Source organism: Mesorhizobium kowhaii, assembly GCF_003253745.1.
GTDB classification, from domain to species: domain Bacteria; phylum Pseudomonadota; class Alphaproteobacteria; order Rhizobiales; family Rhizobiaceae; genus Mesorhizobium; species Mesorhizobium kowhaii.
The window spans coordinates 1-57671 of sequence record NZ_MZXV01000064.1; the positions used below are offsets into that span (position 1 = coordinate 1).

Below are 57671 nucleotides of genomic sequence, written 5' to 3' on the forward strand. Positions count from 1 at the left end.
TTGGACAGCTCTTCGCCCATCGCAAAGCGCTCAGCAGACGGAAAGCCGGAATAATCAAAGCACGGCGCGAAGAGTAGGAATAGCCCATAATATATCCAGTGCTCGGACTCTCTGTCGATCGCGTCGCGAACGAATTGGCGCATTACGGGCAAGCCGGCCTGCATGTCGCGCATTTCGTAAAGCAACAGCTGCGCATGACGCACGCGGAAATCCAAGTTGTCCGGCATCAAGGCGATGCCCTCTTTGATTGCCGAGAGCGCCGTCTTCCAATCCCCTTTCTCCACCGCCGCCTGAATCGGCTTCTTCAGCGCTCGTTCGCGCGCTTCGGTTTCGCCTTTCGCGATCCGCTCCGCATCGGCGGATTTTGCCTGATCGCTGGTGCGCCAGCTGCCATTAAGCACTTTCGGCAAGACCTCATCGAGTTCCGTCGGGCGACCGACAAAGGCGATGTGGCCGTCTCGGTCGACCACGAACGAGGTGGGAATCGTGAAAGAAAAGCTGGGCTCCATCCAAAGCTTGTCCATTTCGCCTGTGGAGTCGAACGCCATCCGATAGTTCAGATTCGAGAACTTTTCGGTCAACCAAGCGTCCAGATTGCTTCGGGCCTCATCGGCCGTGGGAGCGCGTTCATATGCCGCGACTGCGACGATCTCAACGCCACTCTCCCTGTATTTCTCCTGCAGCTGCATAAGATGGGGCATCGCGTCCACACATGGGCCGCACGTAGTTCTCCAAAATTCGACGATGTACAGTTTTCCGAGCTCGAAGCTGGTGAGCGGCTCGCCACGCAGCCAGGTCTCGACTTTAATCGAAGGAGCCGGGGACTCGATCCGTAATTCCGCCATTGTAGGTCTCCAGAGCTTGCTTTCTGCGCGAGCTTGTTCCCGCTCAGAGACGGCACGCGGATTCAGGAGAGAGCATCGCTCGTCTTGCCCATTGCGTGCAGTCGCCCTTAAGAGCGCAAAAGCTGTGCCAGCGCGCTCAGCGCGCAGTAACCCCATGAATATGCTTTGAAAAGCCTCCGCAGTGCCCGGATGGCGGTTGTAAAGAACCTGACATTTTGTCCGCCGCTGCAGGCTTTGGACACGCATCACGCGCTTCGCGCCGCCCAGAAAAGCGTGGTCCGTCCGCACGGTCCCGAAGCGACAAACCGTGGAAGCCGTGCGACACCGCCGCATCACGTCGTGCCATGCATCGATGCCACGCGCCTCGGCGTTGAGCTCGCCGCACGCCAGAACATCATCGACGAGACGTTCAAGCTCGACCCGGGAGCGGAAAAACGGCGCGAGGCTTTGGCCTTGGTCGGGACGGCCGAACGGCAATGTCGCCGAGAGGTCAAGGCGTAGAAGACGATCATCACACCCGGCGAGCCAAAGTGTCGCCGCACCCCAACATCGAAGGCAGCCTACAAAGGCTCCGCGCCAGCGCCCGTCGCTCCACCCGCCCTGTCGCGAGCACATAGTCCCTAGCTTCGAGCGCCCGGACAAACGAGCGCGCACTGTCGCTCTGCCGGAAGGCCTGCGTGATCATGATCATACGCTCTTCCTTCGAGAGCCCGGTCAGGGCTCCTGCCGGCTCTAATAAAAAGACTGCGGGCGGCGCTTATCATCGGAACGATCACGCTTGTACCCGTCCGGCAGATGAAGGCCATGATCGCGCGCGAACTCGCGGCTTGACCATCATGAGCTTTTCATGATCGAAAGCGAGATGGACCGCCTTCTCGCTCTGGCAGTCGATGCATGACCAGACGATGTGGCAGTGCTCGCGGACGTCCTTGCGCGCGTATACGGTTTGTGAGCCGTCAGGCCGGCCGCGCGTCCGCGCCGCTTGCGAGGGTCCGGGAGCGCCATCCGGCGCAAGCCACTCGATGCTGGACGGTCCGATGTCATTGTTCTGGACGCCAATCACTGTTCCATTCCAGGGAGTACGAGAAGGTGTCGAAGAAGAAGGGCGGCACAGCCCTCCTACAATCGGGCTCACGCCATCTGCCAAGTCATTTGCGGTTTTTCCGCTTCTTTCACTGGAAAGGCGCACCAAGAACGGGGCATACCTCAATACAAGCGTCCGCAGCCTTCAACATACGTTGACTTGGTTTAAATCCTGGCAGCATTTGCCCCAGGATCATAGCGTTAAGGAACGGCGAACCACCCAGACGCGGATGAGTCGTGTGCCCTATCGCCAAGCTGAAATTTGAAGGGCGACCACCATAGCGGAATGCAATATTCCGCGCATTTGAGACGCCAGATACACCGCGTTTCTTTTTACCGTCCGCGCTCATCTTATTTTACCTTGTCCGGCCCCAACCTTCGGAAGCTTTGGCTTCGTTGTCCGGCAACAAGGCGAGACACCCTCGTCCCGTGTTCCCACCTCCCATTGCGCATAGGCCGTGCCAACACCTCAGCGCCCGATAAGCGCCATTTTGCTTTGAAAACCCTCCACAGTGCCCGGATGTCGGTTGTAGTGAACCTGACACTTTGTCTGCCGCTGTCAGCTTTTTGGACACGGGATCACGGGCTTCGCGCCGCCAGAAAGCCACCGCACGGTCCCGAAGCGCCAGGACCATGAGAGCGCGTGCGCCATTCCGCGCGCAACTTCGAGCTCGTTGTGGCCCGATGCGGCCCGCGGCGGGCGGGGCGAAGCTGGCGGTCGCTATTTCGTGACAGCACCGACCAACGGGCAATCCGGGATCGCGCCCTTCATGCCCTTCGGGAAGTAGGCTACCGCGGCTTTGGCGATGTGACGGTGATTTCGGACGGCGCCTAAATCCTGAAGCGGCTACCCCGCGCAATGCCGAAGCCGACGGCCCACATCATCGACTGGTTCCACATCGCCATGAAGGTCCAGCCGATGCAGCAGATCGCCGATCATATGGCTCGATCCCGATCGGGTCTCTCTGAAGCGCTTCCTGCAATCGACCGTGACATCAGAGCGGTGAAGTGGCGCCTGTGGCATGGGCGGGTCGATCGCGCGATCACCGATTTGGAGCAACTCTTGGAGAGGGTGAAGGCTTCGCAAGGAGACAGCGAGTTCTCCATCGCCCGACTTCAAAGCCTCGGCTTGCAGCTCCTGACCTATATCCGTTCGAACCGCGGCGCGATAGCGCTACCAAGCCGGCCTTCGCGTCGCAACGACTCTGGCTGAATCGGCAGTGAATTCACTTCTCGGCAAGCGGATGGTCAAGAAACAGCAGATGCGGTGGTCGCTCCACGGTGCTCACATGCTCATGCAGGTCAGGACGGCAGATCTCAACGGCGAGCTTCGCAATCGATTGCGGGCACCGTTCCGACAGCCAGAGCCGAACGTGCCACCACTATTCAAGCCCAAACCGCCTCTCCTGCGCGCCGCCTAACCCCAGAAGTTACCGGTCTCAAAATACTGCCCGTGCCGGCTCGCTACCGCGTCGGACCTCCCAAGATATCCCAGCGAGGTCGGGATCTCGGCATTCCCTTTCTGAGCCTCTGGTCCATAGGCCGCAATCGATAGAGTTGGAATATCCATTCCGCTTGTGATGACTAGCTCCGATCTAAGTGCTCAGCCTCCAACCCGATCAGGAGCTGTCAAACGCGGCTTCGTTTATCCAAAGAGTGGATGGCAGGTATGCCTACAATCGATTTTACCAATATTACAGGTTCCTACTAAAGATCCTGAATGAAAGCGGGCCGGGTGGGTATCCGTCTTCGGGATTACTGCGTTGGGGTGAAACTGCCGGAAGAATGCGGAGACAAACATGTGCGGGATTGTTGGCATCGTTGGGCAACAGCCGGTGTCGGACCGGTTGGTCGACGCGTTGAAGCGTCTGGAATATCGCGGCTATGATTCGGCCGGCGTTGCGACGATCGTCGAGGGCGCCTTGCACCGCCGGCGCGCCGAGGGCAAGCTCGTCAATCTGGAAACGAGACTGAAGGACGAGCCGCTGGGCGGCAACATCGGAATCGGCCACACGCGTTGGGCAACCCATGGAGCATCAACCGAACGCAATGCGCACCCGCACTTTACCGACGGTGTCGCCGTCGTCCATAACGGCATCATCGAGAATTTCACCGAGCTGAAGGACGAATTGACGGCGGCGGGAGCCGAGTTCCAGACCGACACCGACACCGAGGTCGTCGCGCATCTCTTGGCACGACACCGCCGGGAAGGCATGAGGCGGCGAGAAGCAATGGCTGCCATGCTGAAACGCGTCAGGGGTGCCTACGCGCTTGCTATCATCTTTGAGGATGATCCGTCGACCATCATGGCAGCGCGCAACGGACCACCGCTGGCGATCGGTCATGGCGACGGCGAGATGTTCCTGGGCTCCGACGCGATCGCGCTTGCTCCCTTCACCAATGAAATTACCTATCTCATCGACGGTGACTGGGCCGTTATCGGCAAGACGGGCGCCCATATCTTCGATTTCGACGGTCAGCCTGTCGAGCGTCCGCGCCAGACCTCCACGGCCGCGGCCGCTCTGGCCGACAAGGGCAACCATCGCCACTTCATGGAGAAGGAAATTTACGAGCAGCCCGAGGTCATCTCCCATGCGCTCGGCCACCATATCAACATCATAGAGAATCGCGCCGACATGGTTTCCGGCATCGATTTCGCCAGGATCCCGAGCTTGGCGATCTCTGCCTGCGGCACCGCCTATCTCGCCGGACTGGTCGGAAAATACTGGTTCGAGCGCTATGCGCGCCTGACGGTCGAAATCGACGTTGCGTCCGAATTCCGTTACCGCGAGATCCCGTTGTCGCCGCAGTCGGCGGCTCTTTTCATTTCGCAGTCTGGTGAAACCGCCGATACGCTCGCATCGCTGAGGTACTGCAAGGACCTTGGGCTGAAAGTTGGCGCCATCGTCAATACCTGCGAATCGACCATCGCTCGGGAGGCCGACGCGGTCTTCCCGATCCTTGCCGGACCGGAGATCGGCGTCGCTTCTACCAAGGCTTTCACCTGCCAGCTTGCCGTTCTTGCGGCACTCGCCATCGGCGCCGCCAGGGCCCGCCGAACCGTAACCGAAGACGAGGCGCAGGCGCTTGTCAGCAGCCTCGCCGAAGTCCCACGCGTCATGGGCCAGGTACTCGACAGCATCCAGCCGGAAATCGAGCTCCTGTCGCGCGAATTGTCAAAGTGTCGTCACGTCCTGTATCTCGGCCGTGGCACCAGTTTCCCGCTGGCGATGGAAGGTGCGCTGAAGCTCAAGGAGATTTCCTACATCCACGCCGAGGGCTATGCGGCAGGTGAATTGAAGCACGGTCCAATCGCACTGATAGACGAGAACATGCCAGTGATCGTCATCGCGCCGCATGATCGCTTTTTCGACAAGACCGCCTCCAACATGCAGGAAGTGGCTGCCCGTGGAGGGCGGATTATCCTGATCACGGATGAAAGAGGAGCAACCGCATCGAAACTCGACACCATGCACACGATCGTGCTCCCGGTCGTCGACGAGATTATCGCGCCAATGATCTTCTCGCTGCCGATACAGCTTCTTGCCTACCATACGGCGCTCTTCATGGGCACAGATGTCGACCAGCCGCGCAATCTCGCAAAATCGGTCACTGTCGAATGATTGTAACGCTTTTGCAGGTGGCGATGCTGCTCCTTTTCGAAAGCGCCAACACCTTAACGTGCCTTTTAATGATGGGGCCGAATCCTGTTTAGACTGCCGGCGTCGAATCGGAACGATGGCCGGCATTTCGGAGTTCGCAGCAGGTCATCGCCCGAAAGCGGATTGAACCATAGGAGGACCGAGCCAATTCTTACTCAAACCTACCCTAGTGATTTCGCGCCATCCGATACTCTGGGGGGACGTATTTCGTTCGCTCGCGAGGTCACCAAACTTACAATGGCGCAGGCCGCACGCCGGCTTGGTGTCCAGACGGCATGCTGGAAAGCATGGGAATGCGACCGCGCCGCGCCGCAATCCAATCGCCTTGCGATGATGGCGGGCATCTTGGCCGTGAGTCCCTCATGGCTATTGTCGGGAATAGGCGCCGGTCCACTGGAGCTGGTTGCGAACGATCGTGCCGCCCTCCTGCAGGAGCTGCAAATCGCCTCTGCTGATGCTGTGGCTTCGCAAAAACGTGTGCAACAAATCGTTGCGTTACTGGGGTCGGCTCCGGTAGCCGGAGACCCGCTCTAAGCGTGGTATGCAAGCGGTTGGATCATAAAGACGTGGGGTTCTGGAGCCCAAAAGTGTGGGGACTCCTGGACGGGCAGCAAGCCGACCGACTCGCAAAAGGCGCGGGCGGCGGAGGGAGTTGGTCGAAGCTATCGGCGTCCGCGAGGCTGGGTAGACGGTGCCGCGACTGCAGGCGGCGGCAGGTGAGTTCGAGTTGCTGCTCAAGAAAGCCATCGGCGAGAATGAATCGCGTGGGATCGCAGGACGAATGCGGTAGAGTCGATCAGGCAATCTCAGGGCTGGCCGCTTGTTGGAACTTGATCAGTAGCAGGTGAGCCGCCATATCCCGCCCCGGCTGGCAATTTCGAGTGGCCCATTCCATGGATGAGGCCAGTCCGGCCGAATCGACGTCCATTTTTTTGATTTGCTGGATGCGCCAGCTCGGGGGGGGGGAAATCTCCCGATTTGTCAGGCGCTCCTTCTCTTCTTGGAGGTGTCTATGAAGGATTCGCGCATTCCCGAGCCAGTCTTGGCGGCTATGTCAGGCGGAACCCACATCATCCGCGCTTATCGAGAGCATCTTGGGTATTCAATCGAGGACCTCGCTGTGGCGTGCGGGCTTTCCGCCGAGGAAATCCAAAACATCGAGTCGGGTCTGAGGTACAACAAGGGCTATCGGGATCGGATAGCGAGATCGCTGTCCATGCCTGTGGGAATTCTTGAGGCAGAGTCAGACATATCCGACGCCGCGTGATCGGTAGGATAACCTGCAAATGAGTGGATGGTCCGCTACCTTGTGATGTGTCGTTTGCGACTAATAGCCGACGCTTGATTCCGTCGGACGCGAATGCCCTCTGGCGCAGTACCGCCAAGAGAATTCTCGTCCACTGTCCGGGTCAGGGATCGCACACGGGCTCGCCGAACAGGAAGTTGGAACGGGCGATGCCCGGAGGGCTGCGACACGAGCACGATAGCATCGGCTCGCGACGAAGGATTGCTAACGGTGAACTCATGCTGGTCGGCAAGGCGATACTGGCTGCAGCATCAAATTGGCCGACGAGAGCGGCCCATCACGTTGGGCAGGATCGGCCGACATGGCTGGCTTCGCGCGCCGCTCTCACAACAGCACATCGGGCACCCAGACGCTCCGGGTTGACTATGGGTGCCTGAACCGCGAAAAGGGGCCGCTCTTCGTGAGTGGCGTGCGCCGGCAGTCTAACCCCAAGCCCCCCGCCCAGGCTGCCGGTGCGCTTCTTGGAACGTCGAGGCGGGCGACAACGAACGCCTCCCCGAAACGCGTCGATGAGATCCCGAGCGGCCACCCAGCATTCGACCTTCGCTTGCGCCTCTGCCCCTGACGCCCGAGGCTTAGCGCTTCCTCCAGCGTGGTCGATCGTCACGCCCTCGAGTTCGGCGCCACGATCGCACGACAGCGGCCGCGGCAGGCTCCATTTGCATGAGGGGCTCATGCCTTCAAATAGCTGATGCATGTGCGCCTTGCGCAACCTCCGTGCATGTTGCTCGATGCCAAGCGCAGACCTCGCTCTACAGGATCGCGCATCGATGCAAGGCCTACGCTTTGATCGCCATCATCGCGGCCATTGCGTTGCCGCGATCGCCGAAGCCAATTACGACAATCATGCCGGCGGGCCGGCAGCGATGCCGCATGCAAAATCTACAAATGATTGTAGCCAAACGCTAGCTGCCCGGCATATGTCCGGCCTTTCGCAAGGCCCCTAGGAACAGACTGGCATGGCCGGTAGCATCGATCTTGGCCTGCATCGACAGGGGCATGCTGTGCCAGTTCTCCAAGGGCGCAATGAAATGTGAGAAAGTGCCGTTGACCATGCAATGGTGGGTAACGAGGCCCGGTCTGTCCAACGCCAGCACGCCGGTCTGCTCACCCTGATATCGGATGGCTGCGACCCGCTGGACCTCCGCGTCACCGTCGACCCGCACGTCGAAAAGCAGGCTGCCTCGGCTCCTGGTGGCTATCTCCGCGACTTTTTCAGCGAAGCTCAGGGAGAGCGAGCGGACGCTTTCGACCGCCATCTGGAAAATCATCAAATCCAGTTCATTCATAAGGTAACTGCGCGCAACACTGGGGTGATTGCAATCGACGCACACGGCTTTTTCACAGATGTCGGCCACGACCGATCATTTAGGGTTTGCCGGCGGCCATTGACCGAAGACGTGCTCCGTTCGAACCGATCCTTAAGCGCAATGTGCGGGATCTACGCAACCCGAAGAGGCGGCCAACCAAGTTGCCGCGACAATTGATGTCGTGATCATTCCAGACATCTGCATTTCGGCGTATCCCATCTGGTAAGTCCGTTCTTTGCGGCAACGCCCATTCTCGGGCCGTCTTGTACATGAAACCTCGCGGTGGCGTCCTCGAAACGCGGGGCCGCCGGGCCCTTGATCGAAGCGTCGCGAACTTTGTTTTCCGAAGATTCGGTCCTCCTTCAGAGCCTATTCGACTCGCCTTTGAACATCCACTGAAGCGTGCCGTTTCGCTCGTCGTGTTTATTGCAGGGGCATCGCCTCAGGGCGCTTTGTCGCGTCAGCACATCAAACTCGTCTCCCTATTCACTTCACAACATGGATTTCCTGAAGTACGAGGAGCGCAGAGAAATCTCCGGTCGCAGCCTACCCGGTTAAAACAAGGACCCAATGATGAAGACTCTCGTCGTCTGCTCCGGCGGATTGGACTCCGTTACTCTTGCTCACAAGGTGGCAGCCCAGCACGAGCTCGCCGGCCTTCTGTCTTTCGATTATGGCCAACGGCACCGGAAGGAATTGGGCTTTGCCGCCCTTTGCGCTGAGCGTCTGAACGTCCCTCATCGCATCATCGACATCCGCGAAATCGGTCGCGGCCTTTCCGGCTCCGCGCTGACAGACAGTGTCGATGTGCCGGACGGGCACTACGCCGAAGACACGATGAAGGCGACGGTGGTGCCGAACCGGAACGCCATCATGTTGGCCACCGCCTTCGGGCTTGCCGCCGCGCACAAGGTCGAAGCGGTGGCGACTGCCGTGCATGGTGGGGATCATTTCATTTATCCCGACTGCCGTCCGGCCTTCATCGACTCTTTCCAGATGATGCAAGACCGTGCGCTCGACGGCTACGCGAAGATTCGCGTCTACGCGCCCTATGTGAATCTCACGAAGGCGGACATTGTGAGGGATGGTGCAACATACGGAACGCCATTTGCGCAGACCTGGTCCTGCTACAAGGGCGCCGAGCGTCACTGCGGCAGGTGCGGCACCTGCGTCGAGCGGCGCGAGGCATTTCATCTTTCTGGGCACCCGGACCCCACCGACTACGAGGACTCCGACTTCTGGCTCGACGCGCTGCGAAGGAGGACCGCGTAATGTTCCGCATCACCAAGGAATTCCACTTCTCGGCCTCGCATCAGCTCACCTCGTTGCCGCCCGATCACCAATGCGCGCGCCTGCACGGGCACAACTACATCGTCGAAGTGGAGCTTTCGGCGAAGGAACTGAACGACGACGGCTTCGTGCGCGACTATCACGATCTGGCGCCATTCAAACGCTATATCGACGAGGGCTTCGACCACCGACATCTCAACGACGTGCTGGGACATGAGCAAGTCACCGCGGAATGCCTTGCCAGACATTTTTATCTATGGTGCAAGGCACGCCTGCCCGAAGCTTCGGCCGTGCGGGTGAGCGAAACGCCGAAAACCTGGGCGGAATACCGGCCATGACCGATACGCATGCCGCAATCCGCGTGAGCGAGATTTTCGGGCCGACGATCCAGGGCGAGGGCGTGCTCATCGGTTTGCCGACGGTCTTCATCAGAACCGGCGGGTGTGACTATCGCTGTTCCTGGTGCGACAGTCTCCATGCGGTGGACAATCAATTCCGCAGCGAATGGGAGATGATGCCAATCAATGCGGTATGGCAAACCGTCGTGACCCTTTCCGGCGGTCGGCCAGTGATGGTGTCGCTGTCAGGCGGCAATCCGGCCATTCAGCCATTTCGTGCGCTCATCGAGCGAGGCCATCGTGAAGGTTACCGTTTTGCGCTGGAGACCCAAGGCTCGGTGGCCAGGGACTGGTTTGCCGACCTTGACGTGCTGGTCCTCAGCCCAAAGCCGCCTTCGAGCGAAATGAGGACCGATTGGGCCGCTCTCGAGGCGTGCGTCGATGCAGCGCAGGAGAAGCCTCAAATCGTGCTCAAGCTCGTTGTTTTTGACGAGAGCGACTACGTCTACGCGAAAGGCGCCGCGGAGCGATTTCCGCGCCTTCCGGTCTACCTGCAACCGGGCAATCACACGCCGCCCGGTCCTGGCAACGAAGACGCGTCTGTCGATATGGACGGAATAATGAAACGCATGGAGTGGCTGGTTGAAAAGGTAACCGGCGACAGGTGGTTCGATGCCCGCGTGCTGCCGCAGCTGCACGTTCTGCTGTGGGGCAACAAGAGGGCCGTCTAGCCTGCGTCTTTCGTTGCACTGGAACTGCGTCTGCGGATCTTCGCTTGGGTGTCGACCCGTTGTTTCTTTGTGAAATCCGCACCCGGCGTCGAGCTCCCAACCAGGCGCCGTTGATCCGGGGGGGTGCGGAGGCAGCACAGCGATCGCACCAGCAGCGCAACTTAAGGCCTATGTCACAACGCGGCCGGTCGACTCCCGCCATTTTATAGAGCGCCAAACGATACGGGATCGCTGTGGCAATCGCTTGGCCGCCGCCAGGCTGCGTCTAACGCCCCGGAGCGACTCTCCCATCTCCCACACTGGGCCCTTCTCTCGATTAGAGGCACGCGCCAGTGGCGTTTGCAGAAATCCGCACAAGCACGGCGTGAAGCCTCGCGCGCCGCCGCTATTTGGCACGGCACTTGCGGCCGACCTGGCAGCAGCGTTCGACCGGAGCGTCGCGACGGGAGAAACCTTGGAAGGGAGGAAGAGCCCGGCCCCTATCCGGTTGGGAGAGAAATGATGTTAGCTCCACCAATCCGCAGCGCGAGTCCCGCGCCTCGCAAGGCCTTCTATGCCAAGCCCTACGTGCAGGTGCTTGCCGCCATCGTCCTCGGCGTCGCCCTCGGCCATTTCTATCCGGAACTCGGCGAGAGCGTGAAACCGCTGGGGGATGCCTTCATCAGGCTCGTCAAGATGATCATCGCGCCTGTCATCTTCCTGACAATTGCGACCGGCATCGCCGGCGTGAACGATCTTCACAAGGTCGGCCGAGTTGCCAGCAAGGCGATGGTCTATTTCCTCACCTTCTCGACGCTCGCACTTATCGTCGGCCTTGTCGTCGCCAATGTCGTTCAGCCGGGCGCCGGCCTCAACATCGATCCGGCTTCGCTCGATGCCTCGACTGTCAACACCTATGCCGCCAAGGCCCACGAGCAGTCCGTGACCGGCTTCCTGATGAACATCATTCCGTCGACTATCGTCGGTGCCTTCGCGCAAGGCGACATCCTGCAGGTCCTGTTCTTCTCGGTTCTGTTCGGCATTGCGCTGGCGCTGGTCGCAGAGACGGGCAAGCCAGTCGTTTGCTTTCTCCAGGCGGTTATCGCCCCCGTTTTCAAGCTCGCGGCCGGCCACCTCGCGCGAGCGCCGCTCAGCCATTTGGGGGAGCGCGTCAAGCCGGCCTAGAGGAATTGCCGGCTGACATCGGCACCGAGAGAGCCCCGCGACTTCTCGTACTCCGGGAAGTGTCGGACAAGCGATCAAAAGCGATGACCGGCTTTATGCACCGTTGCTGCCCTGCTGTTCACTGTTGATTGGAGACCGCCCCATGTTCAAGCCAACCGCCGGCCTTGTCATCATCATCGTCCTTTTGGCCCTCGCCCTGCTCTTCTCCACGCTGGGGGCGCTACATCATCCTGGCATCATAGACACACTGCAGCAGCTCGAAGACCGACGCCAACTCGCGGCGGAACTGAAGATCCTGATCGCGGCGCGGGGCGACGCACTCTTCAATGACCCCGCTGCGCCAACCGCTGGAAATCCGGAAGGCGACGTCGCTCTGGTCATCTTCTTTGACTACAACTGCCGGCATTGCCGGGAGGCAGCCCTCAATATCCAGCAAGCCATGAAGGACGATCGGAATCTGAAGCTTGTGTTCAAAGAGTTTCCGATCCTGGGACCCACCTCCAAATTCGCCGCGGTGGCGGCGCTCGCCTCCCAAAAACAGGGAAAATACGAGGCGTTCAACCGCGCCCTCATGGGTTTCCACGGCGTTGTCAACGAAAGGACCACCTTGACCATCGCAGAACATGTGGGCCTCGACGTTGAGCAGCTCGAGCGGGACATGGAAGACCCGGCCATCGCAGATGCTATTGCGCGCAATCGTGCGCTCGCCGGCGATCTGTACATCACCGGCACGCCGGCGTTGGTGGTCGGCGACGAAGTGATCGCTGGAGTGGTCGATGTTGACACGCTGCAACGCTCTATCGCCAATGCGCGATCAAAGCCGAAGGTTTGAGACAGTGCTTGAAATCTCCAATATCGGCATTTTGACGGCACTGGCGGCCGGTGCAATCTCGTTCCCCTCGCCATGCGTCCTGCTTCTCGCGCCCGGCTGTATATGTTGCATGGTCGGCAACCCCGGAGTCGACCGACCATATCGTGCTGTCGGCAGCCGGCTTTCCATATTGCTTTTCGGCATCTTGTTCGCTCCAGCGTTTCGACCCTATTCGTGACGCTGGGGACGGCGTGCTGATGGCCGGCCGCGACGACATGTTCGACGTCGTTGTCGTCGGAGCCGGGCCGGTCGGTCTTTCGTTCGCCGCATCGCTTGCCCATAGCGAACTCAAGGTGGCGGTTGTTGAACAGCAGTCGCTGGAAAGGCTGGCAAATCCGGCTTTCGATGGTCGCGAGATCGCGCTGACCAACGCCTCGATCAGAATCTTTCGCGAGCTCGGCGTCTGGGATGCCATCCCCGATTCGGACAAATCACCACTTCGAGGCGCGCGTGTGCTCAACGGATCGAGCCCTTTCGCCTTGCGCTTCGATCCTCCCGGCGGATCCGGGGACACGCTCGGAGTTCTGGTCCCAAATTTTCGAATCCGCGATTCCTTGTTCAAGATCATCCGCTCGCAGAATCATGCCCAGCTGCTTTGCGGCCATTCGGTCGTCGATGCAACAAACTGCCACAAAGGAGCAGTCATGACGCTCTCCGATGGCAGGCAATTGAGCACTCGGCTTCTCGTTGCAGCGGATTCGCGTTTTTCCGCCACGCGCGACCTGCTCGGCGTGGGCGCCGACATCAATCGGCTTGGCAAATCAATGCTGATTTGCAGGGTGAAGCACGAGCGCGTCCATCACCAGATCGCAGTCGAATGGTTCGATCATCACCAGACGATAGCGATGTTGCCACTCACGGAAGGCGTGTCGTCGCTGCTTGTCACCTTGCGCGCCAAGGAAGCCGACAGACTGCTTGCCCTCGACGACGATTTGTTCCTGTTGGAATTGACAAACCGATGTCGAGGACGCCTTGGAAAGATGAGCTTGGCAAGCACCCGCCATATCTATCCCCTGGTCACGACATGGGCGCACGCGTTCTGGGCCCCCAGCGTCGCACTCATCGGCGACGCAGCCATTGGCATGCACCCGGTGACCGCGCATGGCTTCAACATCGGCCTCAGCGGCCAGAAGCAACTCGCCCATAAAATCCTGACAGCTTGTCGCGACCGTCGCGACATTGCCGATCCTGAGATGCTTCACAAATACGACAGCTGGCTGCGCCTGTCGGCGGCGCCGCTCTATCATGCTACGAATATCCTCGTCGGCCTCTATTCAGGCGAGCACCCGGCGGCACGGCTTGCAAGACATGTGGGGCTTCGATTTGCCCAATATCTTCCTTTTGTCCGCCATGGCATTTCGGCTATGCTTAAGCGGTGAACTCACACAGGCACGGCGCGGGCAAGACCTCGATAATCAGTCGGCAAATGCTGATCCGAGGCAGGCGTACCTGAAGTCATAATGACCGCACTGGTTATCAGTTTAGACCCGACGCGTGGATCACCTATGCGCTCGGGATTGAAGTTGCAAAGGTGAGCCGTTGGAACGCGGGCTTGGCACCTTCGGCGCAAACGCTTGATCCTATGGCACAGTCTTTCAATCGCGTTCGGACTTCAGGAGCGCGGTGGCCAGCATCGCCGGACCGACGCCCCTGTCGCCATGGGCGACAAGCACTTCGCCGGCATTGCGAATGTCACGCGGCTCTTTGGTCTGGCTCAGTTTGGCTTTGCCCACCAGACGAGTGATCTCGATCTCCAGTCCGACGATTGCCTTCACCAGGCTGTCAATGAAGTCTCTCGGGGCATCCCCCATCTTCCACGGGACAGGCTGGGTTGCCTCATGGCGATGAGTCAACTTCGCCACGTTGCGACGAACAAAACGCTCATCGTCGTGAACCGTGATACGCCCGTAGGCATGCGCGACGAGGTAGTTCCAGGTCGGCACCTGCGTGTGGAACTCATGTTTGCTCGGATACCACTGCGGTGAGATGTAGGCGTCGGCCGCCCGGAACACGACGAGCACCTCATCGCCGGTCGAGACGTCCTGCCAAACCGGGTTGCTACGCGCGACGTGGCATCGAAGGCCACCGAGTTCTCCCGCTGACCTGTCGAGTTCGAAGGGGATGTGATTGGCGTCGAGCCCGCTCGCTGCGTGGGTGATCAGCACGCCGAGGGCGTTGTTCTCGATCAGATCGTAAAGAACCTCCCGGTCGGGCTCATCGAAATGAGGCGGCACGTACATGACTGTTCCTTTCGATGATTTTAAGGTTCGCGGTTCACGACCCGGTGCCCGATGGCAGACGTGCCAGCGCGGCAGCGACCTGCTGCTTGGCCGCGGCGGGGAGAGGCATGATTGGACGCGGAGGTTCGGCGCGGCAGATGTCGAGCAACTCGGCGAGCGCGTAGACTGTGCGCAGGCTGGAGACCTGTTTGAAGAGATCCCAGATTGGCGTCAATGCAGCGTCGAGGCGGCGTGCTTCGGTCGCATCGCCCGCCTGCGACGCCCTGACGATCTTTACGCAGACCTCGGGCAGGATGCCGCCCAGCACGCTGTACCAGGTGTCGGCTCCGGCGATCATGGCTTCGGCGGCGTTCCAATCGCCGCTGTAGCCGATCGAAAAGCCTTCCGGCACGATGCTCCTTTGCTCGGCCAGATGGCTCTCGATCGCGTCGCTCTTGCCGGTTGGATTCTTGATGGCGACGATCCCCGGCACCTTGACCAGGCGGCCGACAAGTGCGGGAGTGAAATGGAAATGCGTCGTCGCGGGATTGTCGTAGATAACAATCGGAAGGCCGCTTTCGCGCGCCACGACCGAGAAATGTTCGAACACCTCGTCGTCGGTGAGCGGAGTGTACGAGACAGCCGCGAGCAAACCCGCGGCAGCACCGATGGCCTTGGCGTCCCGCGCAAGCCTTACCGCCTCGTCGGTGCGCAGCGCGCCCACGCCGACCACGATCGGCGCCCGACCACCGGCTTCCCCCAGCGCTGTGGTCAATACGCGGCGGCGTTCCCCGCGCGACAGATACATATAGCATCCAGTGCTGCCGAGAAGGCCGATGGAATCGACCTTTGCGGCGCAAAGCCGTTTAATCAGCTTGCGCAGGGCCTTGGTATCGATGCGGCCGTCACGATTAATCGGCGTGATGGGGAATGCGGAAAGCCCGCTCAGGAATGCCATTGCCTTGCTCCAGATTTCTGCATGAGCGCGCCAGTGTTGGAAGCCAGGATGGCAACCACCTGTCAGAGCACGTCCAGCGCCTGCCTCAGATCGGCGATCAAGTCACCGGCGTCTTCCAGACCGACCGAGAGACGCATCAGATCCTCGCCCACGCCATCGGCAAGATGAGCATCCTTGCGGATGCTTTTACGGGCACGTGTCAGACTGGCCGGATGGTAGATGAGGCTATCAGCGTCACCGAGGCTGACAGCTCGGGTGATCAGGTGGAGCCGATCCATCATCGCGCGCGCGCCCTCGAACCCGGCGTGGAGACCGAAAGCCAACATGCCTGACCCTTTGGACATCTGCTTTCGGGCAATCGCCTGATCGGGATGAGAGTCGAGAAACGGGTAACTCACCCACGCCACGGCCGGATGAACCTCGAGCGCCTGTGCGACGGTCTGCGCGGAGGCACTGTGGCGTTCCATGCGGATCGTCAGCGTCTTGAGCCCGCGCAGAATCAAGAACGCCGACATGGGCGAGAGCGCTGCACCGGTAATGTAGCGCAGGCCCGTTTCGTGCAGCGTGTGGAGCGTTTTCGCGTCACCCAGGATCGCCCCGCCGAGAGCATCGCCGTGGCCATTGATATACTTGGTCAGCGAGTGGATCACGATATCGGCCCCGTGTTCCAGCGGCCGCTGCAGCGCGGGCGAGGCGAAGGTGCTGTCCACCGCGACCTTCACGCCGCGTGCATGGGCGCGCTCGGCAACGGCTGCGATGTCGACGATGCGGCTTAGAGGGTTGACCGGGGTCTCGAAGAAAACAAGTCGGGTCTGGTCGGTGATCGCCGCATCGAGACTGTCTGGCTCCGACAGATCGACTTGAACGACCTTGATGCCAAAACGCGGGACCGCCTGTTCGACCATGGCGAGTGTGTTCGCGTAAAGGGTCTTGTGGACGATGAGTTCGTCGCCCTGCGACAGCAGCGACAGGATCAGCGTGCCGAAAGCCGCCATCCCCGAGGCCACGACCAGACCCGCCTCTGCTCCCTCCAGATTGGCGAGCCGTTTCTCGAGGATTTCCGTCGTCGGATTGTATTCGCGAGCGTAAAGCCTGCCGCCGAGCGCGGCAGCTGCTTCGTTCGCCTCCACGCTCTCGAAGCCGTATGTGGAGGTCAGGAAGACCGGAGGCTGGACCGCGTTCGAAAATCCGACCGGATCGTAGCCAAAATGGATTGCGCGGGTGGCGAAACTGAGGTCAGCGTCGCACTGCGACCGCTCCGCAGCATACATTTTGGTTTGATCGGTCGCGCAGGTCATCGGTCTGTGGTGTCCTCTTGGATTTTCGGCAGGATGCGCTCAGACTGGTTTATATGAAATGTCCAGTTGGTGATGATTGAAATGGTCCAGTCTCGAGATCCCGGTTCTGCTGGCCATGTGCACGCCATGGGTGCACGCCAGATTTACATGGCGCTTCGAGACCAGATTCTTGGCGGTGTTTATGACACCGGTAGTCAGCTGCCGTCGTCGCGGGGGCTGGCAAATGAACTCGGCGTTTCGCGAACGACCGTCACCGTCGCCTACGAGCAGTTGGCCGCGGAAGGCTTCATAGACGTCCGGCAAGGCGCACGACCTCGCGTTGCATCTTCGCTGATCGGTCACGAGGCGAGCAGCACCGTCTCAAAACGCGCCGGCCCAATTCATCTTTCCGCCTACGGCGAGAGACTGCGCGCCAGTTCGCCTTGGCCCGATTACCTGCCCAACCGGTTGAAAGTGGATTTCCGTTATGGCGACCTCGCGCCGTCCGATTTCCCGGTGCTGATGTGGAAGCGCGCCATGAACGCGGCGATGTCGCAACGCCCTGGGCGCCTGGCTTATGACGATCCGCGCGGATCGCCTCGCCTGCGCCAAGCGCTGCAGGGATATTTGTGGCGCGCCCGAACCCTGAGCTGCGAGGTCGAGCAGATCATCATCGCAAGCGGCTCGCAGCAGGGTCTCGACCTTTGCGCGCGCTTGCTGCTCGATCCTTCCGACAGCTTCGTGGTGGAGGACCCGTGCTACAGGATGGCGCGCCAGGTCTTTGCCAGCACAGGCGCGAGGCCTGTTTCTGTCGCCGTCGATGCAGACGGATTGAAGACGGAGCTGCTTGAGGGGATCACGGCGCGGCTGGCCTATGTCACGCCGTCGCATCAGTTTCCGCTCGGCGGCGTGTTGCCGGTCTCGCGCCGGTATCAGCTCCTCGAATGGGCCCGGCGCAACGACGCCTATGTGATCGAGGACGACTACGATGGCGAGTACCGCTACGACATTCGTCCAGTGCCCCCGCTACACAAGCTGGAGGATCGCAGCTCTGTCATTTATCTCGGCACGATCTCCAAGACGCTGTCGCCGATGCTGCGCATTGGCTATCTCGTGGTCCCCCCGGAATTGCAGGACGTCTTCGCGACGGCCAAGCAGCTTCTGGACAGGCATTCTCCGGTGGCGGAGCAGGAGGCCCTGGCCTCGCTCATCGAAAGCGGCGGCTATGAAAGCCATGTGCGGCGCGTCCGCCGTCTGAACGGCGAGCGCCGAGAGACCCTACTCGCCGCCCTTCGACGCGCGTTCGCAGACCGTATCGTCATCGAAGGCGCTGATGCCGGGCTGCATGTCGTCGTCTGGTTCAAGGACCTCCGTCGGTCATTGGAGGACGTGCTGGTTGAAGAGGCGCGACGAGAAGGCGTGGGTGTTCATTCAATATCGCCGCTCTACGGTCGGGAAACGGATGAAGGCCGCGCCGACCGGATCGGATTGGTGATGGGCTATTCCGCCTTGACCACGCGCCAGATCGAGAACGGCGTTCGATTGCTCACGGACGCTGTCCAACGGGTGAGAAAGAGCTCTCCGGACCCTTCGCACTGCACGCAAGGTGCCGGCCGGCACGACGAACAGGCCTGACTTATGACGTTCGGCGATCTGCTGGACTGCCGACTGGATCAGGAAAAATCGCAAAAACTGGCTCTGTCAGTCAGGCCAGTGCGCAGGCAGAGGTTATCGTCGGATCAGGCTTCGTCAGCCGGCGAACAGCTCCTTGTAGCCGGTCGTAACCATCCAGTTCGCCCGGTCGATATGGCTGCGAAGCGCCTTGCGCGCCCGGACCGGTTCGCGTGCCGGGTCGATGCCGAGAATGAGATCGGCCATCTCCTCTTCGCTGGCATTGTCGGTGCAGGCATCCAGGATGCGCAGGTAGATCGTGAAATGCTCCCTGTCGTAGCTCGTCAGGTTCTCCGCCCAGGGGACTTCGTCGCGCAGGGGTGAGCTTTGCTTCTCGTCTGTTGCCGTTGATCGATTCATGTCTGCCGCGAACCTCGCCCGTCGAGCGCCAGTATATCCCAAAATGGGATAATCCGAAAGCGGGATTAGTCGCTGAGCCGGTCTTTACCCTGACCGGTTCGCCTGCATGCCCAAATCTCTTCGATCGCCCCGTCACCGGCGGTTTCTGACCCGGCTGATTTCGCTGCGCAAGGCCAAAGGCCTGACCCAGGCGCAATTGGCTGAGACGCTTGGTCGTCCGCAATCCTTCGTGGCCAAATACGAGGGTGGAGAGCGCCGTCTCGATGTCCTTGAGTTTCTCGACGTGACCGCGGCACTTGACGCTGATGCGTGCGAGATTCTGTCCAGCCTGCGGTCCTAGCTGAGCGTCCGCGCGCCTGACGGCACCCGCCGGGTGCTCGTGAACCGAGCCCGCTTTTCCTTCGCCAGGCTCAGGCGGTCTCGGCCATCCGGCTTCGCCCCCTGACGCGCGCAGCCTGTCGGCTGCCGACGGTCGCCGGCCGTCCGGCCGTCGCGGTCTGTCTGTTGGCCTTTCCCGGCGGCGCGCGGTGGGCGGCTCTCCCTTCTAGGCCAGCCGCGGCATCCCGCAACCCTGCGCTTGCGCTCCGGGTCCTCCTCTTCGTTCCGGTCCTTCGGATGCGGTCCGCCTTCGACGGCAGGCCTTTCCGGTCGCGACTCGCCGCCCACCCCGCTTCCGGGGAAAGGCGCGCGATTGGTGAGCGGAGGATGAAACGATGCGTGCAAACAGCAAACGTTCCGGCAGCGGAGAGGTTGGCGCGCGCAGGGGCGGGCGCTCGGGCGCCAGCCTCTATCAGGAGATCACCGACCGCATTATCGCCGAGCTGGAGCGCGGCACCGTGCCATGGGTCAAGCCATGGGGGAGCGCAAAGGCCGGCCTTGGGCTGCCGAGGAACGCGGCCACCCAGCGCGCCTATTCCGGCATCAATATCCTGATCCTGTGGGGCGCGGTCATCGAACGCAGCTACCCCAGCCAGAACTGGCTGACCTTCCGGCAGGCGCTTGGCCTTGGCGGCAACGTCAGGAAGGGCGAGCGCGGCACCACCATCGTGCATGCCGACCGCTTTGTTCCCAAAGACGAGAAGCAACGCGCCAAGGCCGATGGCGAAGAGCCACAGGCAGTGCCTTATCTGAAGCGCTTCACCGTCTTCAACGTCGCGCAGTGCGATAACCTGCCGGATCATCTTTATGCCGCCGCCGAGCCGCTGCCCGCGCGCGAGATCGTCCCGCAGGCCGAGGCGGTCATTCGCAGTAGCGGCGCGGATTTCAGGATCGGCGGCGATCGCGCTTTCTACATGCCGGGCAGCGACACCATCCAGGTGCCGCCGCAGCCGGCGTTCCTTCACCAGATCGACTACTACCGCACCTGCTTTCACGAACTCGGCCACTGGACCGGCCACCCGGCAAGGCTTGCCCGCGACCTCTCCGGCTCGTTCGGCTCCAAGGCCTATGCGCGCGAGGAACTGGTCGCCGAAATCACCGCCGCCTTCGTCTGCTCCAGTCTCGGCATCGAGCCGACCGTGCGCCATGCCGATTACATAGGCTCATGGCTGAAGGTGCTGCGCGAGGACAACCGCGCCGTTTTCCGCGCCGCCAGCCATGCCTCGAAAGGTGCCGATTTCCTGCTTGGCCGCAACGCCGATGCCGAAGGCGCGGCGGACCTCCGGGAGATCGCGGCATGAGCGCGCCCGATCCCAATTCCGCGCAAGGCACAGAGGCCGCGCGCAACCGACCCGACCCGTTCCGACAAGGAGATTTGCGATGATCCTGATCACCGATGAACTGCGCGCCCGGCTTCTCGCCAATGGCGCAACTGACACCGAAACCGACCATGTCCCGGTGGTAAAACTGTTCGATCCAACCGGGCCTGCGACCTGGCTTCTGACTGAACTTGACGCCGACGGCGACACGCTCCTTGGCCTTTGCGACCTCGGTTTCGGCTTTCCCGAACTCGGCAGCATCAGCCTTGCCGAGGTTGAAAGCGTCAACGGGCGGCTTGGCCTCGGCATCGAGCGCGACTTGTGTTTTCACGCGCGCTTTCCGCTCTCCGTCTATGCCGATGCCGCACGCAGCGCCGGCCACATCACCGAAGCCGAGCGGCTTCTGCGACAGGCAGCGGGCGCCCTTGCAAAGCCCCATCCCGAGATTCCGCCCGACAGGGCGGAACCAGCGCGCCGATAGGCGCAAAAACGGTCCCCGCAGCGCCGGCCTTCGGCCTCAGCGGCGGGACATCCCACCCGAAACGAAGGAGAAGACCCATGCAGCTTGCCCACATTGCCCTCGACAGGCTCAACATTTCCGCCGCCAACATGCGCCAGGGCAAACGCGCGCCCGATATCTCCGACATCCTGCCGTCCGTGCGCGCGCGCGGTGTCCTTGTGCCGCTGCTGGTGCGCCCCAACGGCTCGCCGGAAAGTTTTGAGATCGTCGCCGGACGGCGGCGCTATTTCGCGGCCAGATCGCTCGCCGACGAGCGCGGCGAGGCCGACCCCTTGCCCTGCGCCATCATGGAAGACGGCGACGACGCCAATGCGCTCGAGGCCTCGCTGATCGAAAACATCGCCCGGCTCGATCCCGACGAGGTGTCGCAATGGGAGACGTTTTCGCGGCTCATCAGTCAGGGCCGCACCGTTGCCGACATCGCCGCGACCTTCGGCATCACCGAACTGATGGTCAAACGCATTCTGGCGCTTGGCGACCTCTTGCCCAATATCCGCGAAGCCTACCGGCGCGACGAGATCGACGCCGAGACGGCGCGCCATCTCACCATGGCCTCGAAATCGCAGCAGAAGGACTGGCTGGCGCTGTTTGCCGATCCCGAACAATACGCACCGCGCAGCTACCAGTTGAAGCAGTGGCTGTTCGGCGGCCAGTCCATCTCCACCAAGGTGGCTTTGTTCGCCATCGAGGATTACCCCGGCCTGATCGTCTCCGACCTGTTCGGCGAAGACAGCTATTTCGCCGATGCCGACCTGTTCTGGCAAAAGCAGAATGAGGCGATTGCCGCCAGACGCGACGCCTGTTTGGAAGCCGGCTGGTGCGAGGTGGTCGTGCTGGAACCGGGGCAGCATTTCCACGCCTGGGATCACGAAAAGACGCCCAAGAAGAAAGGCGGCAAGGTCTTCATTGCGGTTACGCATCGCGGCGAGGTCGAGTGTCACGAGGGCTGGCTTTCGTGCAAGGAAGCCCGCCGCGCCCGCGAGACGAGCGAGGGCGATGACAATCCCGAAACGCCCGCCAAGCCGTCGCGACCGGAACTCACTGGCCCGATGCAGAACTATGTCGATCTGCATCGCCATGCCGCCGTGCGCGCCGCTATGCTCGACCATCCCGCCGTGGCGCTGCGCCTGATCGTGGCGCATGCCATCGCCGGTTCCGGCCTTTGGCAGGTGCGGCCCGAGCCGCAGCGCGCGGCCAACGAGACCATCGCCGCAAGCCTTGCCGGCTGCAAGGCCGAAGCCGCTTTCGCCGAGAAACGGCGCGCGGTCCTGGCCCTGCTCAGCTCGCCGGACGACGATGGCAGGGTCGCCGGCGGCAATGGCGACGCCTTTGCTCTCGCCAGCGTCTTCGCCCGGCTTTTGACGCTTTCGGAGGATGATGTCATGCGCGTCCTGGCCATCGTCATGGCCGAGACGCTCGAAGCCGGCAGCGCCGTCATCGAGGCGCTCGGCAACCATCTGAACGTCGACATGGGCGCTTGCTGGCAAGCCGACGACGCCTTCTTCGATCTGCTGCGCGACAAGGAAGTCGCCAATTCGATGCTCGCCGATGTCGGCGGCAAGCATGTCGCGGACGGCAATGTCGCCGAGAAGGTCAAGACGCAAAAGAAGATCATCCGCGACTTGCTTGCGGGCGAAAACGGGCGCCAGAAGATCGAGACATGGCTGCCGCGCTGGATGAAATTCCCGGCCGAAAGCTACACCGATCGAGGCGGCTTCCGCACCGCCGACCAGTGGGCACGCGTTAAGCCGCTGTTCGCCTCCAAATGAGTCAATCAAGCCCGAGCGGCGGTTCTCTCAAGTGCCGCCGCTCGGGCGTCCGGGTGCCAGCATGCTGACTGACGGAAGCGCGTCAGCGGCAGCATTTATGACGATTACGCCGGTCTGCCATCAAAATCCCACTGTCAGATCTGCCTTGATGCCGTTCTCGCTCACGTCGCGCGAAAACTGGCCGGCGTAGGACAGGCCGACCTTCGCGTTGGCAACGATGCCGACGTCGAAGCCCGCCTCGACGACAAGTGCGTCCCTGGCGACCGACAAGCCTTCGACCATGAACGCCTGGCCGCCGGCGAAGGCGAGGCTCTGTTGCGCCGAGACATCGCCGAAGGCATGGTTCCAGCCGAGCATGCCGCGCACCGTGAGCACGGTGTTTTCGCGAGCCAGGAATTCCTGCGAAAACCGCAGGCCGAGTCTCGTGACACCGAGATCGGTCGAACTGGAGGGCCCCGTGAGCGCAGTCGGGCCCCCGTCCTCCTGAATACCGTTGCTCCGCAGATGCACGTAGCGAGCGCCGGCAAAAGGCTCAATTGCGCCGTAGCCGGTATCGAGCCGATAGCCCGTCTCTCCGAAAAGCTGCACCGTCTGGCCATCATAGGACGACGCATGCCGGTTGACGACGCCGCCCGGCAGCATGGCGTGACGCGTGGTGTCGATCTCATGTTGGGCGAATGTGGCACCCACACGCAGGCCAACGGCGTCCCACTGCGCGCCGCCATACAAACCCACTTGGTAACTGTCCACCGAGGCATGGCCGGTGGTGGAATTGAGCGCAGTGCTGCCGTGACCCAGCAGCAGGCCAAGCCGCCACGTCTCGTTCACCATGCCGTCGATACCGGTGGCGATGCCGCCAAGGTGACGATTGAAATCCGAGGCGTTGCCGTCGCTGCCGACATGTGCCCACGATCCATAGGCCTCACCCCACAGCGTGATACCATGTCTGGTTGGCTGCATGGCGGCAATGGCGTCGCTGCGGGTCGGCGCGGTTTCCGCTCCATATTCGGCCGGTTCGACGGTCGATTGCGGTCTTCCCGCCACGCCGCCGAAGCCGGACCGCACCCGATCGATGGCCGCCTGGCCGATGAACTGCCCGTCCTGCGCCAACACCCCCTTCAGCGTGGCGTGAATTTCTCCCGAAAGCGATTGGTACGCAGCAGAAAGGCTGTCCGCTGGGGTTGCCAACGCGACCGTGTCATGGATCGCATTGCCGAGCCCGAGCGCCTCGAGCGCGGCGGCCGTCGTCTTCTGGTTTCTGGTAAGGGCGAAATCGGCAAAGCCGCGGCCATTGCGAGATACATTGAGGTGAACTTCATTCTGCAGGTACGAGAGCGTCGTGTCGAAAAAGGAAAACCCTTGCGTGCCGTCGAACTGGCCGCTGACCCCGCCGGTCGAGGTGATGATGGTATAGGTCCGGTCCATCAGCGCCTTTAGCCGCTGTTGCGGGGTAGCGCCGGCTTCCGGGGTGATCACCACCACACCCCCCAACAGGGTTGTCGCGCCTTTGACGACGAGCCGATCGCCCTTGTTTGCGCCAACCTCGATATGGAGCGCACTGTCCTTGTTGAAGATCACGTCGCCGGTCGATGTCAGCGTGCCGATCGAGTTGCCGGGCGACACGACGCCACCGCCGGCCACGTCAATGCCGCCGACTGCGCCGATGCCGCCCAACGTGCCGAGTTTGTTGACGACGACCTTCGAGGTGATCGAGCCGTCCACCGCAAACAGGCCGCCATTGATCAAGGTATCGCCCCTATAAGTGCTGTGACCGGTCAGCCGCAGCGTCCCGGCGCCGGATTTGGTAAGGCCTCCCAGATAGTTGTTGGGATCGGTAAGTTTGGCGGTGAGTTTCGACACGAGGGCCTCATGGGCATTGAACTCGGAGATTGCCCCGGCGACCCGCTCCTCGGCGATCGTTCCCCGTATCCTGTCCAGGCTGCCTTCGGGGGTTCCGGTGAAGTCGACGAACTGCGCCGTCTGCCAGATGCTCGTGTTGGGTGCCGTGGCCTGGAACGCGTTAAACAGGGAGACGGCGATCGGATTTGCACGCATGGCGTTTTCAGCCGCGTAGATGGCCTTTTTGGAGCCGCCTTCGGATGCTTGCTCGCGAACCCGAACCAGCTCGATCGCCTCGTTGAAGGCGTCGGGCGTCACCTCTGCCGCGACGTCGTTCCTGATTTTCTGGATGGCCTCCTCTCTCACCCCGTTCTGCCAACGCTCGGCGACCTTCTTTGCTTGCCAATCGGCGATCGTACGCTGGTCCTCGCCCTTGCGCTGATCCAGGGCGTCCTGCGAGATGTCGTTGCTCCAGATGTCCTCGCCCGAGCCGCGATAGAAGCCGGGCAGCTTTGCCTCGAAGCGCTCCAGGAACTGACCGGGGCCTTTCAGCGCCTTCTCCAGATCGATGCGCCCCCAGCCGAAAACCTCGTCGACGCCGGCGTCGCCGAGGTCAGCTGACGTCGTTTTGAGGATTTCGTTGATCTCGCCATTGGCGAGGTAGGGATAGCGTTCTTTGAGCACGCCAAAAGCGCCGGAGGCGAACGGACCGGCCATGGAGGTGCCGCTGAACTTGCCATAGGCCGGGTGCAGGCGGTCGTCGTTGACGATGTCGCCCGGCTTCAGGCCGGTGCTGTCGCCCGCTGGAAAGCTGCTGTTGATCTTAGTCCCCGGCGCGGCCACGCAATAATACTTCGCGTAGCCGCAATTGCTGGAAAAACTGCTCTTCGAATAGCCTTGCGGATTTTCCGCGTCGGCGACGACGCTCATCGTCGTCAGCCAGTATTTTTCGATGTCGGGCACGAAGCTGGCAAGCCCGGCCATCGCGTCCGGCTCCTGGCCGTGGTCGTTGCCGGCCGACATTTCGACGACGATGCCGCTGCGCGCCGCCTTGATGGCGCCGTCATAGGCGCCGCCATCGGGCGTGCCGCGGATCGCCTCGATCTCCTGGAACTGCGCATAGGCCTGCGTGTAGGACCACGACGGGCCCGGGAGGCCGATGACCCAGCTGTTCGTGACGATGTCGACGCCGGCGTCGATCATCGCCTGCCAGGCCGCGCCATAAACGGCGCCGTCATTGCCCCTCACGCGACCATCCTCGGGTCCGGGGTCGTAGTTATTCGCCGCGAAAAGCTTGGCGTCGAACGCCACGCCCATCGTGCCGACGCCGTCCCTGTTGGCGCCGGCGATGCCCGCCACGTGGGTCCCGTGCGCCGAAATCTCGCCAGTGCCGTCGATGAACTGCCTGCCGTCGGCGAAGAACGGATCACCGGCTTTGACTGGAAAGTAAGGGTCCGTATAGACGCGCGTGCCTGAGGTCGGGAGAAAGGTCAACCGGCCGGCAAACTCTGGATGCGCCGCCCACACCGGCTGGTCGATGAAGCCGATCTTCGCACCCTTGCCGGTGAAGCCCAAGGCATAGGCGGCATCTGCGTTGATGCCTCCGAGCCCGACGTTGCCATTGAATTCGACGTCATGGCGCCAGCTCGCGCGCGCCGCTTCCAGGTCGGAGGTCGTGCTGCCGTCAGCACGAACATACCGCTGCGCCTCACTTGCCGCCGACGCCGCGGCGAGCAGCGTCGCCGTTAGCGCCGTCGTTTTGAGATACTTGGCAAAGGTGGGGAGGCAGCGGGGATGCGCCGAGCTTTTGGTGCAAAGGTCATAAAACGTCATTCAGGAAGTCCTCCTACGCATCTTCAAGTCGAATTCTCCTTCTCCCCTTCGGCGTGCCGTCGACGCGGACGAAGTCCGCGCCGCGTTGAAGACGAGTGCACTGCGAATGGATGTGCATCCCCCGGCATCTGTATTTTCTTGCCTCTCACCATGGTGGGGTCGTTCAGCAAATTGTTGTAGAGCGCGAGATTATTCGCCGTGATGGGATGGCGGCGGCCCACCTCAGCGGTCTCGCGCGTGTGCGTGCAGTCAGTCCTCAATCCGTGTTGTCACATCTCAGCGCAAAGGCCGTGCCAGCGCGCTCAGCCGGCAGCAAACCTTGAAAAACCTCCACGGTGCCCAGGACGTCGATTGTACCGGACCCGACATGTTTTCTGCCGCTGTCAGGTTTCGGACACGGAACACGCGCTTCGATGCCTCGCTGGGGCGAGGGGATTTTCATGACCATCGGATGGCAACGGAGTGAGCCGTCGATGTGCTTCGAACCAGGCTGACCCCGCCTGGACGCATGCAAAAATATACCCAGGAGTGACCGTCAGGACCTCAGTTCGTTTCCATGGGACGCTGGATAATCTGCTTTCCGGCAGCAGAGCCCTAGGCTGCGGCAAGCCTGGGTGTCTTTACGATGGGAGCCCAACGACCTATATTGTTCTTCATAAGGAGAAGAATTATGGGCGCAGCTGCTCGCATCTATACCCCCGCAGAGGCGGCCGCCGTCAGCGGGATCGGCATCAAGGCCGTTCATAATGCGATAGACAAACGCATTGTCGACACGGTTCCAAGCGCTGTCCGACGCGCCGGCGGGATCGTCCGACGGGCATTGACCGGTGAGGATTTGCTGCGGCTCAAGCTCTGGTATGGCGTGGGGGCGACACTTCCCGCTGATCGCCGCCACCGCCTGTTCGAGGAAATCAAGGCTGCTCCAACTGCCAAGACGGTAAGGGCTGACGACCTGCTGATCATCGACGTCGCCGAGGCACGTAAACAACTCGAAGCGCGCATTGTCGATCTCGATGAGGCGGATGCCGCCATCGGCCGCGTTAAAGGGGTGATGGGCGCAGAGCCCGTCTTCAAAGGAACCCGCATCCCTGTTCGCATGATCATGACCATGCTCGCGCAAGGCGCGGACGAAGCGGAGGTTCTGGAGGGATATCCCAAGCTGACGCCGCGGATGATAGAACTCGCCAGGATATGGGTTGCCGCTCATCCGGTTCGCGGGCGGCCCAAGAAGCTTTCCGAGCAGGGCGTGAAAATAAAGTCGTCGAAGAGCGTGGTCTTGAAGGGCGACCCACGTCCGTCGAGGCGCGTGTGACCTCGTGAGGTTTCTGATCGATGAGTGCCTGCACACGTCCCTCGTTGCGGTAGCCCAGGAACGCGGACATGAAGCAAACCACGTCACCTGGCTTGGGCTAAGCGGCGAAACCGACTGGGACCTCATGCCCCTCATTGTCGAAAGGGATTTCACCTTCGTCACCAACAATGCCAAGGACTTCAGGAAGCTTTATGCCAAAGAACCGGTTCACGCCGGCCTTATCATCGTCGTCCCTCAGGTCGGGCCGGAAAAGCAGAGAGAGCTCTTCGATGCTCTCCTCGGCGACCTGGGTCCAGAAGAATTTCTGATCAATGAGGTAATCGAAATCGAGATCGAAAACGGCGTTGCGATCGTAACACGATACGATCTGCCGCAGCCCTGAGTCCGCGCGCTCTCCGCTTATGATCGATCCGGTTGCCAGTTGCTCATCTGCAATATGTTTCCGCCGAGCTTCGCGAACGCGCGTTGGCGGCAGGAGAAGACGAGAATCTGCTGATCGTGTGACTGGCGGTGCAAAGCGTCGAACATACGCTCGATGCGGTCGTCATCGGAATAAACCAGAGCGTCATCCAGGATAACCGGTGTGGGTCTGCCGTCGCGGGCAAGCAAACGGGCGAAGGCCAGACGGGTCAGAACCGAAAGCTGTTCTCGCATGCCGCCACTCAGCCTCTCGACATCCTCGTCCTGACCATTGCGGCGAACGGTCTGCGGCAACAGTGTGTTCTCGTCGAACACTATGGAGATGTCATCGAATAGCAATCCAAGCAGCGGTCGCAGTTCGGACATGACCGGCTTCAGATAAAGATCGCGTGCCGTCGAGCGCGCAGCGACCAGCGTCGTGCGCAGCCGGTCGAGGACGGCTTTTTCGAATTCGAAGCGTCTCGCTCGCTCTCCAGCGACTTCCAATTTTTCTGTGGCCTCGCGCAAAGCTTCTTCCACCGCGTCGTCGGACCGAGTGCGAATATGGCCATTGAGATCGGCCAGGGTTACACGCAACTGACTTGCTTCCTGCGTGGCGGCATCCTGAACCGAACGGGCGCGGCGCAGAACGGCTTGGGCGCTGGTGAGATCGTGAGCGCCGTCGCGCAGGGGAGCAGCGCGCATTCCGGCCGCTTCGCGCAACTTTTGTCGTGCGGTGGCCTCGGTGAGCAGCAAGCGTTCCTTTTCCTCGCGCGCTGCATCGGGTCCCAATATGACCTCGAGGCTGGTCAGTTCCGCCTGGATGGTGACATAAGCCGTCTCCGCGGCCATGACAGCCTCGTCGGCATGGCTGCGCAAGGGCAAGGCCTCGCGCACGCTGTTGCGCGTTGTCGCCACAAGCTGCTCGGCTGCGGCATGACGTTGCCGGATCTGTTCCGGATCGACTTTGAGTTCGAGGTCCCCGGCCCCGAGGGCACTCAGACGCGCAAGCTCCTCGTGCAATTGCTGTATCCCCTTGGGCGCCAGGTCGGCAAGCCGCTGACGTGCCAAGCCCAGTTCGACAGCCTTGTGGCGCGCTTCCACCAGGCGCTGGCGTGCCGTCCTGAGGCTGTCGACACCGAGGGACGCAAGCAGGCTGCGGTGCTTCGCTTCGGCGTCTTCGATGGTCCGGTCGGCCTGCTGCGGCCGATTCGATCGCAGGGTCAAAGCTCCGATGCCGGCAATATCCAGGCGCACGGTGCCAGCAAAGCTTTGGTCTTCTGCATGGGGCAAGGGCTTGGCATCGACCGTCACCAAATCGGCGGCGCCGTCCCGGTATTCCATGCATAGCGTCGGCAGGGTTGCCAGGTGAGCTGCACGAAGGCTGGCGATCTCGATTTCGAGCATTTGCAGCTGCTCGACAGCCCGTTCCGGCACCGCCAGCATCGCCAGTGCTGCCTCTCCATCTTCGATCTGGGTTCTGGCGACTTCGGCTTGTAGCAACCGGTTGTCCAGGCCGGCCAGTTGTTCGGCAGCGTCACGCGCCAAGAGGGTCGCATCCAGCCGCGCGAGCAATTCGCGAGCTTCGCGCTCTTCCTGTTCGGCTGCTTGAACCTCGGCCATCGCTTGTTCGTTTTCGGCGATGGCTGAAGCGCGACGATCGAGAACCTCACTGCGGCGATGCTGCGCAATCGTCGACTGCTGGCGCAAATCCGCGGCTCGTTTGAGCGCGGTCCGAAAACTATCGAGGGCCTGCTGCGCCGCGTCGTGGTGAATTGCGGCCAGGGCAGCTTCCGCCTCGGCGGCTTTCAAGGCTTCGCTGTGCGATTTGGCGGCCTCGACCGCGGCTTCCGCGGCCGAGATGGCTTCCCGCCGGGTGGCGCCTTCTTCGGGGTTTTCAAGCTCAGACAGACGCGCCAACGCCATGCGCCGCTTGTCGAGCGCATCGCGCAGACCGGTGACTTCGGCGCTGAGACGCTGCTCGTCTTTCAGCAGTTTGTCACGCTCGTCGAGCGCTGCCGCATAGAGACCACCACTCTTGGGACGCAGCGTTGACGTGACCAGGCTATAGAGCTCTTCCTCGCATGCCGCGGTGATTTCGGCCATGCGCCGCCCGCCGGTCAGGGCTTCAACTTCCCCCTGAACCGAGGACAATAGGCTTTCGCGCACGCGTTTTTCGCCGTCCTCCTCGTTTTTGCTGCGCCTTTCGATGCCGGTGACCCCTTGGCGAACCCAGAGCAATCCTGCCGGTCCTGCGCTTCCGCCATGGATTAGTTTGCCGATAAAGGCTTCGGCCTCATCGGCTTGAGCCAACAGTCGCCCGCCGTCGAGGTCAATAACGCTGGCCAGCTTGCCGCCATAAAACTGCTTGGCAAGCCGATAGCGTCCTTCTGAAGTGGTGATGTCGGCCTCCACCACCGGATTGCCCCCACTATAAGGCCGCAACAGTCGCACGCCTTCGGGTGTGCCCGTATGAGGCTGGAAAAAGAGTGCGTGCAGCGCTTCGAAGAAGGTTGATTTGCCGAACTCATTGACTGCGCTAAGGACGTTGACGCCGTCGCCGATGTTTTCGATGGCGACGCCTTGCCCGGCGAACCGTTTGACGTTGTGGAGCCGAAGGGCCGTAAGTTTCATGATCCCATCGCCTCGCAATAGCTGAACAGCCGAACCAGTGCTTCTCGCGATATGTCGCGTTCGACAGCCGACCGGGTTTCGTCGCTGCTTTCATCCAACAGTGCCTGCGCTGCCTCGCGAAGGGCACCAGAGCGATCGATGCGATCCAAATCGCCACTTTCGCAGTCGGTCGCGAGCCCGTCCCCGTCCAGCTCCAGATAGGCGAAGTCGGGCGCGGCTGCCGCGATCGCCGCTTGAAGGACGGTTCGCCCACTTAACCGCACCCGGCCAGACGCGGCAATTCGCAGCAAGGTCTGACGCCGCAGATGTGCCGGTGGAAGCAACGCTTCAAATGCCGCCGCGCTGTCGTCACCAGACAGCAGATGCAGGGGAGCGGTTTTCCAGGAAAAGCTGGCTGTCTCGACGGCCGCGATCTCCGGCATGGCGCCGGGCCCGGCAATGGAAACGACAAGGGCCTGGCCGGGTGTGTCATGTTTGAAACGGTCAGGTTCGGGCGCACCGCTATAGCGGCTGCGCTCATTGATGGCGACGGGGCCGTGCCAGTCGCCCAGCGCCAGGTAATCGAGACCGGCCTTGGCCGCGCGATCTGGGGCAATGATGTCGGACGCTGCGGAATCCTCGGAAAAGGACTGAATGGCGCCATGAGCAAGGCCAAGCCGAATGGCGCCTTGCGGCGTCACGGCGCTGTCCATCCACTCGGTAAGGTCGCGACCGGGCCGGCGGGTCGTACACGGTGCAGGCAGCAGCGCCACGTCCCCGGCAATGGTCGAGACTTCGGGCCGGATCGCCAGCAGGACATTGTCCGGCACAACGCTGCCCGCTGCACTCCACAATTGATCAGCCAACAGGGAATCATGGTTGCCAGGCAGCAATATCCAGCGCAGGGGCGCGCTCTGGCTCATCTCGGCCAGGGCCTGCCGCAACATCGCTGGAGTGGGCGTTTCGGTATCGAACGTATCGCCGGCCAGAAGTATCGTGGATGCGCCATGGACGCGTGCCTGCTCTGCCAGCCGGCTGATCGCGCCATGGCGCGCTTCACGGAGCCGCCCGCGCAGATCCTCTGGCATGTTGCCGAACCGCTTGCCGATATGAAGATCGGAGCTGTGGATGAATCGAAACATGGAGTCTCCGAGACTATGTCGATGCCAGGTTGCGCCGGGCGCGATCGATGGCCTCATCCAGCCGGGAGCGTGATATCGCCGCAAGTCGCTCGACGCCGAGCAGACGTGCAAGGTCGAGAGCGGGATCCGACTGTTCCAGAATGTCCTTGTTCGCAACGACGACAGCGGCCAGCTCGGCGATTGGAATGTCGGCAATGGACCGGCGGGCATCGGCATCGAACGGCATGCGATAGTCAAGCAGGTCGACCACCGTCCCCCTCTTCCATAGGAAGCTGCCGCTGGATTCTTCAGTTCTATCGAACTCGCGCAGATGCAGGTCGATCCGCTCCCGAATCTTGTTGCCCGTTCTGAGCCAGCCATGCGCCCGTGCGATGCGCTGCGCAAGGACGTCCTCTCGCAGAGGCCCTTCCTGTTCGATCACCGCGTCGACCATGGACCGCAACGTGCCTCGGTAGACGAAGTCATAAAACTGATCCGGGCTGGTGGAAAATCCGGTTAGATCAGTCAGGCGATAACGGCCGCCTGTCGGTACGGCATCATGCGTCGAATGCGCGGCCGCAGGCAAAATTGCTCCAGATGCCGACGGGCGCTCTCCCGTCGCGACGGGAGCGGCGACAAGTTCTGGCTCTGATGTTATCGACGGATGTTCCGGTTCGCCGGCCGATGCTAGGTCTTCGGCTGGCAATGGGTCCATGGGGTCGACCTTATGGCCCATGTCCCAATGGATCGCGGCTTCACTTTCTTGTTGTTCGGCCTGTTTGCGACGGCTTTCCTCGAGCAGCGCGGCCAGGCTGGCATGAAGCCTCTCGGTGCAACCTTCGAGATCAAACCACCAATCGGTTGACCATACCCGGACGATGTTCCACCCGAGGCCTCGCAGGACCTGCTCGCGGACCTTGTCTCGATCTCGCGCCGTGGCAGAACTGTGATAGGTCGCGCCGTCGCATTCGACCCCAGCCAGATAGGCGCCGGCGAGATCGGGATGCCGGATCCCGATATCCACTCGAAAGCCAGAAATGCCGACTTGTGGAACGATGGTCCATCCGCGCTTCTCAAGCTCGGCGGCGACGGCCTCCTCGAAAGGGGATTCCAGGGCTCCGACCGACCCGCGTTCCTGCGCCGGCAATGCCACAGCACCGCGTTCGGCAAAATCGAGGAAGGCTTTGAGATGCTGTACGCCGATCGCCTTGGTTCGGTTGGGGTCGATCTGGTCGGCGGCAAAACCTGAAAATACTATCAGTTCCTGCCGCGCACGCGTCACCGCGACATTCAGCCGGCGTTCGCCGCCATCCCGATTCAGCGCGCCGAAATCCATGCTGCGCTTGCCGGCATTATCTTGCGAAAAGGTGATCGAAAACAGGATTATGTCGCGCTCGTCGCCCTGGACATTTTCCAGATTCTTGACGATAGCGGGTTCAATACGTTCGTCGGCAAAGAACCATTCAAGCTCCGGCTCTGTCTGTCGCGCCTTGTCGAAAAAGTCGAGGATGAGCGACTGCTGTTGCGCGTTGAAGGTGATGACCCCCAGCGTGGGTCGCTCCTTTTCCGGCAAGGCCAGCCAACGCCGCATTCTGCTGACCGCCTCGTCGGTTACCGCTTGGGCTTCGATTCGGTTGGTGCGACTTTTGCCGCGATCATAGATGCCGGTAGTGATTTTTCGCAGCTGCACTGCCCGATCTTCCACCGTTGGGGAGGGGAAGGTGATGAGCCGATTCTGATAGTAGTGATGGTTGGAAAAGGCGATCAGCGACTCATTACGGCTGCGATAATGCCAGCGCAGGTCACGCACCGGGATGCCGGCGGCCTTGGCTTCGTCGAGAATGCTCTCAAGATCCTTTTCGTGCTCGACGACTTCCTCGTCCTCCTCGTTGCGGCCAAAGAAATTGGTGGGCGGCAACTGCTTGGGATCGCCTACGATAATGGTCTGACGGGCTCGCGCGATGGCACCGACCGCGTCCCAGGTGGTGATCTGCGAGGCTTCGTCGAAAATCGCCACGTCGAACAGGGCCTGGTCGGGCGGTAGATATTGAGCGATTGAAAGAGGCGACATCAGCATGCACGGCGCGAGCTTGGCAAAGCTCGTCGGCATCGCGCCAATCATCTCGCGGATTGACCGGCTGGGCCGCTGCAATTCCATCTGATGACGCAACAGGCCCAACTCGGAATTGCGAGGGACGCTTTGCACAGCCGGCAAACCATGAGCGATGGCACTGATGACGCGAAGGCTCGCTTGAGCGCGGACAAGATCGTCGATTTCCCGAAAATCTTCGATGGCATGCTCGTGCTGGAAGCGCCGGAAATTCCGCAGCACCGGATCGGCATCGAGCGTGGCCGGCAGCCACCAGCGTACATAGGCCAGGCGGAACGCGGATTGAGCCTCGGTTGGCTGCACCAGACCCGCCTCTATATCGTCGACCAGCGCTCCCAGATTCTGGCTCACCGCCCTGCGACGAATGCCGCACCACGATGTCCAGTCTCGCAAGAGATGGCGGGCATCGAGCAAGTCTCCCATCGTGCTCATCAATTCGGTCAGCGGATTGTCATGTCCTGCCCACGACGGCGCGTTTCCAGCAGGAATCGCAAACCGGGCCTTTGCAGCCTCGAATGCCGCAGTGGCCGCAAGGAAGCGGGCTGCCCCTTGCCGCATCGTACTATCTGCTGCACCGCTTCGCAGGCTCGGTGCGGTTGCTTGCAGAAGTGCTCTGAGATCCTCCGTACCAAGGCCGGGCAGCCGTAGCGTCTGTCGAAGCCTTTCGGCCATCGAGAGTATCTGGCCGATACGGTGGGTGTCGGTATCAAGTCCAGCAAATCCAATCGGTTTGCCGGATAGGATATTGGCTTCGACAGCAGCACGGCGGTCCTGCATCACACGCAACAGTGGCAAGTCCTGCTGAGGATCGGCCATGCCTTCTGTGACATAGGCCTGAAGCAGCTTCTGGACTTTGCGTTTGCCCAACTGACTGTTCGGCCAGAACGCAGCGACGGCTCGTTGCCATTGCTGCTCAATGTCATCTACCGGTATGCGCGTAACAGCTTCCTGGTCATAGTGTGCCGACAGGCCCGAATGAGACGTGCGGTAGCTCCCGATTGCGTCATTGAGAGCCGCCACGGCTTCCCGCAACTGGGCGAAATCTCGATCAAAGGCGATGCTGAGGTCATAACCGGCACTGTCCTGGAGTGCCCCCGCCAGTTTTCGCAGCGCCTCGAGCTCGGCTTTTGACGCATCGCCTTTGGCGCGAAGGCCGACGCTCACCAGGAAGGCGTCCAGTGCGGTGGCTAGAACCTCGGACGCACTTCTGAGCGCCTTCGCCGCTTCGAGCAAATTGTCCTGCCAGCCCGACGTCCACTCGGTGACATCTATGAGACGCAAGACCGGTCGCATCTCCACCGACTGAAATGCGAGACCTGTTTCGGCGGCAATATGCTCCAGCGCCAGCCGGTTTGCCTCGTCATGGGAATCGCGCGATGGCCAGGACAATCTCGGAGCGTGCTGCCGCTTGTTCTTGAGAGCGATGCCGAGCGCCAGATAAGGCGTCAGACCATTGACATGGCGCCGATGCAGCGCTTCGACATAGGCGTTAAGTTCGTCGCGGCGCAGGCGAAGCCGTTCGTTGACCGCAATCCATTCGGCTCCGTCCACGCGCACGCTGCTTTCCCAGCTGTTCCTGAGCTGGTTGAGAAAGTTGCGCCGGTCCGCCTTGCTGGAATGAAGTTCGAGACAGTGCGCGCCCAGGCCATGTTCGCGAAGGCGACGATAGACGACATCGAGTGCTGCCGTCTTTTCGGCCACAAACAGCACGGTTTTGCCGACTGAAAGACAGTTGGCAATCATGTTGGCAATGGTCTGGCTCTTGCCAGTGCCGGGAGGGCCGATGATGACAAAGTCGCGACCTTCGGCGGCGGCAAGGCTTGCGGCGGTCTGTGAAGAGTCGGCCGGCAACAGCGAAACGATGTCAGACGGAGCATAGTGGTGATCAAGGTCACGTTCGTCTCGGAATGATGCGCCATTGCCCTCGAACGCTATCTCCGGCGTGTCGATCAGATGGCGCACGACACGGTTTTCGCGCAGGGCATCAGTACGCTCGACCAGATCCTTCCACATGAGAAATTTGGCGAAAGAGAAGGTTGAGAGCGCCGTCTCGTCCACCACCTCCATGCCGGGGACGTCGCGCACTGCCTGGCGCATAAGACCGAGCAGCCGCGGCACATCAACGCCGCTTTCGTCCTCGGGCAGCTCACCGGAAAACTGTGGCAGTTTGAGCTCGAAGTCGCGTTCGAGAAACTGCAACAAGGTTGCGTTGAATCGCGGTTCATCTTCATGGAAGCGCAAGGTAAAACGCGATGTCGCGCTGCGGCGCTCGATTTTGACCGGTACGAGAAGTAACGGTGCGCGATAGCTGCGCTCGTCCTCGGTCTTCTTCTTCCAGCGCAGGAAGCCAACCGCCAGGAAAAGCGTATTCGCGCCGCCCTCGGCAAAGTCGTTGCGGACTTGCCGGTAAAGATCGATCAGCCGGGATTCCAATTGGCGCCCATCGAGCGTCGACGGGAGCTCGTCGCGCAGAAGCGCTTCCGCGGCAAAGCCCCGCTGGAGGTCACGTCCGTGCACCTCGCGATAGAGGGCAGCATCGCGCTCGCCCAGTGGATTCTGTTCGGGCAGCGAAATCAGCCGGATCGAAGCGCCTGCCATCAGGCGGTCCTCGAGGTAACCGACGTCAGTACAAAGAAACGGAATTGTCTTCTTGGAGTCCGGAAAATTGAGCAGGCGGTTCCGCAGTGTCAAGTCGAGGAGCTTTTTCTGCCAGCGGTCGATCCGTCCGGCCGCTGTCGTCGGCTTTACCTCGACGATCTCGACCGGCAGGGCTACCACGGCCGGTGCGGCTGGCAACGGCAACGCGATTTCGGTTGCCACCTCTGCATCCACGCTGCGACGCATCGGTTCATGCGAAGCAAGCGGTGTGATGCCGCCACTGCGCGAGCGGCGGATATCGATGGCTGCGACAAAGGTGGCTACCTGCGTTTCATCGAGCCGCTGTTCGATTGCGTGTTGGGCAGCCTCCAGTGTCATGGCCGGCCGATGCGTCACGCCTGTCGTCTCAAACACGATCAGTTCGCGCGATGCCAGCGCCTTGCGGACCTCCATGGCATCGGGTTCAATGGCGTTGGCGAGCGTCCTTTGTGTCATCCAGACGCCGACGGCCGCGTGTCCCTGAAACATCAAAACGACAGGATGCAGGCCCGTCGCCTCCAGGGCGGACGCGAACAACAGACTGGTATCGAGACAGGTTGCCAGCTTTTCTGCCATAATGATTGAGGGACGTCGGATTTTTTGGCCGCGGCTTTCGAAGCTTGCAGGTGGCTCTGCATAATGCAGCGATAGGCCGGCAATGGCCGAATAGATTGCGGCCGCCAACATGAATGCGCGTTGCGGATTGCCGCTTTGATAGCCATCGAGGCTGGAAGGATGGCCATGCGCTGCAAGCCGCTCCGCTGCAGCACGCAGCAGCCCTGCCACCGCGGGGTCGTTGGGCATGACGAATGCAGGGAGCAGTTGCGCCATATCGATGACGCCACCCCATTCGTCGCGAGCAAGCAGGCGCACGGCAATGCGCCGTTCGGCCAGCACCGCCCCTCCTGAGGTCAGGCGCAACGTTATCTCGCCGCGCTCGGCCTCGTTGAGACCGGCCAGATAGCCGGCGTCGAGATCGATTTTCCGGTCGCTTAAGGGAAGCCGGTCGCCAGCAACGATCCGATCAATTGTCCAGCTCTTGGCGCGCAAAAAAGGTGGGTTCGATATCAGCTCGAGAGTACATTTTTCGAAGCCCTGCTGGGTTGGGTTGTGGATCGCGATGGACCGGATCACCGGAATGGCATTTTGGAAGGATGCATATGTAAAGCTGGCGGCAATGTCCGCCACGACTTCTACTACGGGCGCGGCTGAAATACCGGCGGCACCGCCAGTGCACGAAATCGTTTCCATTCCCCCGCCCCCTAGTTTTCACTTAGGATAGGACTTTGCGGCCCGAATTTGAAAGTAAAATCTCGGTATGGTCACTGCTAAATTCTTCAACAGCATAATTTTTGAAATATGAACCGCATCGGACAGCTGGACAGTTGTCGACCGCAGCAGGGATCGTGATCCAGCCACGGGGACAGCAGGCGCGGCTTCGCCATCTTGCGGGAGAGGTACGATGCGACAATTGCTGGTCTTAACGCGCTGAGGCCATGAGGTCACACGTCGCCAACGCCCATGAACGCGACCAGGTCAAGGAACCAATCAAGGCGCCCCCCGGAACTGATCTTTTCGCCGCGCCGGATCGAGGCGACCTGGGGACGCACGCGATGATGGAACGGTGACACAAGGAGCAGGAGCGTTCAGGCAAGGCATGCAGGATGCAGCAGCACTATTCGTACAGTTGGGCGCGGCCTCATCATTTCTGCGCTCGGTTTGTTTCCCGGCTTTGACTGCCCTCGTACAGATTGGTTTTCTAGGCCGCAGCCTGCTGCCTTGGCGATGTCTCCGGTCTAAACAAGCGGGTGTCGGGGAGTACCATTATGCCATCAGTTCTTGTGTGACATGAATTGCCATCAGCGGTGTTTCATGTTTGCTGGGTCTATGTCACGTCCTCGCTTGCTGCCCGAAAAACGGTTCCCAACCTATGCGTACCTGCCTGGCAGACATCCGCATCCGGTGCGCGATCCCTTGGGCCATAGTTACCAAAACGAGCCGGTGACCGTCGCCGTTGAGGAAGCGCTAGGCTCGGATGTATTTCGATGGGGAATCGACCTTTTCAACCACGGTTATTACTGGGAATCTCATGAGGCTTGGGAGCCTCTTTGGCATGCTGCGAAACAAAGCACTCAGCATCGCGTGTTCTTCAAGGGATTGATCCTGTTGGCGGCGTCAGGGGTGAAAATTCGCGAGGGAAAGCGGGTCGCTGCCGCGCGCCATGCGGCAAGAGCTGCAGGGCTTTTTCGACAAATAGTGAGGGGGCAAAACGGGCTCTTTGAGGCCGCGCTCGGCATGCCACCTGCCGCGCTTGCAGAATATGCCGATGCTGCCACAACTTCCCCGGTTGTTTTGCCGGAGCCGATGCCTGGCCAGCCTGTTCCCGTTTTCGAGTTCATACTCGCACCAAAATCCGAGAGTGTTTGATCGGCAACCCAGTCCGTTCCAGCCAGCATCGTCAGCGGGAAGCGGACGTTGATCGCAGTCCTGGTTAAAAGCCACTAACCTCGCGGCCAGCCTAGAACAACCCGCATTGCGTCGGCTCGGGCATCAGGTGATCATCTCCGACTTGTTCGGCGAAGACAGCTATTTCGCCGATGCCACCTGTTCTGGCAAAAGCAGAAAGAACAAGCGAGCCAGACGCGGCACGTCCATGCCGCCGTGCGCGCCGCCATGCTCGACCATCCCGCGATGGCGCTGCTCCTGATGGTGGCACACGCCATTATCGGTTCCGGCCTTTGGCAGGTGCGGCCCGAACCGCAGCGCACAGCTGACGACACGATCGCCGCAAGCCTTCCAACTGCAGGGTCGTAGCTTCATTCGTCGAGAAGAAATCAAGCCCGGCGTCGGCTCTTTCGAGTGCTGCCTCCTGGCCCCGTTCCCGGGCGGCATCGGCCGCATTTTTTTTCGTGTTTCAGACGCGCACCGCGCGAGAAATCACGCCCCGACCGAGGCTATGCGGCAGCCGTGCATCACGGCCGGGGATGGTTGCCGAGGCGCCCAGCACATGGACATATCTGTCGCTTGGACAGGTCTCAGTGCGTCGGCGGACCCGGCACCTGCATTGCCGCCTGCTTTGTCGTGCTCGCCCGATCGCGCGGCCTGTCTCCATGCTCTCGTCAAGGACCATTTCCCCGCGGCTGGCTTGTCGACCTATGGACGGGTCCGACCGCCCGAAACCCTCGCGGCCAGCTTTTTTCCCCGCCGCCTGCGGCGGCTTCCTCGCGCCGCTTCGCTTCAAAAAAGCTGCCCGCTCGGGTCCTCCGCTGCCGCTGCGGCCCTGTCGGGTTCGGGCGCTCGGACGCGCCCATCACGGTCCGCCATCGCAGGGGAATGGTCCCCGGCGACAGCAAAAGGAGACTTTCAAATGACCGCGATCGGTTATGTCACGAAGCAGGAAAACGGCGGCTACAAGGGCCAGCTCAAGACGCTCAGCGTCCGCGCCGACATCGACATCGTGCCCAATCAGGCCAAGAGCGCCGAAAACCATCCCGACTTCCGGGTGCTGACTCAAGGGGTCGAAGTGGGTGCGGGCTGGATTCGCACCGGCGAGACCTCCGGCAAGGGCTATGTGAGCCTGTCGATCGCAGCCCCCGAGTTCGGTCCGCGCAAGCTCTACGCCAATCTCGGCCGCGCCGCCGGCCAGGACGATGACGACACCTACGCCATCATCTGGAACCCCGTCGACTGAACTGTTGACCTCGGGCCTCGCGCCGCAACCGGCGCGGGGCTCCTCCATTTCCAAGCAGGTCCGCCCGAAGGGGCGGCGAAAACTCTCCCCCGACTCTTCGCCCGTCCCCACGACGACCTTGCTGGCCGATCCTCGCCTGCGCCTTCCGAGAGCGAAACGAGGATCATCATGGACGACGAAAACGAACGCGCGGCCCGCGCCAAGAAGGGCAGCCCGTTTCTCAATACCGCGCAAGCCGCCTTCTATATCGGCCTGTCCCAGCGCACGCTGGAGAAGATGCGGCTCAAAGGCGGCGGCCCGAAATTCCGCAAGCACGGCCGCTATGTCCGCTACCACATCGACGAGCTCGACGACTGGTCGAAGGGACAGCCGCAGGACTCTATTCCCGAGGATGGCGAGGTCACTTCCGGTTCCGCCGGCGAGGGGGGGCGCCCATGAGCCGGCGCCCTTCCATCCGTTTGATCGGCAGCCGTCTGCGGCGCCTTCGAGCGCGCAAAACGATCGCGCTTGCCACGATTGGCCTCGGCCTGATCTGCTTCGCCGCCTTCGTCAGACCAACCCCTTGGCTGGTCTGGAACGCCTCGGCCAGCGCGCCGGTCGGCCTTTATCGTGTCGCGGCTGGATCACCCGCGCGTGCCGACCTCGTGCTCGCCCGCCCACCAAAATCGGTCGCCGATCTCGCCGCCGAACGCGGCTACCTGCCTCGCAATGTGCCGCTGGTGAAGGGCCTTGCCGCGCTCCCTGGCGAGCATGTCTGTGCCTTCAATGACGCCATCATCATCGCCGGTGAGATCGTCGCGCGCCGGCTGACAACCGACAGCCAGAGCCGCCCACTGCCATGGTGGAGCGGGTGCCGAAATCTCTCTGATGACGAGGTGTTCCTGCTTGGCAGCGAGGTAAATCGCTCCTTCGACAGCCGCTACTTCGGGCCGGTGCCGGCCGCAAATATCATCGGGAGGCTCGTGCCGCTATGGACCGATTGACCCTCCTGATGCTCGGCATGATCGCTATTGCGCCATGCGCCTGTTCCGCCTCGACCGGCGCTGAGCCCGTCGTCATCTCCCGTAATCCGCAGCTTGGACGATGGCAGGCGTTCACAGCGGAAGCAAGCAGACGCTTCCGCATTCCCCAAGCCTGGATTCACGCCGTCATGGATGCCGAAAGCAGCGGCAAGACCATGCTCGATGGCCACCCCATCACCTCACGCGCGGGGGCGATAGGCCTCATGCAGGTGATGCCTGGCACCTATGAGAACATGCGTGCCGAATACAGTCTGGGACCTGATCCGCACGATCCGCGCGACAATATTGTGGCCGGGACCGCCTATCTGCGCGCCATGTATGACCGCTTCGGCTTCCCAGGCCTGTTTGCCGCCTACAACGCAGGACCCGAGCGTTACGAAGACCATTTGAAGCGTGGCAAGCCGCTGCCGAAGGAGACCATCGCCTATCTGGAACAGCTCAAGGCGACGGGGATTTCGGCCGCCGACATGAACGAATTCAGGGGCGAATCCGCGACTCCAAAGCGAAGAAACGCGCACTCCGGACGCTCGCTCTTCTTCCTTCATGATGGTGTTCGCGCCGGCGAAAGCAATGACGATCTCTTCGTGCCGCTCGGCAAAGATGACGCGCGGTTAACGAAGCCGGATCGCTAGCGATGTGCGGGTCAGGCGCGTCCTGGAGAGGAGGGGGAGGGCGCGTAAGGCAAGATAAAAGCACCGCCTCCAAGAGGCGGCGAAGTCTTTGTCTGCACATCGTTTTTCCAGGAGGCTGGCGCCGGTGCCATGAGGGTTGGACGCGTAAGCTGTTGATTTTGCTTAGCCTGGCCAGGAGGCTGGCATGAAGGACGACGAGTTCAGGCCGAAGCTTGGGAGAATCGGGTCGCGCGGCTCGAAGGCCGGCAAACGCTATGTCGGTCAGGTCCGGGCAGCGATCAACAGAGCTGGCGGCCGGCCTCAGCATGGCGGTCGCTTTACCGGAAGCCGGGCAGGGCACGGCGGCGCGGCGGCCGCGCTGCTCAGATCACGCGATCGCCACGCCGCCTTTCGCCAGCGGCGGGTCGTGGTCAAGGCACGCGTCGTCAAGCTGGTCGGTAAGGGCCAGGACGCGGCACGGGCCCATCTTCGCTATATCCAACGCGACGGCGTCACTCACGATGGCGCGCCTGGCGAACTCTACGGTGCCGACAGTGACCGCGTCGACGGCAAAGACTTCCTTGGTCGTGCGGAGGGCGACCGCCATCAGTTCCGCTTCATCGTCGCACCGGAAGACGGCATCGAGTATGACGATCTCAAGCCGTTCACGCGGCGTCTCATGGCGCAGATGGAGGAAGACCTCGGCACAAGGCTCGACTGGATCGCTGTCGATCATTTCAACACCGGTCATCCGCACACCCACGTCATCGTTCGCGGCAGGGACGATCGCGGCGAGAATCTCGTCATCGCCAGGGAGTATATCTCGAGTGGAATCCGCGAGCGGGCGGCGGAGCTGGTCAGCCTCGATCTCGGTCCGCGCACCGACCGCGAGATCGAGCAGCGCTTGCGCCAGGAAATGGATCAGGAACGCTTCACCAGCATCGACCGCCGGCTCCTCAGCATGCGCGATGACGACGGAATAGTTTCGCCGGACGGTCGCGACGCCTTTCGCCAGACGCTGCATCAAGGCCGCCTCAGGCAACTTGAGCGAATGGATCTCGCGACGGAGATCGGTTCGGGCCGCTGGCGGTTGGATGAAGAGCTCGAAGCCACGCTGCGCAGCATCGGCGAGCGGGGTGACATCATCAAGATCATGCATCGCGAGCTCACCGGCAAGGGGTTCGCTCGCAGCGCCGCAGACTATGTCGTCCACGATCGGCCTGAACAGGACACCCAGCCTGTGATCGGCCGCGTTGTCGCGCGTGGACTGGCCGACGAGATCAATGACCGGCATTACCTCATCGTCGATGGCGTGGACGGCAAAAGCCATTACATCGACATCGGCAAGGGCGAGGCGACGCAACCGACGCCCGACGGCTGCATCGTCCACGTCACGCCGAAAAACACCGAGCCAAGACAGGTTGACCGTACGATCGCCGAGATCGCCGCCGCTCACGGTGGGCGCTACAACGTCGATATCCACCTCAAGCATGATGCGTCCGCCACCGAACGCTTCGCCGAAACGCATGTTCGAAGGCTGGAAGCGATCAGGCGAGCCACTGGCGGCGTGGAGCGCGAGCCGGACGGTACCTGGAGCATCGCGCCTGATCATCTCACACGCGTGGCCGGTTACGAACGCCAGCGTGCCAGGATTGAACCTGTCATGGTCGACAAGCTCTCATCGATGCCACTGGAGCAGCAGGTTGGTTTTGACGGCGCGACCTGGATCGACCGGGAGCTGGTTTCTGATGCACCTGAGGCCTTGAGCAACTCCGGCTTCGGCCGTGAGATGCGGGAGGCACAAGCCCGCCGGCGGCAGTGGCTGATTGCGCAAGGCCTAGCGCATGAAGAGCAAGACCGGATCGTTTATCGCGCCAACATGATTTCGATCCTGGGCCAGCGTGAGCTGAACCGGATTGCCGGCCAGCTGTCGGATGAGCTTGGTCTCCCGTATTCTGAAGCGCGGCCTGGAGATCGAATAGAAGGCACGCTGCGCCGATCCGTCGAGCTCGCCAGCGGCAAGTATGCTGTCATCGAGAAGTCGCGAGAATTCACACTGGTGCCCTGGCGGCCGGCGCTTGACCGACATCTCGGCAAGGACGTCTCCGGTGTCGTGGGCGGGGCGGGAGTGTCCTGGACGATCGGACGGCAAAGGAGCGGGCCGAGCGTGTCATAGTAACTGCCCGCATTGTCATCGCGCACGACCCGTCTCCCTGCTCTGCTAACCGAGACTCAGCTGTTCACCGGTCTTGCCGTATTTGCGCCTATACGCGGCAATGAAATCCTCGTCGCTACAGATGCAGCGGCCGCTGGAATCTTTGGCTTTCGGGTCATGCAGGTGAGATCCAAGGGGGCGCAGAAGATTCACGCGAGTGCTCGTCGTCGGGCTTACGGGAAAACCCGCACTATGTTTGACCAGCTCCGCGGCAAGCATAATCCCGGCAAGCGCTGACTGAAAGGCCATTGGAACCACGGTTCGAACGAGGCGACTTCCATCACTGAGCTGGAACACCAAACCGCCGCAGATAGCCTGCTGGTAAAAGGAGCGCAGGGGCTGGCCAACAAACGGGGCTAGCGGTTCAAACGGCACAGCCATCGCTGTAGCCACCCGAGCTACAAAGTCGTTGGGAACTCCGGCATTGGTCTGCAGGAGCGTTTTCACCTGCTCGTGTGCTTCCGGTATTCCGAGTTCCTCGGCAATCAGCTGGTGCTCGTCCTTGGATTTTCCGGACGGCAGGTACATGCAACAAAGGCAAGCTTGGCCGTCATCGAAACCATGCCGGGAAATACCTAGATCGTGCTCTTGCGTCCATGCATTCGCGATCCATCGGGGCAGTGCACCTTGGACAGCCAGACGGTCGGCGGCGGTGTCAAGCGCCACACCCACTTGGTCGAAGACCCAATCGCCCCGGCGCGCAACATATTCTGCCCACGTCAGCGGGTGCGCCTCGACCTTAAGGGCAGCCGATCTAAGGGCGGTGGCTGCAAGAACCGCCTTGGACATGCCAATCTCCGCCTGGCCGGCCAATGCGTAGCGCTGCAGGTTTGAGAGTTCGATTGCTTCATGATCGATTACATGCAGACGACCCATGAGACCGGGTTGTTTCGCTAGCGCCCAAAGCGAGCCATGGCCTATCGCGCCGAGGCCAACGAGGTGCGTTTCGCCAAAGTCGGCAGGGAAGTCGATCGGACCTGCCTCGCCGGCTTTGGTCTTGTTGTAGCTGTATAAGGAGAGGTCGATGGTTTCGTCCAACTCGGCGCCGGTCAGCTGGGCGGCGAAGATGGTTCGAAAGACGTTGGCGGCGCCGAAGCAACTGGCGGCGCCCGCTCCATAGGGCAGCAAACTCGAGCCAGAGCCCACGGGACCCGTACGCGACAGCTTTGCCGCCCAACCGTCCGATCCCATGAAAAAGGTCGGGCACCGGAGTGATGGGTGCACCGCGCCTGCAACTACGCAGACCGTGGCAGATTTGCCGGAGCGTCGGATACCAATTTTTGGATTGATCGACTTTGCCAAGCGCTCCAGCGCTTGGGCTTGAGGGCTCGCCCCGCTTTCCAGGGGAAGTATTGCCAGAACCGGATAGAGTCTGGCGAGCAACCTCACCGTAAGGTCAAGCGTCGCCTGGCCTTCGGCACGTGAGGCGGCCTGGCTATCGAAAGCCACAGCCACGACCTGTCTTTCGAGAGCTGCCTTGAAGTCCTCCAGATGAAAGTCGGCCAGTACCTGAGATGCCGCCGTGGCGGCGCGGTCGATGAAATTAGCAAGTGCCATGGTTAACTCGTTATCTTGATCATTCGCGTCAGTGCCGCCGAGGGGACCTCATTCCAGTTCGCCTTCGCGTCAAGTCGATAGGCGGCGACGCGAGCAAGATCGAAAGGCTCGCGGGCGAAATTCGGCACTACCAGGGACAGACACCCAACCGTGGTAGCGACCGCATAAGCGTCGTCGGTTGTCGAATGGTAGGCGCGGCCCGGATGGCTATGGATCTGGGCCAAGAGTTTCAGGCCGCGCTTGTAGAGCCAGACGTTGAGCCGGTGCAGTTCTTCGGCCGGAACTATTACGCAAACGCCATCGCTTGTCCGAATGTGATGCTGCGCCGGGATAACGGTCTCTGTTACGGCAAAGTGCCGGTCTTGCTGAACGCCGACCCAGAGCGCCATCCCCTCATTGCCCTCGCGACCAACTCTGCGCAGATGCGCATGCGTGGTCGAGATGCAGCCGCGCGGGAGAGTCACGGTCGTTACATCCGTCAAAGCGCTCATTCCGGGATGGCGGGTGGGGGTGCCACCATGGCTCCCACTGAGATTTGGAACTGATACTGAAGCTGCTCCACGGGGCCGGTCCCGTACTTGATGATCTTGTCCAGGATAAAGGCCAAACAGCCTTCGCCAGAACCCCGGTGGAGAAGCCATGAATCACCTGAATGGGCTGGATTGTCGTGATATTCCCGGACGCCTGCCATGCACAGGAATGGAGTGTGTTCCGCACTGTTGGCCTGGATGAAGTCGGATAGGGGCAGAGCGTTTTGCTGCATGAGGACCGAAATCATATCCGGCGGGGTTCCGGGTAGATGCGGTCGTCTGGGCATCCTTAGCAGTAAATCCTTCCGGGCAATCGGCCGGCGCGTAAAGGGATCGACGAAGACCACCGACGGAGGTCGCAGGTCGTAATTGGAAAAGTCGATCTCGACAGTTGCACCGATTATCTGTGGCTTTATCTTGGGCGGCGCGAAGATGAAGAAGGCGGTAGGGAAGCTCGCCTCGATCAGGAAACAACCCTGAGCCCGGTAAACACCTGCCTGTGTTTGGAACCAGCCGATCTGCCGATCGAACTTCGCTCGAGAGACCGCAGGGTCCACAGTTTGGATTTCAGGCACCTGCTACGCCCGCCTTCAGGCTGAGGAACAGGGTCACAATGTTCGCGAAACCGAAATCGCCAACTTTTTTGTCGACGTCGAGCAAGTTGCCGGCCTCGTCCTTGAATTCCCAATTTTCGGCCGGCTGGGCGACGTTTTGCGTGTTTTCAAGGGCTTTGGTACGAACGACGTGCAGCGGCTGGTTGGGATTGGCTTCGACCTGCGTGGGCTGGCCGTTCACCACCACTGTGATCTCGACCTTGCCTGGCCCGCCGCCGTGATTATCGCCCTTACCCGAATCCTTCGACATTTGTCCTACTCCTGTGGCTTGCCAACCGGCCCCAGGCCCTTGTGCCCACCTGCTAGTGAGACCGGCGATCTTCAATCGTCCACTCGGCGCCACGGGCCGCGAGTACGAGAAAGACAGGGGATAAGCTACCGAATCGGTGCTGCCTTCTTTTATGCGTGACTTGAGCGGCAAGTAAACGGCTGAAATCGCTCGTCACAACTATAATCGGTTAGAGCAATGCGAAAATATTGGCGACACGCCTATTCATGTGCTCTTTCACGTGCCAGCTCCACTGGCCGCGTGCAAAATTGGCCCACCCCGCGCAAGTCCGCCGGCCGGTATGATTTCAGGTTCGATTGGGCGGGCGCTGTGATGATTTGGCTGGGGCGGCTTCTGGCCGCTGCAATCTTGACGGAGGGTTTATAGAATAGGCAATCACGCGGGATTTAGAGTTGGTGATCCGGGCTCGGCCTCTTCGAAAGGTGTCTCGGAAGCAGGTCGCCGCGACCAACTCCGGGTACCGCGATAGTCGCGACGAGAAGACGGGTGACGTTGAGTGGCTGCACCGAGCCGTCGTCCGGGTGTCCCGAAGAGTGATGTTGGCCGGCTAACCTGTTGCAAGTGGAAGGAGTAGAGTTAAACGACTGATAATGCAAGATTATCATTCGTTGTTGGCGCGCGACAAGCACAGCGCTTTTCGGCCATTTCAGTTGCTAAAAGCGCCGCCATGATTCATCGTGCTTTCGATGATTCTGCGTCCCAAACCCGCTCCGCGCCACCACGCCACCACGCTTGTTCGTGCCCCCTCGATGGCAACGGTGCCGACCTGGTTGCGCAGGGCCGCCCTCGACGCCCAAACGGTTGCGGGACAAGGCATCGAGGACATTGCGGTCACGGCCGGCGCCGCCATCGGTGCGCTCGATGCGGTGGTCCGCCGGCAGGAGCGGTGGGCCGGCGCCTGGCGGCAGCGCCTGGCGCTTTTGGCGGCTGCGGTCACGGCACGGCAGGCAGGGCGCGTCGAGGACGAAGGCGCGCTGCGCGACGCCGTGCTGCTCACACGCCCGGGCGATTTTTTGTCCGTCGGCCCCGCCGGATCGATGCTGCTTGCCTGGCACCGGCTGGCCGGCACGCCTGCCGAGAAACTGCTGACCGAGGCGAGCATCGGCGCGGTGCTGGATGACCTCGGTCTCCGCCGCGACGACGACGCAGTCGGCGAACTGGCAGATGATCTTCGACAGCTTTCCGCGAACATCGGAATGGTCGGCATGCTGACCGGCGCATTCACGGCCGCCGAAAGGTATGGCTTCGCACGAGCCTTCGGATGTTGGCTCGCGGACGCCCTGGTGGCGCAACGGGTGGGTTGGGCCTACGCGGTGCCGCTGCTGGGCGCCGAGGCAGCCTTGGGGCCAAGCGCCCGCCCGCGTCGATCGGCAGCCAGCTCCGTGGCGACAAGCATTGGGATAGATCCTGAACGTGGGAAGGATCTGCTTACCGCGCAGGCGCGCGCCGCGTTGCGCGCCATTGATCTTTCCGCGGAGCTCGAGCGCCGCGCGGACCGGTTGCTTGGCGTCGCGCCGAAACTTAGGGCCAAGGCAGCGGACCTCGTCGTCGGCAAGCTGCTGTCCCACGACGCGATCGTCGCTTCGGAACAGATCGCGGGTATGAGCGACCGTGGGTTACGCCGCCTGTTCGACCGGCTGGTCGAGCTCGGCGCCGTACGCGAGCTGTCCGGCCGCCCCACCTTCCGCATCTACGGACTGTGAAGACGATGACGGGGAGTGCACGTAGGAGAAGGGGAGGAGCGCAAGGAGACGACGGCCGGCCAAATGACCATTTGTTGGATCGGGAACTGGATCATCTGCCGCCGGAGGCGCGCTGGCGCGAATGGATGAATCGGGTCGAAGCAACGATCTTTGCCGCCAGCGAACCGGTCGGCCGCGAAACGTTGGCACGCATCGTCGGCAAGAGCTGCAGCATCGATCTTTTGATCGACGACATCCGCGAAGAGCTGCGTGGCCGGCCCTACGACCTGGTCGCCGTCGCCGGCGGTTTTCGGCACCTGACCCGGCCGGCCTATGCCGACGCTATTCGCAGTGCATTTGGCACGGCCGCCGGCGGCAACGGGCGTGCCGCGGACCTCACACAGTCGGACGTGCTGGTGCTGATGTGCATCGCCTACTTCCAGCCGATCACGCGTGGAGAATTGTCGTCGTTCTTCGGCAAGGAGATCAGTCGCGATTTTATTGGTCATCTGCGCGGCGCCGGCCTGATCGCTTCCGGTCCGCGTAGCCCGACGCCGGGCGCGCCCTACACCTACGTCACGACCAAGGAATTCCCCTGTAGTTCGATCTCGACACGCTGCGCGACCTGCCGGATTTCGAGGCGCTCGAGGATGCCGGACTGCTGTCGAAGGAGAAGTTGCTGGGCGGCGACATCATGCCCGACTTTGCAGCCGGCAATGAGGACTTTGGAGGCGAGACGAGCGAATAGCGGGGCGTTGACGACGCAACTGGCCGACAGTTGGCGCTCGTGTAGGCATTGTCCGAAATTTGTCGGCTTATTTCGGACATGGATCGAAATCAGCCGGCCCTCGTTTGGTCTGGCCTGATCCAGGACAGGCTGAAAGTGAGAAAACGGGAGACGCTCGACCTCGTTGAAACGAGCTTGACTGCGCGAGATGACGGGCAGGGGATGTCTCGCACAAAATTCGACCAACTAAAAATCCCCCTTTGTTGAAAGCTGTCAGAAACGGGCTATTTTTCTGACACAAGCGATGGCATTGGAAAGACTTGACCGGCACCATTTTTGAAGCGATTGGCGGGATGCAGATTTCTGCGAAAAATTGCTTCATCGCGGGTGGTGTGCGGTCTCCACGGTGCCCACGAGCGGAACATGAACGAAATCGATGCAGACGATCACACTGATGATCTCTTTTCAACTCCGTCGGACGTCGAACTTCTCCAACTACTACTGGCCGACCTGCACGATGACCTAGCAGGCCGACTCGGCCGGTATCACTATTTGATCGATCACGGACGCTCGTTGGGGATTGGCGGAACGCTTCTCTTTGGAGGAACTGTAGCTCATACGGCGTTGATCGAGGCCCGGTCGTCATTCGTCCACGGCAATTTCGCCGCGACCATTTTACTTTGCCAATCGCTTGCGGAAAATACTCTGGCCGGGTTTCTGCATGTAGCAGGAGAGGATCTTCCGCCGAAGGTGGGTTTTCATGAAACCCTTAGGCGAAGCTCAGCCAACGGCTTTCTCTCCTCGGGAGAGGTCACTGATCTCAAACGATTGGCGGACCTCCGCAACCCGCTCTCTCATTTCCGGAACGTAAACGACCCGGACAATTTGGTGAGGCGTTCCGTCACCGGCGGAGAGCTCGCCGAAGATGTTCTTGCCCACGATGCACATTTTGCGATCGCAACCGCCATTCGGCTCATGTCGAAGGCACCGTTTCGAGTCGGATAAACGGCGAAACGCGAAAAGAGCGCAGCGCCAGGAGGACTATCTTCTCCAGCAAACACATCGCGCGACGCCCTTCGATCTCCACTCCCTTGGCAGGCGCAGGTCCTTGGCTCGGGTTATGGCAGAGGAGCTTTCATGGTGGGCTGATCAAGACGAAAAGGTGCTCGGCTTTGTCTTTCGTGACATCACGGATGACGATTTTGGTTGGCAATTGCTGGGTCGTGATCAAGTCGAGCGCTTCACTCTAGGGCGAAAACGGCCGTCACCTTGCCCTGAATCCAGCAGCTTTCGCGGTGCCGCGGTATCGTTCACGCGTCGCTTTCCAAGCCATCGGTTCTTGAGCTGACTTTCGTGCATAATCTGTAACGGCGAAAAATTCCTATTTCGCGCGTCCAGATTCGCCGTTGAGCGGCAGATATATGACGTCGAACAAAGATCGGCACCGAATCAGCCGGTGACGTCGACCGGACGGTGAGAGGACTAGAATGTCGAAACAGAAAGAACTCCTGACGCTACATGGTCAGCTTCTGGCGGGTGATACGCGTGCCGCCTCGAAGATCGTTGAGTTGGTCATTGCGTCGCTGGTTGCCATCGTTAAGCGCGACGTAGCTGGTCTCCATGACCATCAGGATGTCGAAGAGGCCTGCTTCGACGCCTTGTTCAAATATCTGGCTGCCCCGACGAATTACAATCCTCAGCTCGCTGAGCTGACAACGTACCTCGCCGCTATCGCCAAAGGCAAAGCTATGACCCTTCGGCGCTCGCAGGCTCGCCGCACAAAACATGAGGGTACGTATTCGGCGATCGAAAATACTTCTGATGATCCGTTAGCGACAGTCGACGACGAGGATTCAATGATCCAGCAGATCGACTGGGAGCGATTTGGCGACCAATTGGTGAAGGATCCTGGCGACGCAGTCATCGTCAACCTCATAAAGGTGGGTGCGAGTTCGGTGCCCGTAGTCGCTCAAGCTCTCGGCTTGACCGCCGATGAAGCTGGGCTAGAGGAAGCGGGAAGACGGTTGGAGCGTATCCGCGGCAGAGCTCGCCGCTTTGGGGAGGGGACGAAGGCATGATTAATACGGAGATTACAATGGACCGAAATTCAGCAGAGACCGAACGTCTGGGGCGCGCGATGGCCCAGGCGGCGCGTGATCGATCCGATTTCGTCGGTAGTGCTCTGGCGATTTGGGAACGTGCAAATCCAGGGCGCTCGGCCACCGTCGAGCTGCGTTGTGATGAGAACCAGCTGTGGCGGCTCGCGGTAACACCGCGGCCGGAAGGCGCTGCAATACCCGGGGCGGCAATGGAGTTGGCCACCGCGTTGGGCGTTAATCCACTGGCCCTCGTCAATATGCTACGTTTCGCTGAAAGCGCAAAGGCCTTCGCGAATGCCAATGACGACGGCGAAATGCTGATCGCCGCGCTCGACGTGGACGAGGAGAAACAGGATACCGATTGATGGCGTTTGACGCCGCCGCAGTTGCAGCGCGAATTACAGCCGGAGCCGACTTTGTCGGCTCCGGCTTTCCGCGTGATCTCGCCGAATGCGCACCGCTGACCTTGCCCGTTTCGATCATTGTCCGCGCTGGCCTTACCACCGCGGACGTCGTCCAGACGCTGGCTGTCGCGACCGGTCGCGCAGCCGCGTCCCTACGAAAACGACGCCTGCGCGGCTGCTTGGTTGCCCACCGAGGCTTCGGTATGATTTTTCTCGACGAAGATGATTCAGCGCTCGTGAGGTTCGCTCTCGCGCATGAACTGGCCCATTTTGCAGGTCATTACTTAACGCGGCGCGAACTCGCGATCGCTCGCCTTGGCCCGGCGATCATTGACGTACTCGATGGCCTTCGAGCGCCGACGGCACCGGAACAACTTGCGGGCATTTTGTCGGGATGCCCGCTCGGCATGTTTGCGGACGTGATGGAACGGGACGACGGTGTACCACTGACAGCCGCCGCGGAAGTCATGGAATATGAAGCCGATGAGGCTGCGTTCCTTGCCCTCGCCCCTATAGGCATTGTCATTGCCCGCACGCTTGGTCGAAGTGGGCGCATCGATCGGGCAGCGGCCACCGCCTGCTTGATAGAAACCTTTGGGCTGTCACCGGGCGATGCCGATCGTCACGCGCCGCGTATCGTGAACGCTGCGGGCCGCAATCGCCCTTCCTTAGTGGAGCAACTTCGCAAGGCGGCGTCCAAGATAGAGCGCGAGCGGCATATGTAGGATAAAAGGAACGGCGCATGGCTAATTCTGCTGTCGACCAAGATGAAGCTAAATCGGCGCCACGCGAAGCGGGATCGGCAGCTGGGCGGAGCTACGAGGACGCTACCGGCGAGCGCATTGAGGACACGCTCGACATCGACAATTGGGACCCCGCCCACCGGATGGCGGAGCAGTTTGATCGTCTGCAGAGGGAGATTATTGCGGCGCAAGTCCGGGAAATGGAAGCCCGCCGCGACATTCGCGAGCAGGCCTTCCCTTTGATCGCCCGCCGCGAAGGTGCTCCCCGTGATGCTGGAGTTCATGAAGTCGAACTTGGCGAGTTGCGGACAGTTCAGCAGCACTTGCTATTCAGCGGGCATGTCCAAGCCGTTGATGGGGCGTCGGTCGTTCATCAGACGCTTCCGATGACGATCTTTCAGACCTCCATAGCACTTGCGACCTATCTGGGCGACCATGGGACCTGGGGCCACCGAGTGTTTCAGAAGGACGTCAAGGTCTCAGGACGCACCGCGCTTGATCGAACGCTCGCCTTGCTTGCCCAACGCAAAGCAGCCGAGGATGCCGAGGAAGCGGGCGTATCGGACATGCTGCGACGCGGATTGATGGCCAATGCCGAGTTGGCGGTCATGGCGCGCAAGGCAGAAGCGCCATGGCGGATGGGCCATGGCCATCCCCTGCCGAAGGAATTGCTCACGGGGGCTGGGATGCCCGAACTGATCGAGTTGTCCGTTCCGCTTTTTCGTGAGTTGCTGCTCGACCACAAGCGCTTCGTCTATGTTCCGCACGGATCGAACGACCGCCTGCTGCGGACCATCGGCGATGCGTTACTCCCCCTTGAATATGCGATCGTCGACGATCTGAACTCCTACATGCACGGCGTCATCACTCAAGGTCACTATGGAACGGGCCGATTCCAGAAAGCGCTGCGGATGCTTGAGGGCTTTCAGGCGGACGCCAGTGGGAAGCTTGTCGCCGGCGTCTTTCGCGTCTCGCCGCACTCGTCAAGTCAGGTGTTCTATGCCCATGCCGAACACGCCAGCGAAGCTGCTATCGTCGCGATGGCGGATGCTGTGCTTGTTGAAGCGCGAGGCTACCCGATGCTGCTCGATCTCGCCGGCGGTATCTGCCGCGAGATGTTCCCATCAGACGCGATCTTCAAGCCGGCAGCGGCGGTCATGACTCAATATGGCGCGTGAAGCGCCTCGCCCATTCAGGAGAGTGAAATGCCCAAAGCGAACCGAGACCAGGAACCGGCTAGCGATGCATCGGAGGTGGCTGACCGTGCGTCAACGAGCCGCGCGGCCGTGAAGAATTTGATCGAGACGTCAGAAAAGGCCGGCGGTCAGAAGAAGCTGCCGGCTGTTTACGATGGATCTTTCGGGCGAACCCTGTACGACACCTCCGGCTCGTCCGATGGATCGGTGACGGTTGTGATGCCGCCGGACAAAATTCTGAACGTAACGTCGCAGGCGCTTCTTCGCATCGAAAGCCATCCCGACGGTCGCCGCTATGTCGGAACTGTGTCGGCCGGACCGTTCTATGATCCGGATGGTATTAGCGCTGATTCGACCGCCATGGTGATCTCGGCGGTCAATGGCGCAATCGGCATGCCCGGGCACCACGGCCGTCTTCAGCTTCAGCTGCTCGGCGAGGAAAGAGGGGGTCGCATCGGGCCTGCCAATCGGCGACCGATTCCGAATTCGCCCGTCTTCCTGGTTGATGATGCAGAGATGTCTTCGATTCTGGGCTTGGAGGGCGATTTCGCCATCGGCCGCGTAATGGGCCACGAAACAGTCGACGTACCGGTGCCGGTTCACAAGAAGTCTGTACTCTATCGGCATACGGGGGTTCTGGGCACAACGGGCGGCGGCAAATCTACGACGATCACCAACTACGCCGCCGGCATCGCGGAAGAGGGGGCGGCGGTCATTCTGCTCGATACCGAAGGCGAGTACACCACCATGCACGAGGTGACCGCGGATGCCGATATGCTGGCGCTTGCCAGGGCGCAGGGTCTCCCCGTTAAAGGCGTACCCAACACACATGTTCTGACGCTCGTCGGCCGTGAGCCCAGCAATCCTGACCACCCGTCACATACCGAGTTCACGCTCGAATTCAGCGTGCTATCACCATGGACCGCGATAGAAATACTCGGGATGAACGATGCACAACAAGGTCGTTTCCTCGCCGCGTATGATATCGGTCGACGCCTGCTGGGCGACATCAACATTTTTCCGGTCAAGAAGGACGTCGAGTCGGAACGCCAGGCCCTGGATTGGGATGAAATGGAGTCAGGCTATCCACACCTGACCCTGGCGCTGCTAATCGACGTCGTTTCTGCATGCATCGCGCACCTCAAGAAAGGTGAAGTCACATTTTGGGCCAGCGACCTGATGCGCAAACGGTCGGACGCGCAGGCCAAGCTCAAAGAAATCATTGATCAGACTGAACTTGAGAAAGTCCCGTCGAGCTGGATGAAGGTTTCCGGCCTCCTCTGGCGCATGCACCGGTTGAAAATCTTCGATCGTGCCGATGCCGCGCACCTAGATGTCCCGGCGATGCTCAAACCAGGTCGGGTCAACATCATCGACCTTTCAGATCTCGACAGCCCAGTGCTGCGAAACTTAGCGATCGCGCAGGTTTTGCGGCAGCTGCAAACCGAGCAGGAGCGTGCGTACGAGTTGGCAAGCGTCAAGGGGCAGACGCCAACGCCAGTTAATCTCATTATCGAGGAGGCACACGAATTTCTGTCGACGGCACGAATCCGACAGATGCCGACGTTGTATGAGCAGGTTGCCCGCATTGCTAAGCGCGGGCGTAAGCGTTGGCTGGGCTTAACGTTCGTCACGCAGCTGCCGCAGAATTTGCCCGATGAGGTGTTGGCGTTGATCAACAACTGGATCCTGCACAAGATTCAGGACGAAAGCGTCGTCGGCCGGTTGCGGCGGACTATTCCTGCTATTGATCAGAGCATGTGGCGCTCGCTTGCGTCGCTGCAGCCGGGGCAGGCCGTCGTTAGTCTTGCGCACATGCGTCGCCCGATCATGACGCAGATCCATCCCTCGACCGCGAAGCTGAGGCTGGAAAGCTGACAGATGTTTGAGCTGTCAGACCGGTGTCGATCCGCGTGCACCAGATGTTTGCGTTAGGAGGCATAGGATGGGAAAGGGGGCCGCCTGTTGTAGAAGCTGGACGCACATTTTTCCCAACCTGAATAATTGCGAAGAAGTATAGTAAAATCGATTCTCTATTCTATCCATAAACGCAGCCGACCAATGAGGGTGATTTTTAGTGACAGCCGTAATCGATCTCGCGAAATTCAAGGCAAAAGCAAAACTCAATGATCGGTATGTCAAACAACTGAAGCGATTGCAGACTGCCGACGTTCCTACGACGAGCATCGAGGTGGCGGTTAACGGCGCGGTCTCCAACCTTGCAAAGGCCAGCACATCGGCGCTCGTGATCTATGGCGAGCCGCAGAGCGGCAAGACCGAGATGATGATCTGTCTGACGGCAAAGCTGCTCGATCAGGGGCACAAGATCATTGTCCATCTCATGAACGATAGTGTCGATCTGCTCACTCAGAATTTGCGTCGCTTCAAGACATCCGGCCTAGCCCCCGCTCCTCGCAACTCCTCCGAGTTGCTTCAGACGTCGAACGGCCAGAAGCCCGCCGAGTTGGTTGTTTTCTGCAAAAAGAACGCGCGAGATCTCGAGAAACTGATCGATCGACTCAAAGATGTAGGAAGGATCGTCGTGATCGATGACGAGGCCGATTATGCCACGCCAAACTCCAAGGTGAACAAGGGTACGAAGACGACCATCAACGACCTCGTTGGGCAGCTGATTGGCAGCGATGGCTTCTATATCGGCGTCACCGCGACACCCGCGCGGCTCGACCTCAACAACACCTTTAAGAATGACACTGAAAAGTGGGTGAGTTTCCCACCACACGCCAAATATACGGGCCAGGACGTGTTCTTTCCGCTCGACAAGAAAGTGTCTTATCGCCTGACCTATCTTCAGCAGGGCGGCAATCCGCAGGAAGCGCGGGACGCGCTCGTTCGGTTTCTTGTTACGGTCGCCTACCTCAATAAGGTCGTGAACGACGAAGAGAAAAACTACACGATGCTGGTGCACACGAGCGGCAAGAAGCTCGACCATGAGGCCGACCGCGTCACGATCGAAGAGGCTGTGCATGCGTTGACCGAGGCCGACAGCACGGACTTCGATACGCTTGTTACCAGCGTCTATGCGACGGCGCAGCACCTGTATCCGGCGGCTGATCCCGATGAACTCACCAGCTATGTCGTGGAAAACGCTTCGCGTACGAGCCTCGTGGTACTGAACAGCGAACGGGACCGAATAGCAGCAGGGGATAGCGCCACCGAGCCCTCCTCTCCGTTCACCATTATCATCGGCGGGAATATCGTTTCGCGCGGCGTCACCTTCCCAAACCTTCTGTCGATGTTTTTCACGCGTAACGTGCAGCACAAGTTGCAGCAGGATACTTACATCCAGCGGGCACGCATGTTCGGCGCGCGCGGCGCGTATCTTGAACATTTCGAAC

Annotated in this window: 45 protein-coding genes and 2 pseudogenes (1 of these 47 running past the window's edge); 33 read left to right on the forward strand and 14 right to left on the reverse strand. The window is 61.0% G+C overall.

All coding sequences use genetic code 11. The annotated features are described in order from the left end of the window. The coding region (locus tag B5V02_RS30180; protein ID WP_111547738.1) for a TlpA disulfide reductase family protein at nucleotides 1-845 on the reverse strand (845 nt) is incomplete at its 3' end. A 165-nt stretch (nucleotides 846-1010) separates the two neighbouring features. On the opposite strand from B5V02_RS30180, the gene B5V02_RS30185 reads away from it, so the two are divergent. The 4 genes from B5V02_RS30185 to B5V02_RS30215 all read left to right on the forward strand — a co-directional run bounded on the left by B5V02_RS30185 (nucleotide 1011) and on the right by B5V02_RS30215 (nucleotide 6857). Beyond that, complete coding sequence (locus B5V02_RS30185; RefSeq protein ID WP_146606175.1) at nucleotides 1011-1346, forward strand: hypothetical protein; 336 nt, start codon at nucleotides 1011-1013, stop codon at nucleotides 1344-1346. Nucleotides 1347-2787: 1441 nt separating this feature from the next. Continuing rightward, on the forward strand, nucleotides 2788-3141 hold the full coding sequence (locus tag B5V02_RS30200) for a hypothetical protein (RefSeq protein ID WP_111547689.1): 354 nt from the start codon (nucleotides 2788-2790) through the stop codon (nucleotides 3139-3141). Nucleotides 3142-3727: 586 nt separating this feature from the next. Then, nucleotides 3728-5551, forward strand: coding sequence for a glutamine--fructose-6-phosphate transaminase (isomerizing) (glmS, locus tag B5V02_RS30205; protein ID WP_111547690.1), 1824 nt, complete (start codon nucleotides 3728-3730; stop codon nucleotides 5549-5551). A gap of 1090 nt (nucleotides 5552-6641) precedes the next feature. Next, nucleotides 6642-6857, forward strand: coding sequence for a helix-turn-helix domain-containing protein (locus B5V02_RS30215; protein WP_245446298.1), 216 nt, complete (start codon nucleotides 6642-6644; stop codon nucleotides 6855-6857). A gap of 944 nt (nucleotides 6858-7801) precedes the next feature. Here B5V02_RS30215 and B5V02_RS30220 read toward each other — a convergent pair. Beyond that, the gene (locus tag B5V02_RS30220; RefSeq protein ID WP_111547691.1) at nucleotides 7802-8185 is read right to left on the reverse strand and encodes a hypothetical protein; all 384 of its coding nucleotides are present in this window, start codon (nucleotides 8183-8185) and stop codon (nucleotides 7802-7804) included. Between the two features lie 594 nt (nucleotides 8186-8779). On the opposite strand from B5V02_RS30220, the gene queC reads away from it, so the two are divergent. The 6 genes and pseudogenes from queC (at nucleotide 8780) to ubiM (ending at nucleotide 13979) form a co-directional block, all read left to right on the forward strand. After that, a complete protein-coding gene (queC, locus tag B5V02_RS30225) occupies nucleotides 8780-9478 on the forward strand; it encodes a 7-cyano-7-deazaguanine synthase QueC (protein WP_111547740.1) in 699 nt (232 codons plus the stop codon). Continuing rightward, nucleotides 9478-9834 (forward strand): 6-carboxytetrahydropterin synthase QueD, encoded by a 357-nt coding sequence (gene queD, locus B5V02_RS30230; RefSeq protein WP_038654931.1) that lies wholly within the window; start codon nucleotides 9478-9480, stop codon nucleotides 9832-9834. The genes queC and queD overlap by 1 nt, the downstream gene beginning before the upstream one ends. Then, nucleotides 9831-10565: a 7-carboxy-7-deazaguanine synthase QueE gene (gene queE, locus B5V02_RS30235; protein ID WP_111547692.1), complete on the forward strand. Its 735-nt coding sequence runs from the start codon at nucleotides 9831-9833 to the stop codon at nucleotides 10563-10565. The genes queD and queE overlap by 4 nt, the downstream gene beginning before the upstream one ends. A 501-nt stretch (nucleotides 10566-11066) precedes the next feature. After that, nucleotides 11067-11708: pseudogene (locus B5V02_RS30240) on the forward strand (cation:dicarboxylate symporter family transporter); the annotation flags it as partial. Nucleotides 11709-11871: 163 nt separating this feature from the next. After that, complete coding sequence (locus B5V02_RS30245) at nucleotides 11872-12561, forward strand: DsbA family protein (protein WP_111547693.1); 690 nt, start codon at nucleotides 11872-11874, stop codon at nucleotides 12559-12561. A 236-nt stretch (nucleotides 12562-12797) separates the two neighbouring features. After that, nucleotides 12798-13979, forward strand: coding sequence for a 5-demethoxyubiquinol-8 5-hydroxylase UbiM (gene ubiM, locus B5V02_RS30250; RefSeq protein ID WP_167458730.1), 1182 nt, complete (start codon nucleotides 12798-12800; stop codon nucleotides 13977-13979). A 216-nt stretch (nucleotides 13980-14195) separates the two neighbouring features. On the opposite strand, the gene B5V02_RS30255 is transcribed toward ubiM, so the two are convergent. From B5V02_RS30255 to B5V02_RS30265, 3 genes are all read right to left on the reverse strand, one after another. Further along, complete coding sequence (locus tag B5V02_RS30255; RefSeq protein WP_111547695.1) at nucleotides 14196-14840, reverse strand: FMN-binding negative transcriptional regulator; 645 nt, start codon at nucleotides 14838-14840, stop codon at nucleotides 14196-14198. A gap of 34 nt (nucleotides 14841-14874) precedes the next feature. Further along, nucleotides 14875-15777: a dihydrodipicolinate synthase family protein gene (locus B5V02_RS30260; RefSeq protein ID WP_111547696.1), complete on the reverse strand. Its 903-nt coding sequence runs from the start codon at nucleotides 15775-15777 to the stop codon at nucleotides 14875-14877. 62 nt (nucleotides 15778-15839) lie between these two features. After that, nucleotides 15840-17075: a trans-sulfuration enzyme family protein gene (locus tag B5V02_RS30265; RefSeq protein WP_425374429.1), complete on the reverse strand. Its 1236-nt coding sequence runs from the start codon at nucleotides 17073-17075 to the stop codon at nucleotides 15840-15842. A gap of 72 nt (nucleotides 17076-17147) precedes the next feature. On the opposite strand from B5V02_RS30265, the gene pdxR reads away from it, so the two are divergent. After that, nucleotides 17148-18689: a MocR-like pyridoxine biosynthesis transcription factor PdxR gene (gene pdxR, locus B5V02_RS30270; protein WP_111547697.1), complete on the forward strand. Its 1542-nt coding sequence runs from the start codon at nucleotides 17148-17150 to the stop codon at nucleotides 18687-18689. Between the two features lie 114 nt (nucleotides 18690-18803). Here pdxR and B5V02_RS30275 read toward each other — a convergent pair whose 3' ends face one another. Then, complete coding sequence (locus tag B5V02_RS30275; RefSeq protein ID WP_111547698.1) at nucleotides 18804-19085, reverse strand: DNA -binding domain-containing protein; 282 nt, start codon at nucleotides 19083-19085, stop codon at nucleotides 18804-18806. A 106-nt stretch (nucleotides 19086-19191) separates the two neighbouring features. Here B5V02_RS30275 and B5V02_RS30280 point away from each other — a divergent pair, with 106 nt between their 5' ends. From B5V02_RS30280 to B5V02_RS30295, 4 genes are all read left to right on the forward strand, one after another. Further along, nucleotides 19192-19425 carry a helix-turn-helix domain-containing protein gene (locus tag B5V02_RS30280; protein ID WP_111547699.1) on the forward strand — a complete coding sequence of 78 codons (234 nt, stop codon included), beginning with the start codon at nucleotides 19192-19194 and terminating at the stop codon, nucleotides 19423-19425. Between the two features lie 373 nt (nucleotides 19426-19798). Then, complete coding sequence (locus B5V02_RS30285; protein WP_111547700.1) at nucleotides 19799-20764, forward strand: ArdC family protein; 966 nt, start codon at nucleotides 19799-19801, stop codon at nucleotides 20762-20764. 79 nt (nucleotides 20765-20843) lie between these two features. Further along, entirely contained in the window at nucleotides 20844-21263 is a 420-nt protein-coding gene (locus B5V02_RS30290) for a DUF2958 domain-containing protein (protein WP_111547701.1), read from the forward strand. 77 nt (nucleotides 21264-21340) lie between these two features. Beyond that, complete coding sequence (locus B5V02_RS30295) at nucleotides 21341-23071, forward strand: ParB/RepB/Spo0J family partition protein (RefSeq protein WP_111547702.1); 1731 nt, start codon at nucleotides 21341-21343, stop codon at nucleotides 23069-23071. A 120-nt stretch (nucleotides 23072-23191) separates the two neighbouring features. On the opposite strand, the gene B5V02_RS30300 is transcribed toward B5V02_RS30295, so the two are convergent. After that, on the reverse strand, nucleotides 23192-26743 hold the full coding sequence (locus B5V02_RS30300) for an autotransporter domain-containing protein (RefSeq protein ID WP_111547703.1): 3552 nt from the start codon (nucleotides 26741-26743) through the stop codon (nucleotides 23192-23194). A 670-nt stretch (nucleotides 26744-27413) separates the two neighbouring features. Here B5V02_RS30300 and B5V02_RS30305 point away from each other — a divergent pair. Both B5V02_RS30305 and B5V02_RS30310 read left to right on the forward strand, forming a co-directional pair. Further along, complete coding sequence (locus B5V02_RS30305) at nucleotides 27414-28055, forward strand: DUF433 domain-containing protein (RefSeq protein WP_111547704.1); 642 nt, start codon at nucleotides 27414-27416, stop codon at nucleotides 28053-28055. 4 nt (nucleotides 28056-28059) lie between these two features. Next, a complete protein-coding gene (locus tag B5V02_RS30310) occupies nucleotides 28060-28437 on the forward strand; it encodes a DUF5615 family PIN-like protein (protein WP_111547705.1) in 378 nt (125 codons plus the stop codon). A 17-nt stretch (nucleotides 28438-28454) separates the two neighbouring features. On the opposite strand, the gene B5V02_RS30315 is transcribed toward B5V02_RS30310, so the two are convergent. Genes B5V02_RS30315 through B5V02_RS30325 form a run of 3 tightly spaced genes read right to left on the reverse strand, consistent with a single transcriptional unit; the run spans nucleotide 28455 to nucleotide 38186 of the window. Further along, on the reverse strand, nucleotides 28455-31088 hold the full coding sequence (locus tag B5V02_RS30315; protein WP_111547706.1) for an AAA family ATPase: 2634 nt from the start codon (nucleotides 31086-31088) through the stop codon (nucleotides 28455-28457). After that, a complete protein-coding gene (locus B5V02_RS30320) occupies nucleotides 31085-32209 on the reverse strand; it encodes a metallophosphoesterase family protein (protein ID WP_111547707.1) in 1125 nt (374 codons plus the stop codon). Before B5V02_RS30320 ends, B5V02_RS30315 begins: the two co-directional genes overlap by 4 nt. Before the next feature lie 13 nt (nucleotides 32210-32222). Beyond that, nucleotides 32223-38186, reverse strand: a complete 5964-nt coding sequence (locus B5V02_RS30325; RefSeq protein WP_111547708.1) for a DUF3320 domain-containing protein — start codon at nucleotides 38184-38186, stop codon at nucleotides 32223-32225. A 651-nt stretch (nucleotides 38187-38837) separates the two neighbouring features. Here B5V02_RS30325 and B5V02_RS30330 point away from each other — a divergent pair. The 6 genes from B5V02_RS30330 to rlxS all read left to right on the forward strand — a co-directional run bounded on the left by B5V02_RS30330 (nucleotide 38838) and on the right by rlxS (nucleotide 44435). Further along, nucleotides 38838-39362 (forward strand): DUF309 domain-containing protein, encoded by a 525-nt coding sequence (locus B5V02_RS30330; RefSeq protein ID WP_245446285.1) that lies wholly within the window; start codon nucleotides 38838-38840, stop codon nucleotides 39360-39362. Between the two features lie 940 nt (nucleotides 39363-40302). Further along, nucleotides 40303-40626 (forward strand): DUF736 domain-containing protein, encoded by a 324-nt coding sequence (locus B5V02_RS30340; protein WP_111547709.1) that lies wholly within the window; start codon nucleotides 40303-40305, stop codon nucleotides 40624-40626. A 168-nt stretch (nucleotides 40627-40794) separates the two neighbouring features. Further along, the gene (locus tag B5V02_RS30345; RefSeq protein ID WP_111547710.1) at nucleotides 40795-41064 is read left to right on the forward strand and encodes a helix-turn-helix transcriptional regulator; all 270 of its coding nucleotides are present in this window, start codon (nucleotides 40795-40797) and stop codon (nucleotides 41062-41064) included. Next, nucleotides 41061-41609 carry a S26 family signal peptidase gene (locus B5V02_RS30350; protein WP_111547711.1) on the forward strand — a complete coding sequence of 183 codons (549 nt, stop codon included), beginning with the start codon at nucleotides 41061-41063 and terminating at the stop codon, nucleotides 41607-41609. The genes B5V02_RS30345 and B5V02_RS30350 overlap by 4 nt, the downstream gene beginning before the upstream one ends. Continuing rightward, nucleotides 41597-42280, forward strand: a complete 684-nt coding sequence (locus B5V02_RS30355; protein ID WP_111547712.1) for a lytic transglycosylase domain-containing protein — start codon at nucleotides 41597-41599, stop codon at nucleotides 42278-42280. The genes B5V02_RS30350 and B5V02_RS30355 overlap by 13 nt, the downstream gene beginning before the upstream one ends. A gap of 184 nt (nucleotides 42281-42464) precedes the next feature. Beyond that, on the forward strand, nucleotides 42465-44435 hold the full coding sequence (gene rlxS / locus B5V02_RS30360) for a relaxase/mobilization nuclease RlxS (RefSeq protein WP_111547713.1): 1971 nt from the start codon (nucleotides 42465-42467) through the stop codon (nucleotides 44433-44435). Between the two features lie 45 nt (nucleotides 44436-44480). Here the strand turns inward: rlxS and B5V02_RS30365 are convergent, their stop codons facing one another. Genes B5V02_RS30365 through B5V02_RS30380 form a run of 4 tightly spaced genes read right to left on the reverse strand, consistent with a single transcriptional unit; the run spans nucleotide 44481 to nucleotide 47425 of the window. Next, entirely contained in the window at nucleotides 44481-46031 is a 1551-nt protein-coding gene (locus B5V02_RS30365) for an E2 ligase fold family C protein (RefSeq protein ID WP_111547714.1), read from the reverse strand. Nucleotides 46032-46033: 2 nt separating this feature from the next. Next, nucleotides 46034-46495 carry a Mov34/MPN/PAD-1 family protein gene (locus B5V02_RS30370; protein ID WP_245446287.1) on the reverse strand — a complete coding sequence of 154 codons (462 nt, stop codon included), beginning with the start codon at nucleotides 46493-46495 and terminating at the stop codon, nucleotides 46034-46036. Nucleotides 46496-46518: 23 nt separating this feature from the next. After that, nucleotides 46519-47136, reverse strand: a complete 618-nt coding sequence (locus B5V02_RS30375; protein ID WP_111547716.1) for a putative metal-binding protein — start codon at nucleotides 47134-47136, stop codon at nucleotides 46519-46521. After that, entirely contained in the window at nucleotides 47129-47425 is a 297-nt protein-coding gene (locus B5V02_RS30380) for a DUF2604 domain-containing protein (RefSeq protein ID WP_167458731.1), read from the reverse strand. The genes B5V02_RS30375 and B5V02_RS30380 overlap by 8 nt, the downstream gene beginning before the upstream one ends. 725 nt (nucleotides 47426-48150) lie before the next feature. Here B5V02_RS30380 and B5V02_RS30385 point away from each other — a divergent pair. The 10 genes and pseudogenes from B5V02_RS30385 to B5V02_RS30425 all read left to right on the forward strand — a co-directional run. Beyond that, the gene (locus tag B5V02_RS30385; protein WP_111547744.1) at nucleotides 48151-49167 is read left to right on the forward strand and encodes a DUF1403 family protein; all 1017 of its coding nucleotides are present in this window, start codon (nucleotides 48151-48153) and stop codon (nucleotides 49165-49167) included. A gap of 5 nt (nucleotides 49168-49172) precedes the next feature. Further along, nucleotides 49173-49894: pseudogene (scpB, locus tag B5V02_RS30390) on the forward strand (SMC-Scp complex subunit ScpB). A 402-nt stretch (nucleotides 49895-50296) separates the two neighbouring features. Next, on the forward strand, nucleotides 50297-50878 hold the full coding sequence (locus B5V02_RS30395; RefSeq protein ID WP_111547745.1) for a hypothetical protein: 582 nt from the start codon (nucleotides 50297-50299) through the stop codon (nucleotides 50876-50878). Nucleotides 50879-50993: 115 nt separating this feature from the next. Continuing rightward, the gene (locus B5V02_RS40250; protein WP_146606176.1) at nucleotides 50994-51221 is read left to right on the forward strand and encodes a hypothetical protein; all 228 of its coding nucleotides are present in this window, start codon (nucleotides 50994-50996) and stop codon (nucleotides 51219-51221) included. A 139-nt stretch (nucleotides 51222-51360) separates the two neighbouring features. After that, entirely contained in the window at nucleotides 51361-51951 is a 591-nt protein-coding gene (locus B5V02_RS30400) for an RNA polymerase sigma factor (RefSeq protein WP_111547717.1), read from the forward strand. Next, nucleotides 51948-52337, forward strand: a complete 390-nt coding sequence (locus tag B5V02_RS30405; protein WP_111547718.1) for a hypothetical protein — start codon at nucleotides 51948-51950, stop codon at nucleotides 52335-52337. Before B5V02_RS30400 ends, B5V02_RS30405 begins: the two co-directional genes overlap by 4 nt. Further along, complete coding sequence (locus tag B5V02_RS30410; RefSeq protein ID WP_111547719.1) at nucleotides 52337-53101, forward strand: hypothetical protein; 765 nt, start codon at nucleotides 52337-52339, stop codon at nucleotides 53099-53101. The genes B5V02_RS30405 and B5V02_RS30410 overlap by 1 nt, the downstream gene beginning before the upstream one ends. 17 nt (nucleotides 53102-53118) lie before the next feature. Next, on the forward strand, nucleotides 53119-54297 hold the full coding sequence (locus B5V02_RS30415; RefSeq protein WP_146606177.1) for a hypothetical protein: 1179 nt from the start codon (nucleotides 53119-53121) through the stop codon (nucleotides 54295-54297). A 27-nt stretch (nucleotides 54298-54324) separates the two neighbouring features. Further along, nucleotides 54325-56193 (forward strand): ATP-binding protein, encoded by a 1869-nt coding sequence (locus B5V02_RS30420; protein ID WP_111547721.1) that lies wholly within the window; start codon nucleotides 54325-54327, stop codon nucleotides 56191-56193. 199 nt (nucleotides 56194-56392) lie between these two features. Beyond that, nucleotides 56393-57671, forward strand: the 5' portion of a protein-coding gene (locus tag B5V02_RS30425; RefSeq protein WP_111547722.1) for a Z1 domain-containing protein. The gene runs 563 nt beyond the window's last position; only the first 1279 of its 1842 coding nucleotides appear in the window; the start codon lies at nucleotides 56393-56395; the stop codon falls past the right edge of the window.

Excerpts from the sequence above, each read along its gene's own strand:
- B5V02_RS30200 (WP_111547689.1), top strand. The coding sequence starts at position 2,788 with ATGCCGAAGCCGACGGCCCACATCATCGACTGGTTCCACATCGCCATG.
- glmS (WP_111547690.1), top strand. The coding sequence starts at position 3,728 with ATGTGCGGGATTGTTGGCATCGTTGGGCAACAGCCGGTGTCGGACCGG.
- B5V02_RS30215 (WP_245446298.1), top strand. The coding sequence starts at position 6,642 with ATGTCAGGCGGAACCCACATCATCCGCGCTTATCGAGAGCATCTTGGG.
- B5V02_RS30220 (WP_111547691.1), bottom strand. The coding sequence starts at position 8,185 with ATGAATGAACTGGATTTGATGATTTTCCAGATGGCGGTCGAAAGCGTC.
- queC (WP_111547740.1), top strand. The coding sequence starts at position 8,780 with ATGAAGACTCTCGTCGTCTGCTCCGGCGGATTGGACTCCGTTACTCTT.
- queD (WP_038654931.1), top strand. The coding sequence starts at position 9,478 with ATGTTCCGCATCACCAAGGAATTCCACTTCTCGGCCTCGCATCAGCTC.
- queE (WP_111547692.1), top strand. The coding sequence starts at position 9,831 with ATGACCGATACGCATGCCGCAATCCGCGTGAGCGAGATTTTCGGGCCG.
- B5V02_RS30245 (WP_111547693.1), top strand. The coding sequence starts at position 11,872 with ATGTTCAAGCCAACCGCCGGCCTTGTCATCATCATCGTCCTTTTGGCC.
- ubiM (WP_167458730.1), top strand. The coding sequence starts at position 12,798 with ATGGCCGGCCGCGACGACATGTTCGACGTCGTTGTCGTCGGAGCCGGG.
- B5V02_RS30255 (WP_111547695.1), bottom strand. The coding sequence starts at position 14,840 with ATGTACGTGCCGCCTCATTTCGATGAGCCCGACCGGGAGGTTCTTTAC.
- B5V02_RS30260 (WP_111547696.1), bottom strand. The coding sequence starts at position 15,777 with ATGGCATTCCTGAGCGGGCTTTCCGCATTCCCCATCACGCCGATTAAT.
- B5V02_RS30265 (WP_425374429.1), bottom strand. The coding sequence starts at position 17,075 with ATGACCTGCGCGACCGATCAAACCAAAATGTATGCTGCGGAGCGGTCG.
- pdxR (WP_111547697.1), top strand. The coding sequence starts at position 17,148 with ATGATTGAAATGGTCCAGTCTCGAGATCCCGGTTCTGCTGGCCATGTG.
- B5V02_RS30275 (WP_111547698.1), bottom strand. The coding sequence starts at position 19,085 with ATGAATCGATCAACGGCAACAGACGAGAAGCAAAGCTCACCCCTGCGC.
- B5V02_RS30280 (WP_111547699.1), top strand. The coding sequence starts at position 19,192 with ATGCCCAAATCTCTTCGATCGCCCCGTCACCGGCGGTTTCTGACCCGG.
- B5V02_RS30285 (WP_111547700.1), top strand. The coding sequence starts at position 19,799 with ATGCGTGCAAACAGCAAACGTTCCGGCAGCGGAGAGGTTGGCGCGCGC.
- B5V02_RS30290 (WP_111547701.1), top strand. The coding sequence starts at position 20,844 with ATGATCCTGATCACCGATGAACTGCGCGCCCGGCTTCTCGCCAATGGC.
- B5V02_RS30295 (WP_111547702.1), top strand. The coding sequence starts at position 21,341 with ATGCAGCTTGCCCACATTGCCCTCGACAGGCTCAACATTTCCGCCGCC.
- B5V02_RS30300 (WP_111547703.1), bottom strand. The coding sequence starts at position 26,743 with ATGACGTTTTATGACCTTTGCACCAAAAGCTCGGCGCATCCCCGCTGC.
- B5V02_RS30305 (WP_111547704.1), top strand. The coding sequence starts at position 27,414 with ATGGGCGCAGCTGCTCGCATCTATACCCCCGCAGAGGCGGCCGCCGTC.
- B5V02_RS30315 (WP_111547706.1), bottom strand. The coding sequence starts at position 31,088 with ATGAAACTTACGGCCCTTCGGCTCCACAACGTCAAACGGTTCGCCGGG.
- B5V02_RS30320 (WP_111547707.1), bottom strand. The coding sequence starts at position 32,209 with ATGTTTCGATTCATCCACAGCTCCGATCTTCATATCGGCAAGCGGTTC.
- B5V02_RS30325 (WP_111547708.1), bottom strand. The coding sequence starts at position 38,186 with ATGGAAACGATTTCGTGCACTGGCGGTGCCGCCGGTATTTCAGCCGCG.
- B5V02_RS30340 (WP_111547709.1), top strand. The coding sequence starts at position 40,303 with ATGACCGCGATCGGTTATGTCACGAAGCAGGAAAACGGCGGCTACAAG.
- B5V02_RS30345 (WP_111547710.1), top strand. The coding sequence starts at position 40,795 with ATGGACGACGAAAACGAACGCGCGGCCCGCGCCAAGAAGGGCAGCCCG.
- B5V02_RS30350 (WP_111547711.1), top strand. The coding sequence starts at position 41,061 with ATGAGCCGGCGCCCTTCCATCCGTTTGATCGGCAGCCGTCTGCGGCGC.
- B5V02_RS30355 (WP_111547712.1), top strand. The coding sequence starts at position 41,597 with ATGGACCGATTGACCCTCCTGATGCTCGGCATGATCGCTATTGCGCCA.
- rlxS (WP_111547713.1), top strand. The coding sequence starts at position 42,465 with ATGAAGGACGACGAGTTCAGGCCGAAGCTTGGGAGAATCGGGTCGCGC.
- B5V02_RS30365 (WP_111547714.1), bottom strand. The coding sequence starts at position 46,031 with ATGGCACTTGCTAATTTCATCGACCGCGCCGCCACGGCGGCATCTCAG.
- B5V02_RS30380 (WP_167458731.1), bottom strand. The coding sequence starts at position 47,425 with ATGTCGAAGGATTCGGGTAAGGGCGATAATCACGGCGGCGGGCCAGGC.
- B5V02_RS30385 (WP_111547744.1), top strand. The coding sequence starts at position 48,151 with ATGATTCTGCGTCCCAAACCCGCTCCGCGCCACCACGCCACCACGCTT.
- B5V02_RS30395 (WP_111547745.1), top strand. The coding sequence starts at position 50,297 with ATGAACGAAATCGATGCAGACGATCACACTGATGATCTCTTTTCAACT.
- B5V02_RS40250 (WP_146606176.1), top strand. The coding sequence starts at position 50,994 with ATGGCAGAGGAGCTTTCATGGTGGGCTGATCAAGACGAAAAGGTGCTC.
- B5V02_RS30400 (WP_111547717.1), top strand. The coding sequence starts at position 51,361 with ATGTCGAAACAGAAAGAACTCCTGACGCTACATGGTCAGCTTCTGGCG.
- B5V02_RS30405 (WP_111547718.1), top strand. The coding sequence starts at position 51,948 with ATGATTAATACGGAGATTACAATGGACCGAAATTCAGCAGAGACCGAA.
- B5V02_RS30410 (WP_111547719.1), top strand. The coding sequence starts at position 52,337 with ATGGCGTTTGACGCCGCCGCAGTTGCAGCGCGAATTACAGCCGGAGCC.
- B5V02_RS30415 (WP_146606177.1), top strand. The coding sequence starts at position 53,119 with ATGGCTAATTCTGCTGTCGACCAAGATGAAGCTAAATCGGCGCCACGC.
- B5V02_RS30420 (WP_111547721.1), top strand. The coding sequence starts at position 54,325 with ATGCCCAAAGCGAACCGAGACCAGGAACCGGCTAGCGATGCATCGGAG.